This is a genomic window from Shinella zoogloeoides (assembly GCF_020883495.1).
GTDB classification, from domain to species: Bacteria; Pseudomonadota; Alphaproteobacteria; order Rhizobiales; family Rhizobiaceae; genus Shinella; species Shinella zoogloeoides.
In genome coordinates this window covers 171,396-226,917 of the sequence record NZ_CP086611.1, presented here as the reverse complement: position 1 = coordinate 226,917, position 55,522 = coordinate 171,396, and the positions used below count along the sequence as shown (strand labels likewise).

The window sequence follows — 55,522 nt, the reverse complement described above, 5'->3', positions numbered from 1 at the left end:
CATCGGGGTGCGGGCCGAACCGACGATGACGATCGGATCCTCCAGCGCCATGTCGATATCTCCCGCACAATCGTTTCGGCGCGGCCCTGACGGCCGCCTTCCGGCCGGTTCTACCATATCCGACCGGCCCTGACGATGTGCGGGCTGTTCTCGCAGGTCTCCCGCTGCTATCCAGAGACCGGGCCGGCACATCGAGCGACAGGAGAGAGCCAATGGACATTCTACGCGCAGGAACGCGCCCTTCCGCGAAAGGCCCGGAGGCCTGGTTCACCGGAACCGTCCGCATCGACCCCGTCTGCAACCCCTTCGACGCCGAACGGGTCCAGGGCGCGCAGGTGACCTTCGAGCCGGGGGCGCGGACCGCCTGGCATACGCACCCGCTCGGGCAGACGCTCATCGTCGTCTCGGGCCTCGGCCGCGTGCAGCGCGAAGGCGGACCCGTCGAGGAGATTCGCCCCGGCGACGTCGTCTGGTTTGCACCCGGCGAAAAGCACTGGCACGGCGCATCCCCCACCGTCGCCATGACCCATATCGCGCTTCAGGAGGTCAAGGACGGCAAGGTCGTCGACTGGCTGGAGCACGTCACCGACGCCGACTATGCCGCCGGCTGAATGACGCGAACACCCTGTTGATTGACGGAAACGGCGCTGGACGCGGGCCGCCCGGCCGCGCTTAAACGGTGCGCGGTCGGAGCAACCGTCGCCAGAGCCAGACGACATATCGGAAAACCATGCCAATCCATGAACTTGCAGCACTGGGCGCCGCGACCTGCTGGGCCGTGACGGGGCTGATTTCGGCCGGCCCGGCCAGCCATCTCGGCGCCCCGGCCTTCAACCGGGCGCGCCAGATCTTCGTCACCGGGCTTCTGACGCTCTATGTGCTCGCCACGGGCGTCTGGCGCGAGCTGGAACTGGCCAATGCCGGGCCGCTCCTCCTGTCCGGGCTGATCGGCATCTTCATCGGCGACACGCTGCTGTTCGAAACGCTCAACCGCCTCGGCCCGCGCCGCTCCGGCATCCTCTTCGCCCTCAATGCGCCGATCACCGCGCTGCTCGGCTGGCTGGCGCTCGGTGAAACGCTGCCGCCGCTGGCGGTGGCGGGCATCGCGGTGACGGCCGCGGGCGTGTTCCTCGCCATCCTCTTCGGCAAGCGCCGGGCGCAAATGCATCAATGGGAGGCGATCAAGGGGCCGCTGTGGATCGGCGTGCTCCTCGGCATCGGCGCGGCGACGGGGCAGGCCATCGGCTCCATCGTCGCACGGCCGGTCATGGCGACCGGCATCGATCCCGTGCTCGCCTCGCTGCTGCGCGTCGGCATCGCCGCCTTCTGCCTCAGCATCCTCCTCCAGCTTCCGATCCCCTCCGTGAAGCCGAAGGGACCGCTGACGCTGAAGGTCGCGGCCATGACCGCGCTTACGGGCCTCATCGCCCTCGCCGTCGGCATGACGCTGCTGCTCTTTGCGCTTTCCGGCGGAAAGGTCGGCATCGTCTCCACCCTGTCGGCCACCTCCCCCGCGCTGATCCTGCCCATGCTCTGGCTGAGGACCGGCGAACGCCCCGCCGCCGGGGCCTGGGCGGGCGCGGCCCTCGTCGTCGTCGGCATGGGGCTGCTCTTCATCCGCTAAGGCGCCGCCGCGCTCACGTCTCCCCGGCCGCCATCGTTGCCAGCCAGCGCCAGGCGTCGCGCACGTCCTCGTCCCTCAGCCGCACCGGACTGGATATCGCATACCAGCCGCGCCCGGTTTCCATCGTTACCTCGAACGGCCGGACGAGCATGCCGGCGGCCAGCGCGTCCTGCGCGAGAAACAGGCTGGCAAGCGCAACGCCCTGACCAAGCTCGGCCGCGGTAAGCGCGGTATCGCTGTCGCTGAAATTCGCCCCGCTCCACACGGCGGCCGGAGCAACGCCGGCCTGCGCCAGCCAGTCGGCCCATCCGACAGGCCCCTCCTCATGGATCAGCGGCGCACTCAGAATATCGGCCGGTTCGCGGAGCGTGCCGGCGAGCGCCGGCCCGGCGACGGGCGACAGGCTGTCATGCGCAAGCAGCAGGCTTTCGCAGCCGGCGGGCGGCTCGTGGGCATGGACGATGGCGATATCCACCTCCATCGTCTCGAAATCGACCGCCGCGCCCGAGGTGTCCAGCCACGGCTCGCAGGCCGGCGCGGCCGCCTTCAGCGCCGGCAGGCGCGGCAGGAGCCAGCGCCGCGCGACGCCGCGGGGCGCATAGATGACGACGCTGCCGGGCTTGCGGTACGGCTCCAGCCGCCGATAGCCCTCCTCCAGCATCTCAAGGCAGCGCCGCACCGTGCGATGATAGTCGCGCCCGGCATCCGTCAGGCGCACCTCCCGGCCGATGCGCAGGAACAGCGGCTGGCCGACCTGCCCTTCCAGCAGCCGCATCTGATGACTGATGGCCGATTGCGTCAGGCCGACCTCCTCCGCCGCCCGGCTGAAGCTTTCGAGCCGCGCGGCCGCCTCGAAGCCCTTCAGGAACTGGGTCGGCGGGATATGGCGAAACTTGACCATTCATGAAATCCATTCATCGAAAACAGGAATGCTTCTCGTTTGTATCCGCACTCCATCGCGCCGATAGTGAGTGCCATACATGAATAGGAGTCAACCATGGACACGAAGATGCGGGCGCAGCCGCAGGTGAAGCGACGTCGGCCGGGCGAATTCGAGCCTCACGCCAAGACCTGGATGGCCTGGCCCCACCGCAAGGATCTCTACGGCGCGACCCTGCCGGCCATGCAGCGGGCCTATGCCGATGTGGCCAAGGCCATCGCCCAGTTCGAACCCGTCAGCATGGTGGCCCATCCCGACCACACGAAAAGCGCCCGGGCGCAGCTTGGCGCGGATATCGAGATCGTCGCCCTGCCGATCGACGATTGCTGGATCCGCGATTCCGGGCCGACCTTCATGAAACGGGAGGATGGCGGGCTTTCCGGCGTTTCCTGGCGCTTCAACGCCTGGGGCCGCAAGCACGAGCCTTTCGACGCCGACGATGCGCTGGCGGGCCGCGTGCTCGCCTATGAGGAGGCGGAGATCGTCCGGTCCTTCCTGCATTGCGAGGGCGGCTCGCTCGCCTGTGACGGCGACGGCACCCTCATCGTCACCGAGACGAGCCTGCTCCACCCCAACCGCAATCCGGGCCTTTCCAAGGCCTGGGTGGAGCAGGAGCTTCTGCGCATGCTGAACCTCGAAAAGGTCGTCTGGCTGCCCGGCGATCCGCTCGACCTGGAAACGGACGGCCATATCGACGGCATGTGCTGCTTCGTGCGGCCCGGCGTCGTGATGTTCGAATACAATCCCGATCCCGACGACCTGCACGGCCGCATCCTCGCCGACAATCTGGCGGCCCTGAAGAGCCAGACCGACGCGCGCGGACGCAGCTTCGAGGTCATCCCCATTCCCGAAGCCTATGACGTGGAGGCGACCAGCGAGATTTTCGCACGCTCCTACATCAACTTCGCCCTCGCCAATGGCGGCGTCGTGATGCCGACCTTCGGCCGGCCCTCGGGCGAAGAGGCAAAGGCGGCGGTCGCCCGGGCCTTCCCGGACCGGCGCATCGTCACCGTCGATGTCGGCGCCGTCGTTCCCGCCGGGGGCGCGATCCATTGCATCACGCAGGAACAGCCGCTGTGAATATGCGGCGACTGCCGGACCGAGACCCCATCAGAAACGGAGAAAGACGATGAAACGCTGGCTCGCGCTCGCCGCCGCATGCCTTTTCGCCGCCCCCGCATGGGCGGAGGAGAAGGTGCTCTACCTCTATTCCTGGGAATCCTATTTCAGCCCCCAGTCCGTTGCCGCCTTCGAAAAGGAGACGGGCATCAAGGTCTCCTACGACGTGTTCGATTCCAACGACATCGTCGAGACCAAGCTGTTGACCGGCAATTCGGGCTACGACCTCGTGACCGTCAACCTCTCTCCCCATTTCCTGCGCCAGCTTCCCGTCGGCATCTGGGCGACGCTGGATCGCGCCCGGCTCTCCAACCTCGGCAATCTCGACCCGGCGGCCCTCGCCCGGGGAGCCGTCGTCGATGCCGACAATGCGCATAACGTGCCGTGGATGTGGGGCACGACCGGCGTCGGCTACAATGTGGAGAAGGTGCAGGCGATCATGCCCGATGCGCCTGTCGATTCCCTGCGCATGGTCTTCGACCCGGCCGTGGTCGAGAAATTCGCCTCCTGCGGCGTCGGCATGCTGGACGATGCCGAGCAGGTGCTGGGCCTCGCCCTCATCTATCTCGGGCTGAATCCCGACACGACCGACAGGGACGAGCTGGAAAAGGCTGTGGAAGTGGTCTCCAGGGTCCGTCCCTATGTGCGCAAGTTCCACAGCTCCAGCTATGTCAACGACCTTGCCGACGGCGATCTCTGCCTTGCCATCGGCTTTTCCGGCGACATGCTGATCGCCAGCAGCCGGGCGAAGGAGGCGGGCAAGCCCTTCTCCATCGCCTATCGCCTCGCCAAGGAAGGCAATCTCGTCTGGTCCGACGTGCTCGCCATTCCCGTCGATGCGCCCCATCCCGAGGCCGCCCATGCCTTCATCGATTTCTTCCTGCGGCCGGAGATCGCCGCAGCGGCAGCCACGGAAACGGGCTTCTCGACCGCCAACAAGGCCGCGCTGGCGCTCCTCGATGAAAAGCTCCGAGCCAACCCGGACCTCTACCCCTCCGAGGAAGATCAGAAGCGCCTGCACCTGCCGAAAGCGCTGGACCAGAAGGCCCTGAAACTGTGGTCGCAGGCCTGGGATCGCGCGAAGGGGCTGCGCTAGCCAGGCGGCGGGGCGGAGGGAACCGTTTCCGCCCCGTTGCGTCCGGCCTATACGCCAAAAGGAACATTGCCGGCGAAAAAACCTGGGACTAGAACCAAGCGGCAGCCGGAAACAGAACGCCTGCGGGAGGGCATCCATGAACGTCGTCGAAGCCTCGATCGGTGAATTGCGCGAAGCGCTGCAAGCGGGACAGGCAACCAGCGTCGGCCTCGTGGCCGCCTATCTCAACCGCATCGCGCGCTACGACCGGCACGGCATCGCCCTCAACGCCGTTCCCGTCCTCAACCCCGACATGTTCGCCGAGGCGCGCGCCTCGGACCTGCGCCGCGCGCGCGGCGAAACCCTCGGCCCGCTCGACGGCATCCCCTATACCGCCAAGGACAGCTACAAGGTGAAAGGGCTGAGCGTCGCTTCCGGCTCACCCGCCTTCGCCGACCTCATCGCGACGGAGGATGCCTTCGCCATCTCCCGCCTGCGGGCGGCGGGCGCGGTGCTCATCGGCCTGACGAACATGCCGCCGATGGCCAATGGCGGCATGCAGCGCGGCGTCTACGGCCGCGCGGAATCCCCCTACAACGCCGACTACCTGACGGCCGCCTTCGGCTCCGGCTCCTCGAACGGCTCGGGCACCGCGACCGCCGCGAGCTTCGCGGCCTTCGGGCTGGGCGAGGAGACCTGGTCGAGCGGGCGCGCGCCCGCCGCCAACAACGGGCTTTGCGCCTATACGCCGAGCCGCGGCGTCATCTCTGTGCGCGGCAACTGGCCGCTCGTGCCGACCATGGACGTCGTGGTGCCGCACAGCCGCTCGATGGCGGACATGCTGGAACTGCTCGACGTCATCGTCGCCGACGACCCGGAAAGCCGCGGCGACCTCTGGCGTCGCCAGAGCTGGATTCCCATCCCGAAAGCCTCCGCCATCCGCCCGCCGTCCTATGCCGCCATCGCCGGCACGGCGAGCCTTGCCGGCAAGCGCTTCGGCCTGCCGGCGATGTATATCAACGCCGACCCGGAAGCGGGCACCGGCGGCAAGGTGGGCATCGGTGGCGCGACCGGCCAGCGCATCGACACCCGCCCCTCCATGCTCGCTCTGTGCATGGCCGCCCGCGCCGCCCTCGAAGCGGCGGGAGCCGAGGTCGTGGTGACCGACTTCCCCGTCGTCAGCAATTACGAGGGCGACCGCCCCGGCGCACCGACCGTCGCCACGCGCAGCCTCGTCTCCGCGGCCTATCTCCGGCGCGAGATCGTCGACCTCTCCGCCTGGGCCTGGGACGATTTCCTGGCCGCCAACGGCGATCCGGCGCTCTTGCGGCTTGCCGATGTCGACGGCGGGCGCATCTTCCCCGCGCCGGCAGGCAGCCTGCCCGACCGCTACCATGGCTTCGACGACCATATCGCCGATTACCCCGCCCATATGCGGAACCATCCGGTCGCCACGTTCGAGGACATGCCGGAGCTTGCCGAAGGACTTCGCGGGCTGGAGGAGACCCGGCGCATCGACCTCGAGGCCTGGATGGACGAACGGGGGCTGGACGCGGTGATCTTCCCCGCCGTCGCCGATATCGGCCCGGCGGATGCCGACGTGAACCCCACATCCGCCGACCTTACCTGGCGCAACGGCACCTGGGTCGCCAACGGCAACCTGGCGATCCGCCATCTCGGCATCCCGACGGTGACCGTCCCCATGGGCATGCTGGCCGATGTCGCCATGCCGGCGGGCCTGACCTTCGCCGGCCGGGCGTGGGACGACACGGCGCTGCTGGCCTATGCCTGCGCCTTCGAGCGGACCGGCCGCTACCGCGAAACGCCGCCGCGTACGCCGGAGCTTGCCGCCCTGCCGGCCACCGCATCCGCCCCGTCGGCGACGGCGGACCTGCAACTCACCGTCACCGCCGCGCCCGCCGGCCCCGGACGCCAGCGCCTGACGATCCGGGCGCAAGGCGAGGCTCCCCTGCTCTGGCTGACGGTGGACGGCGAGCCCGTCGCCTTCGAACAGGCCGGCGCACTGGCCACCGCGAGCCTCGACCTGCCGGAAAACACCCACGCCCACAGCGAATGGCGCGCGCCCTACGGCCACATCGTCATCGCCTGCGCACCGGGCGTCGCCGCCTATGCCATCGCCGGGGGAACGGCCTGACGCATACCGGCGGGATCATCGACAGCCATCCCTGCATATCAATTGCATCATGATACGGCCGGCACTAGGCTGGCCGCATGAAAGCGCATTACCTCAAGCTCAACCAGCTCCGTTTCCTCGCCGCCCTCAAGCGCAAGGGCAAGCTCAGCCTTGCCGCCGAGGAGATGAACATCTCGCAGCCGGCCGCCTCGCGCACGCTCGCCGAGATCGAGGCGCTGGTCGGCCGGCAGATCTGCACCCGCAATGCGCATGGCTTCGTCTTCAACGAGTTCGGCAACGTGCTTGCAGCCCGCGCCAACCGCATCGTTGCGGAGGTGGAGAACATCGGCCGCGACATGCAGGAGGTGGCGGACGGCCTGCGCGGGCGGGTCCGGATCGGCGCGGTGACGGCGGCCGCCGTCGCCTATGCCCTGCCGGCCTCGCTGGCGCTGCGCGCGCAGGCCCCGCATGCCCAGTTGCAGATCGACGTCGAGCCGAGCCTGACGCTGATGCAGCGCATGCGGGCCGGCGAATACGACTTCGTGCTGGCGCGGGTGAGCGCGGCGGATGATCCGGCCGCCTACGACGTGCGCCCCATCGGCGAGGAGGTGCTGAGCTTCGCGGTGCGGGACCAGCACCCGCTCGCCGGGCGCAAGCGGCTCGGCTTCCCCGATCTCTCGCCCTACGACTGGATCATCCAGCCGGCAGGCTCGCCGATCTGGTCGACGGTCGCCGGCGCTTTCCGCGCCGAGCGCGCCGACTTTCCGGAGCGCGTCACCTATTCCGCCTCGGTCTTGCTGACGCTGACGACGGTCTCGCGCACCGACGCCATCGCGCCCTTCGCGCGCGAGGTGGCCAATCTCCTGATGGCGGAAGACCTCAGCGCACGCATCGTCACGCTCGACATGGCCCGCCGCGTCAGCGTGCCGGCCTATAACATCATCCTCAACAAGGATGCGCTGCTCTCTCCCCTGGCGCAGCGCTTCCTCTCGCTGATCGAGGCAGAGATCCAGCGCGTCGATCCGTAACGCCGCAGGCCCTTACCGCTTCCCCAGCGTCACGGCCAGCGCCCGCTCCACCAGCCTGCCGAATGGCGGGCGCAGCAGGCGCGGCAGGTTCCAGCGCCCCTGAACGAACACGCCCCTGGCGTGGCTCATCGTGCGAAAACCTTCCGGGCCGTGATAGGCGCCCATGCCGCTCGGGCCGATGCCGCCGAAGGGCAGGTCGTCCTGCGCGACATGGATCATCGTGTTGTTGATGCCGACATTGCCCGATGCGGTCAGCCGCAGCAGGCGCGCGCAATCGGCATCCTCCTCACCGAAATAATAGAGCGCCAGCGGACGCGGGCGGCCATTGACGTAATCGATCACGTCATCGAGCGTGCGATAGGGGCGCACCGGCAGGATCGGGCCGAAGATCTCCTCACGCATCACGGCCGCATCGTCGCCGGCACCGAGAACCAGCGCCGGGGCAAGCGTGCGCGGCCGGGTCGCCGCGCTTTCGGGCCGTGCGCCGACTGCCGTCACCTGCGCGCCCCTGCCGCGTGCATCGTCGAGAAGCCCCTGCAATCGCGCGAAGTGCCGGTCGCTGACGATGGACGTATAGTCGTCGCTCGCCGGCCCGGCGGGATAGGCCCGGGCGACGGCCCTGCCATATCCCTCGACGAAGGCCGCAAGGTCGTCCTCGTGGACGAGCGCATAGTCCGGCGCGACGCAGGTCTGGCCGCTGTTTGCGAGCTTGCCGAACACGATGCTGTCGAGGGTGCGCTCGCCGGCATAGCCGCGCGCGACGACGACCGGGCTTTTACCGCCGAGTTCGAGGGTCAGCGGCACCAGGTTCCCGCCTGCCGCCGTCATGACCTTGCGGCCGACATCGGTGCTGCCGGTAAAAAGCAGGTGGTCGAAGGGCAAGGCGCTGAAGGCCGCGCCGACCTCCGGCCCGCCGAGCACGATGGAAACCTCGTCGGGCGTGAAGATGCCCGCAAGCATATGCTGCATCGCCTCGCTCGTGCGCGGGGTCAGCTCGGAGGGCTTCAGCATCACCCGGTTGCCGGCCGCAAGGGCGGTCGCGAGCGGGATGAGGGACAGCGAGAAAGGATAATTCCACGGCGCCATCACGCCGACGACGCCTTTCGGCTGGTATTCCACATAGGCCCGGCCGACCCGATAGAACAGGCCGACATGCCGGCGCTCCGGCTTCATGAAGCGGGCCAGGTTGCGGCTGAGATAGTCGATCGATTGGATGACGCCGAAGACCTCCATCAGATCGGTCTCGTGACGCGAGCGGTGCCCGAAATCCACACTGATCGCCTCCGCCACCGTGGCCCGGTGGGTGAGCGCCGCAGCGCGCAGCCGCGCGAGCGCGGCCTTGCGCCGGCGGATATCCGGCGGCCCGTCCCGCAGGAAGGCACGGCGCTGGCTGTCGAGCAGGGCGCGGGCGTCCTCCTCCATCGTTCCGGTCGGCTGGCTCATGCTTTCCTCACCTTCAGACGCCTTCGAGCGCGGCCACCGGCCGCGGCATGTTGAGAACCAGTTGCGCATCCTTCACCACGTCCATGCGCAGGAGTTTTCGCGCGCCGAGCCCGTCGAGGAGCTGGCTCATCGGCCCGCCCGCCCGCGTCAGTTCGACGCCCTTCGGCAAGAGGGTCTGCGCGAAGGACAGCATGTTCCATTGCACGACGGTCTGGTGCCAGCGCCCGTCGATCAGGTTGAGCGCGATGTTGCTCGCCATATGGGATTGCGGCGCGACATCGCGCAAGACCGGAAGCGGCGCGCGGAGTGCAAGATCGGGCGTCCCGTCGGCCGCCGCGACGTGGGCCGTCACCGCATCGCCGATGGCAAGATCGATCTGCGCCCGCCATTTGGGGAGCTGGTAGCCCTGGACGCCGCGCACCCGCGCGATCTCCGTCGTCACCGGAAGCGCCAGCACATGGGCGTGGAAGCTGCGGCGGCGCATGGACCGCAGCAGTTCCAGCCCGTGCGATCCCCGCGCGCCGGGCCGGCGGACGATGATGGCGATGGAGGCCTCGTTATAGGGATCGTTGTCGCAGACGGCGTAGGAATAGAAGGTCAGCGCGACGAGACCATAACCCGGAACGGCCCTCAGCGGCTCGAGCGGCATGGGCAGCATCGCCCGCAGGCGCGACAGCGGCGCGAGGAAGAGAAGCTGCGCATTGCTGCTGCGATAGTAGAAATTCGGCGCCCAGACGGGGCCGACCCGCGAGGACACCATCTGCTTGGGAATGCGGCGGAAGAAATCGATATTCCCCGCCGCCGGGTCCCGCGCCACCTCGTCGAGATCGGGGTTCATGCGGAACCGGTCGTAATATCCGCCAGCGGGAACCTGCACCGTCTGCCCGGCGAATTCGACGTCGACAACATGCCGCTCCATGGATGCCTCCTCTCCCATCACGCCGCGACCTTGCGCGTTTCCATCCAGCGGCGGTAGCCCTTCGCCCGGCGGCGCGCCGCCACCTGCGACAGGACCAGCGCCCAGGCGGGCGACACGTTCGGGGCCGTGCGCTGCCGGCGGCTGAGGCGGGTAAGCTGGTATTTGACGGCAGCCATATGCGCCGTCGAGGCAAGCTGCTTGTTCTTCCAGGCGATGGGCTTCAGCGCCGGCACATCCGTCCGGCCAAGACGCCAGTTGCACGGCAAAGCGGGTTCGATGGCGAGCGCGGTGGCGATGCCGGCCATGGCGACGCCGCTGGCGACGACCTCTTCGGCCACTTCGCGGCGGCGAATGCCGCCCGTCACCATCAGCGGCATGGTCGCCACCCCGGCGATCTCGCGGGCGAAATCGAGAAAATAGGCTTCGCGGGCCAGTGTGCGCTCGTCGCGAGCCGAGCCCATCATCGCCGGTGCCTCATAGCTGCCGCCGGACAGTTCCACGAGATCGACGCCGAGTGCGCCGAGCATCCGCACCACCGCCTGCGCATCCTCCGGCGAGAAGCCGCCACGCTGGAAATCGGCCGAGTTGAGCTTGACCGCCACCGCAAAGCCGGGTGCGACGGCAACGCGGATGGCGCGCACGATATCGAGCAGCAGGCGGGCACGGTTCTCAAGGCTGCCGCCCCAGCGGTCCTGCCGGCGGTTCGCCAAGGGCGACAGGAACTGGCTGAGCAGATAGCCATGGGCGGCATGCACCTCGACGCCGGTGAAGCCCGCGCGCTCGGCAAGCAACGCGGTCGCCACGAACCGGCGCTCGACCTCGGCGATATCGGCCGCCGTCATTTCGCGAGGCACCGGAAACTGCTTCGACAACGCGCCCATCTCCATCGCCACAGCCGAGGGGGCCAGCGTCTCCTGGCCGAGCGCGGCGGGCATCTGGCGGCCGGGATGGTTGATCTGCATCCACATCTGCGCGCCGCGCGAACGCCCCGCCGCCGCCCAGGCCTTGAAGCGGTCGAGGTGCCGATCATCCTCCAGCACCACGCCGCCGGGGCCGGTCATGGCACGCGCATCGACCATCACTTTGCCGGTGATGATCAGCCCCGCCTCCCCCTCGGCCCAGGCCTCGTAGAGACGCAGCAGTTCTGCGGAGGGCGCATGGTCGCCATCGGCCATGTTCTCTTCCATCGCGGCCTTGGCGATGCGGTTGGGAATGTGCACGCCGTTGGGCAGCACGAGCGGGGAAAACAGGGACATGGATCGGTCTCCAAAGATTGATTTGGACACAGCATAACGTTTGAGTTAACTTTAAGGTCAAGCGGGTTTTTGAAGGAGCGTCCATCGTGAATATCGGGGAACTGGCCAAGCGCACCGGCCTCACCAGCTCGCGCATCCGTTTCTATGAGAGCGCGGGCCTGCTGACGGCGGTCGAACGCCGGCCGAACGGCTACCGCACCTATCCGCAGCAGGCGGTGCTCGTGCTGGAACTGATCGCGACGGCGCAGAAGGCGGGCTTCAGCCTCGAGGAAATCCGCACGCTCATGCCGTCGGACCTCGAGCGCTGGCAGCATGCCGAACTGGTCGAGGCGCTCCGCCGCAAGGTCGCGGATATCGAGGCGCTGGAGACGAGGCTGGCCGCGAGCAAGGCGCAACTGGTCACGCTCATCGCCGATATCGAGGCGAAGCCCGACGACATCGACTGCGCGGCCAATGCGCGGCGGGTTCTGGCCAATATTCTCGGCAGGGAGGTGGAAAGCCGGCGGCCCGCCCCCGACGAGGCCGGACCGCGCCGCAAGGCCGGCGCGCGGCGTTCCGCCCGGGCCGGATAAACCCGGGCCTATTCGATCTCCATCGCGCGCTTGTGTTCGGCCACCTCGGCGAGAAGCCACTCCTGGAAAATACCCGCGCCGGCCTTGTTGCCGATGCTGCGGCGCTGCTGAAGGTAATAGCCGGCCGGATAGGCATGACGAGCGGCGAAGGGGGCGACGAGCTTGCCCTGCCGCAACAGATCTTCCGCCATGATCGTATCGGCAAGGGCGACGCCCGCGCCGTTCATCACCTCGCGCATGATAAGCGTGCAATCGTGCAGGGTGGAGCCGACCGGAACGCTGGCGGCGGCAAGCCCCTCCTGCCCGAGCCATTGCTTCCAGCGCGTCGTCTCGCATTCATGGATGAGGTGGTGGTGAAGGAGATCGGCGGGCGAGCGCAGCGGCACGCTCCCTTCCAGCAAGGATGGCGCGCAGACCGGGGTTAGCAGCAGCGGGATCATCAAGGTGAGCGCCGGGCCGGCCTTGTAGACGAATTCATCGACGATCGCGAGATCGACATTGGTCCGCTTGCCGGAGGTGGAGATTTCCAGATCGACGCTCGGATGAAGGCGGCGGAAGTCCGGCAGGCGGTCGGCCAGCCACAGGTTCAGGAAGGTCGGCTCGCACATCAGCTTGACGCGCTGCGCCTTGCGGCTGCGCGGCCCCTCGCGCAGGCTGACATCCTCCGTCGCGCGCCAGATCGTCTCGAAAGCCTCCGAGAGCGTGCGCGCGTAGTAGGAGCCGCGCATCGTCGGCGTGACCTGCCGGAAACCGCGCTCGAACAGCTCCTGGCCGAGCGTCTTCTCCAGCGTGCGGATATGCCGGCTGACCGCCGACGGGGTCAGGTGCAGTTCCTCCGCCGCATCCTTGATGCTGCCGAGGCGCGCGGCGGCCTCGAAAGCGCGCATGCCGTTGAGTGAAGGTAAAGCCATGGCCGGACCATGGATTATCGCGTGAGTTTTTGTCAATCGATATGAACGAAATTGACGCTTGAACGCCCGCCCCCTTCGGCGGTACCGATTTGAGACAAGCCCTAAGTCGCCATGAGAAAACGGTTATTCCGCTCTGGCATCCATATCGCCGCCGGTGATGGTTGGTTTCCGGCACGGCCATCGCTTTCGGGCTGGCAATCGCCGCCTTCTGGGTCGATGGAACGTGCCTGTGACCGCCGGCTCTCGCGGCGCACAGCAGGAAACGGACCTTCATGCCCCAATCGCCCGTCCCGGTCTTCGAAGCAGCCGACGCCATCGCCGCCGACGCTCCGGTCATCGTGATCCTGAAGGCCGACGGGCAGGCGCTCGGTCCGCGCGCCGCGGCGCTGGACGCGGCTGCGGGCGGCATTCTTTCGCGCGCCTGTTCCGCCCCGGCCGAAGCCGGCGACTGCATCGACCTCGTTCCGCCGCAGGGCGTTGCCGCGCGCCGGCTGGTCGTCCTGTCGCTCGGCAAGGCGGAGGCCATCACCGCCCTCTCGCTGGCAAAGGCCGGCGGCAACCTTGCCGCCCATCTGGAAGACAAGGGCGAGGATGAGGCGACCATCGTCCTCGATTTGTCAACGGCGGAGTAAAAACCGGCCACGGGGCGGAGCAAAAGTCGGCCACTGTGGCGCCGGCCTGAGACGGCCGGGAGGGCGTAGCCCGAGCGGGGGTCTCAGGCCGGCGCGGCGATTTTTTGAGAGTAGTTTTAGCCGGCCTTTCGGGCTCGACTTTGAGCGAGGCGATAGCTGTCGCCGTTCATCTCGAGGATGTTGACGTGGTGGGTAACGCGATCGAGCAGAGCGCCGGTCAATCGTTCGGACCCCAGGGTTTCCGTCCATTCGTCAAATGGAAGATTGCTGGTGATCAGGGTGGCCCCGCGCTCGTAGCGTTGCGAGATCAGCTCGAACAGCAATTCCGCGCCGGTCTTTGACAGCGGCACAAAGCCCAGCTCGTCGATGATGAGCAGCTTGTAGCCGGCCATCTGTTTCTGGAACCGAAGAAGACGCCGTTCGTCGCGGGCCTCCATCATCTCGCTGACCAGGGCGGCCGCTGTCGTGAACCCGACGGACAGGCCTTTCTGGCACGCGGCCAGGCCGAGACCGAGCGCGACATGCGTCTTACCCGTGCCGCTCGGGCCCAGCGCAATGACGTTCTCCCGGCGCTCGATCCATTCACAGCGGGCCAGTTCCAGCACCTGCATCTTGTTCAGCTTGGGGATGGCTGTGAAGTCGAAGCTGTCGAGGCTTTTGACGATCGGGAATTTAGCCGCCTTGATCCGACGTTCGACCTTGCGGCGGTCCCGTTCGATCATCTCCCGTTCGGCAAGCCGGAACAGGTATCCGACATGATCGACGCCTTCGGTGGCGCATAACCGGGCCAGCTTCTGGTGCTCGCGCTGGAAGGTCGGCAGCTTCAGGGTCTTGAGATAGTGGGCGAGCAGGATGTCGGGTGCTTCGGTGCTCATGCCGCCTCTCCCGCATCAGACGACAGGAGGCGCATATACGCTTTCGCTGAGGTCTTCTCGACCGTCGCCCGCGGCAGGTAGGGATAGATCGACAGATCCAACCGCGGTGGCCGGCGCTCGACCCGGCACAGGATCAGATGCTTGACCGCATCGAAGCCGATCGCACCGAGCTGTATCGCCTGCTTCACGGCCGCATGCAGGTCCGCAAGGTCGAAGCTCTCCAGCAGGCGCAGAACCTGCACGTATTCCCGTCGGCCATGCTTTGCCATGCGGCCTTCCATCAGGCGGCGCAGCGTCGCGAACTCGTCCGGCAGGTTCCAGCCCTGGAGTGGAGCCGCCTGATCCAGCGCATTGATCTTCTGCTCGATCAGCGGCAGATAATGAACGGGATCGAAGACGACGTCTTCCCGTTCCCAGCATCGCGGATGACGGGCAATGATCTCGCCGCGGCAGCCGATCACCACCTCATTGACATAGCCCCGGACCCAGACGTCCTGATGGCCATAGGCGACCGGTACGGAATAGTCGTTGGTCTTGTAGCGCACCAGCGACTGGGCTGTCACCCTGGCGCTGGCCTGGTCGCAGGCATCGAAGGGAGACGCCGGTAACGGACGCATGGCCGCCAGATCACGCTGTAGCCGCTCCCCGATTGTCTCACTCTCACCGCGCAGCTTGTCGCGCTGGCGTTTGCGGCACTGCTCTTCCAGAAAGGCGTTGAACGCATCCCATGTCGCAAACTGCGGGATCGGCACCATAAAATTACGTCGGGCATAACCGACGAGTCCTCGACATTCCCTTTATCGTTGCCCTTTCCCGGACGGCCATAGCGATCCCGGATCAGGTAGTGGGACAGGAAGCCGCTGAACAACGCCGCCCGCTTGCGTGTGCCGTCGGGCAGGATCTTGGCCACCAGGCAACGGTCATTGTCATAGACGATCGACTGCGGCACGGCCCCGAAGAAGGCGAATGCATGGATGTGGCCGTCGACCCAGGCCTCGGCCACCGCCGCAGGATAGGCCCGCACGTAGCAGCCGTCGCTATGCGGCAGATCCAGCACGAAGAAACGCGCCTTTTGCTCGACGCCGCCGATCACCACCGTCGCCTCGCCAAAGTCGGCCTGCGCATGGCCGGGCGGATGCGACAACGGCACGAACACCTCCTGCCGACGCTGATCCCGCTCGCGTATGTAGTCCTTGATGATCGTGTAGCCGCCGGTGAAACCGCACTCATCACGCAGGCGGTCGAACACACGCTTGGCAGTATGGCGTTGCTTTAGCGGCATCTTCAGATCTTCGTCGAGCCAATGCTCGATCGTCGAAACAAACGCATCCAGCTTCGGACGCCGGATCGGTGATCGACGCTGATAGCCGGGTGGTGTCGAATAGGCCAACATCTTGGCCACGGTCTCTCGCGAGATGTTGAAATGCTTCGCGGCCTGACGCTGCTTCATCCCTTCCGAAACAGCCAGGCGAACCCTCAAATAAAGTTCCACGGTGTAGATCCCCTGTCCCTCCTGCGATCATTGCAGAAAGGAAATAGGTGGCCGGATTTTACTCCGCCCGCAGCAGCATTATGCCGCCGCTACCGTGGCCGACTTTTGCACCGCCGCTCTCAGCCGGGTCATCGGAAAATCCTCACGTGAGATAGACGATGGGGAACATGACGAGCCAGACGAGGTCGACCGCATGCCAGAGCGTCGCGATCGTCACGACATTGGTCTGCGAGGGCCGGCCGGCGACGAGAAGCAGGACCGCCGCGCCGAAGACGACGTGCAGGAGATGGAAGCCCGTGACGAGGAAATAGAGTTCGGCAAGCGCGCCGAGGCTGCCGATGCCGGCGCGGGCCTCGAGCGTGTATTCGAAGATCTTCACGGCGACGAAGGCAAGGCCGAGCAGGGCCGCCAGAACGAGGGGCCGGCGGACAGGCCGTCCCTCCGTGCCGAGCCGCACCGCAAGCGCCGCCTGCCAGCCGCTCAGGACGAGGATGATGGTATTGGCCGCAGCAAGGCCGGGATGAAGATGCGCGCGAAACAGCGCCGCGCCCTCCATGTCCATCATGGTCAGCACCATGAAGGCGACGAGCAGCGCGCCGAAGACGGCAAGCTCGCTCCAAACCAGAATCCACAGAAGCAGGGAATCCGCTTGCCTGCCCTGCGTCGTTGCCATGCTGAAATCGTCCGTGGTCGCCATGCCCGTTTCTACCCGGCGGGGCGAGCGCCTTCTTTGCGCGGGCACAAAGAGGAGCGCGGCCGAAGGCGGCATAGGATGGCTGCAAAGGAAAGGATATCTCTCATGACCGACGCACAGTTCGGCCTCATGGTCGCGGCCCCCGTCATCGCGGGCTTCGCCCTCCTGCTCTACCGCATGGGCGTACTTCAGGGCGCCGGCACGCTCTCGGCCATCGGCGCTTCCGTCGTCATCGCGGCCGTGCTGTTCTTCGGCCAGTAACGAGGCGGCGGGATATTCCCGGGGGGATTACCCCGCCGGGAAGATGTGCTTCAGCTTTTCCGCCGGCGGCGGGGCGTAGCCGCCAAGGCGCGAGGTGCGCATTCCAAGGCCGGCCATGGCTTCGGCGAGCTTCACCGCGCAGGTGACGCCATCGAGTACGGGCAGGCCGTGTTCGGCCGCAAGGTCGGCGGCAAGGCCGGCCATACCGGCGCAGCCGAGCACGATGGCCTCGGCATTGTCTTCCGCTACGGCAAGGCCGATTTCGGCGCTGATCTTCTGCCGGGCGTTCGAGCCGGGCTGTTCCAGCTCCAGCACGGCGACTTCCGACGAGCGCACGCGGGCGCAGCGGGCGATGAGGCCATAGCGCGCGAGATTGTGTTCCAGCGCCGGCACGGAGCGGGCGAGCGTCGTCACGACGGAAAACTTGTTCGAGATCATCGAAGCGAAGTGATAGGCCGCCTCGCCGATACCGATGACCGGCTTGTCGGTGAGGCAGCGGGCGGCGTCGAGGCCCGTGTCGTCGAAGCAGGCGATGACGACGGCGTCACAATCCGGGTTGCGGTGGATCGTCTCCAGCAGGCCGGCAAGGCTCATCGCCTCGTCGAAATAGCCTTCGATGGAACGGGGGCCGTGTACCGGGTTGACGGCGGTGATATCCGTGCCGGGAGAGGCGGCACTGAGCGCCGCCTTCCCGATATGATCCGTCATCGATGCGGTCGTGTTGGGGTTGATGACGAGGATTTTCATGTCAGAGTTCGCCTCCGAGGTAGGCAGCCTTGATGCGGTCGTCGTTCATCAGGTCCTTCGAATTGCCTGACAGCGCGATCGACCCGGTGGAAAGCGCATAGGCGCGGTTGGAGATGGACAGCGCCATGCGGCTGTTCTGCTCGACGAGGAGGATGGAGACCTTCTCGTCGCGGCTGATGGCCACGATGGCGCGGGCGATGTCCTGCACCAGCTTCGGCGCGATGCCGAGCGAAGGTTCGTCCAGCAGCAGGAGCTTGGGACGAGCCATCAGCGCGCGGCCGATCACCATCATCTGCTGTTCGCCGCCCGACATGGTGTTGGCCTGCTGGTGATAGCGCTCGCGAAGGCGCGGGAAGCGTGTCAGCACGTTTTCCAGCGTCTGCTCGATTTCCGCCTTGTCGGTGCGGGTGAAGGCACCCATCAGGAGGTTGTCCTTCACCGACATCAGCGGGAAGGCGCGGCGTCCCTCGGGCACCATGGAGATGCCCCTGCGCACGATCTCGGCGGCGGGCGTGCCGTCGAGCCGCTGGCCCTGATAGGTGATCTGGCCGGATTTCACGGGCCTCAGACCCGTGATGGCCCTGAGGATCGAGGACTTGCCCGCCCCGTTCGCGCCGATCAGCGCGACGGTTTCGCCTTCGTCCACATCGATCGACACGCCCTTCAGCGCATAGATGTGGTCGTAATAGAGTTCGACATTTTCAACGCTCAATATCTTCGTCATGGCTTACATCCCGATCGCCGCATCTTCGGAGCCGAGATAGGCTTCGATCACCTTCTCGTTCTCGCGGATTTCCTGGGGTGTGCCCTCGGCCAGCTTCTGGCCGAAGTTGATGCACACGATCCGGTCGCTGATCTTCATCACGGCGGGCATGTCGTGCTCGACGAGCAGCACCGTGACGCCACGCTCGTCGCGAAGCCGGCGGACAAGGCCCACCATCTTCATCGTCTCATCGTGGTTCATGCCGGCGAAGGGTTCGTCCAGCAGGATGACCTTCGGATCGGTGGCAAGGCCGATGGCCATGCCGAGCGCGCGCAGGTGCCCCTGCGGCAGGTTGGAGGCAAGCTCGTTGCGGATCGCCTGAAGGCCGAGGAAATCGACGATTGCGTCTGCCGAGGCCGCAAAGGCCGCCTCGTCCTCCCTCGCCTGCTTCGTACCGAGGAAGAACCCGAAGAGGTTTGCCTTGGAGCGCAGGTGATGGGAGACGATGATATTCTCGCGCACCGTCATGGAGCGGAAGATCGTCGTTTCCTGGAAGGTGCGCACGACCCCCATCTGCGCGACCTTGTGGGGCGCGAGGCTGGAGATGCGTGTCCCGTTGAAGAGCACTTCCCCGCTCGTCGCCGGGACGAAGGAAGAGATCAGCTTGAAGAGCGTCGACTTGCCGGCGCCGTTCGGACCGATGACCGAGAGGATCTCGCCGGCCTTCACGTCGAAGGTGACGTCGTTCACCGCGGTCAGGCCGCCATAGCGCTTGGTGATGTTCTTGATCTGCAGGATGGGGGTCATTTGCCGCCCTCCTTCTTGTCGAGAAGGCTGAGGACACCGTTCGGCAGGACCAGCATGAGCGCGATCATGACGCCGGAATAGATGAGAAGCTGGTATTCCTTGGCGATGGAGAGCAGGTCCCAGCCGAAATAGAGCAGGAACGTGCCGAGCATCGGGCCGAAGACATAGCCGAGGCCGCCGAGGAAGCAGTAGAGCATGAAGTTCACGCTGTCGGCGACCACGAAGGAGGACGGATAGATCGACTGGGCGATGGAGGCGAACATGGCCCCGGCGATGCCGCCGAAGAACGAGGAGATCGCATAGGCGAGCACCCGCAGATAGGCGGTGTTGACGCCGATGGAGGCCGACAGTTCCTCATTCTGCTGCAGGCTGCGGCACAGGTGCCCGAGCCGCGAGTTCACGATGCGCCACAGCACCAGATAGGTGACGATCATCAGCGCCACGGCCATCATGTAGAAGCCGACGCGCGGATTGGCGAGCGAACCGAAGGCGGGGATGATCGTCAGGCCGAAGACCGACAGCTCCCCCGGCAGCGGGATGGAGGTGATGCCCTTCGCCCCGTTGGTGATGGGCAAGGCGAGCGCGGTCAGGCGCGCGACTTCCGTCAGCACCAGCGTGACCATGGCGAAGTAGACGCCGCGCAAGCGCAGGATCGGCAGGCCGATCGCGACCGAGACGACGGCGCAGACGAGACCGGCCAGCGGCAGCGTCAGCCAGAAGGAAACGCCCGCCTGGGTAACGAGGATGGCCGAGACATAGCCGCCGACCAGCGCATAGGCGCCCTGTCCGATATTGATGCGGCCGATATAGAAGGTGAGCCAGACGCCGGCGGCGCCGACGGCAAGCAGGGCGACCGAGGTCAGCGTGTAGTAGAAGTCGACGCGGCCGGTGGCGCCGATGAACAGCGGCACGAGCACGAAGACGGTGATCAGGAAGGCTGCGAAGCCGAGAAGCGTTTTCGAATTCATGGTCTCAACCCCACGGCTTGCCCATCAGCCCCTGCGGGCGGACGGCCAGGAACACCATCAACGAGGCGAAGATGGCGAGATAGGTGATGTCGCCATAGGCCGAGAGCACGGTAAGGCCGACGCTCTCCATCATGCCGAGGATGAATCCGCCGGCGATCGCGCCCGAAATCACGCCCGCGCCGCCGATCATGATCATCAGGAAGGCCTTGACCGAGATCGGACCGCCCATGCCGAGATTGATGCCGGTGATGGTGACGAGAAGGCCGCCGACGAGACCCGCCAGCATCGCGCCGAGCGCAAAGCCGATCATCGAATAGCGCGCGACATTCACACCCATGAGCTGGGCGGCCATCTTGTCCTGGGCCAGCGCGCGCATGGCGCGGCCGGTGCGGGAATAGTTCATGAAGCCGATGAAGACCACGATCAGCAGGATGGCGAGAACGCCGATCAGGATGCGGTCATAGGGCATGATGATGCGCATGTCCCAGTTGAACACGCCGTTGACGATCTTCGGCACGCCGCGCTGCTTTTCACCGAAGAGAAGCAGGATGACGGCATCGAGGAAGAAGGCGACGCCGGCCGCGAGCAGCATGGTCGATTCATCGCGCTTGGAGCGACGCACCACCGGCGCGAAGAGGAATTTTTCAATGAGCGCGCCCATGACGGCCAGCACCACCGCCGAGGCGAAGAGGCCGACGATGAAGGGCAGTCCGAGCTGGACGACGACGGTATAGGTGACGAAGCCGCCGAAGACGTACATCTGCCCGTGGGCGAAGTTGAGCACGTTCATCAGCGAGAAGATCAGGGTCAGGCCCAGGGCGATCAACGCATATTGCGCCCCGAGGTAAAGACCGTTGGCGATTATCTGTTCCATCGTGAGCCTCCAATGGAAGGGCCAGGCAAAGAGGGACCCGGCCGGCGCCCCACGCGGCGAACCGGATCCCGTTTCTCTGAGGTTGCCTAGGCTCCGATCAGTCGACCTGGCCGACGAACAGGGTCTCGAACTTGCCGTCCTTGTACTCGTTGACGACGAGCGGAACGGAGACCTGACGCTTCTGGCCGAAGGAGGTCATGCCGACATATTTCAGCTTGGCGTCGCCCTTCATGAAGGGGTTCGGAGCCTCGAACGTGTCCATGGTCTTCTTGTACTCGTCGACATTGTCGATGGCCGCCGGGTTCGCCTTCAGCGTCTCGATGATGTATTCAAGGGCATAGACCTTGGTGTTGGACTCGTCGTTGTATTCGCCGAACATCTTCGTGTAGCGCTCGACGAATTCCTTCATCGTGTCGCTGGCCAGTTCCGGCGTGGAAGCGCCGCCGACCGAGATGAAGCCTTCCGCCAGTTCGCCCGCGCCTTCCTTGAGCACGTTCGCATCCTGCGCGGTTTCCGCCGAGATCAGACCGGTATAGCCGAGTTCGCGCGCCGAGCGGATGAGCTGCGGCGCATTGGCCGGCGAGACGCCCGAAAGCACGAGCAGGTCGGGCGCGGCCTGGATGACCGGCAGCAGCACCGGCGTGAAGTCGGTCGTGTCCGCCTGATAGGTCACATTGCTGGAGACGACTTCGAGGCCGAGGGCCTGGGCGGCGGCGACGCCCGATTCACGCTGGCTCAGCGGGTCGGATTCGTTGGCCGCCACGAAGGCCAGCTTCTTCACGCCCTTGTTGTCCATCAGGTATTTGTAGATGGCCGGGCCGGACTGGTAGTTGGCCACCATGCCGAGGATCGCGTTGGATGCCGGCGGCGAGAAGAGTTCCTTCGGGAAGGCGTAGGGGAAATACATGATGCCGTTCTGCTCGGCGACCGGGCGAACCGCCGCCGCGCCGTCGTCGACATTCGGGCCGACCACGTAATGCACACCGTCCTGCGCCATCTTTTCCATGCCGGCGATGGCGCGCTTGGGGTCCTTCTGGTCGTCGAAGGGAACGATTTCGATGTCGTAGGTCTTGTCGCCGATCTTGACGCCGCCCAGTTCGTTCAGCCACGCGGCGCGGGTTTCCATCGAGCGCTGGTTGGAAATGCCCCAGGCCGCGGCCGGGCCGGAGGTAACGCCGACGAAGCCGATCTTCAGCTTGGCGTTCTCGGCATAGGCCATCAGCGGCATCGCCAGGACGGTGGCTGCGGCAAGGGCGGAAAACTTCAGGAATGTACGCTTGTGCATTGTGTTCTTCCTCTGGGCCATTGATCTGTTTTCTATTGGCAGACGGACCGCGCGGGCGGCCTCGTTCAGCCTTGGCCAGAGCATTGAGCGCATTGTTAACAATTTTGTCAAGCGCTCGTGAACAAGCTTTCAAAAGCATGTCGACGAAATAGACGCTTGTTGGTCAACCAAAACAGACTTATTACAGAGGCTCGCAGCATGTGCGCGCATATCGAGGTGAAGGACGTGGCAGAGGTGAGCAGGGGCAATCCCGTGGAGGCGGAGGAGATCGACGAGAGCGAAATCGTCGAACGCATCTTCGAAGCGGTGATGGAGCAGCGGCTCCCCCCCGGCACCAAGCTTTCCGAATCGGCCCTCTGCGACGCCTTCGGCGTCGGCCGCATGCGCATCCGCCGGACCCTGCTGCTGCTGGCGAGCCGCGAGGTGGTCGAGCTTCATGCCAATCGCGGCGCCTTCATCGCCTCGCCCACCGCCGAGCAGGCGCGGGAAGTCTTCGAGGCGCGCCTGACGCTGGAGCCGAACATCGCGCGCCTTGCCGTGCAGCGCGCCAGCGACGACGACATCGCCATGCTGGTCCGTCATCTGGAAATGGAGCACGCGGCCCATGACGAGCGGCATCGCCACGATGCGATCCGCCTCTCCGGCCAGTTCCACACCCTGCTCGCGCAGGTCGCCGGCAATGCTATCCTGCTGCGCACGATGAAGGAACTCGTCGCGCGCACCTCGCTGATCATCGGCATCTTCGGTGCGCCGGGCGTGCACAATTGTCGCGACGACGAGCACAGCTCGATCGTCGAGGCCTTCCATGCAAGGGATGCGGAACGGGCGGCGCGCATGATGACGATCCACCTCAAGCACATCGAGCGCCACCTTCAGATCGGTGCCCGCACCGGCGACGCCGTCGATCTGGTCAAGCTTTTCGGCAGGTAGAAGCCGGATCGCGCGACCCGGAAAAACAATACCCCAGCCCGGGATTTCCAGGGCTGGGGTTGAAACATGTCAGGACGATCCGTCTCAAAAGTCCCAATCGTCGTCTTCTGTCGCGACGGCTTTACCGATGACGTATGAGGATCCTGAGCCTGAGAAGAAGTCGTGGTTCTCGTCGGCATTGGGCGAGAGGGCCGACAGGATGGCGGGGTTGACCTTGCACGCCTCGGGCGGGAACAGCGCCTCGTAGCCGAGGTTCATCAGCGCCTTGTTGGCGTTGTAATGCAGGAACTTCTTCACGTCCTCGGTCAGACCCACCCCGTCATAGAGTTCCTCGGTGTATTTCGCCTCGTTGTCGTAAAGCTCCAGAAGCAGGTCGAAGGCGAAGTCCTTGATCTCCTGCTGCCGGTCCGCATTCAGACGCTCGAGGCCACGCTGGAACTTGTAGCCGATATAGTAGCCATGCACCGCCTCGTCGCGGATGATCAGGCGGATGAGGTCGGCCGTGTTCGTCAGCTTCGCACGGCTCGACCAGTACATCGGCAGGTAGAAGCCGGAATAGAACAGGAAGCTTTCCAGGAAGACCGAGGCGACCTTCTTCTTCAAGGGGTCGCCCGAAGCGTATTGCTCCATGATCAGCGCCGACTTCCTCTGCAGGAACTCGTTCTCCTCCGACCAGCGATAGGCGTCGTCCACGTCCGGCGTCAGGCACAGCGTCGAGAAGATCGACGAATAGGACCGCGCATGCACCGCCTCCATGAACGAGACGTTCGACAGAACAGCCTCCTCATGCGGCGTCACGCTGTCTTCCATCAGCTTCACCGAGCCGACCCCGTTCTGGATCGTGTCCAGCAGCGTCAGGCCGGTGAACACACGGATCGTCAACTGCTGCTCCTGCGGCTTCAGCGTCGCCCAGGACGGGATGTCGTTCGACAGCGGCACCTTCTCCGGCAGCCAGAAGTTCCCCGTCAGGCGGTTCCACACTTCCAGGTCCTTGTCGTCCTCGACACGGTTCCAGTTGATCGCGCGCACCGCGCTCGCCGCCTTCGCGGTCTTCGTCTTCACATGGCTGTTCATGGTCTCACCAGAAGGTCAGGTCACAGGGCGCACGAAACGCAGCCCTGCACTTCCGTGCCGGACAGCGCCATCTGGCGCAGGCGGATATAGTAGATCGTCTTGATGCCCTTCTTCCAGGCATAGATCTGCGCCCGGTTGATGTCGCGCGTCGTCGCCGTGTCGCGGAAGAACAGCGTCAGCGAAAGACCCTGGTCGACATGCTGCGTGGCCGCCGCATAGGTGTCGATGATCTTCTCCGGGCCGATCTCGTAGGCATCCTGGTAGTAGTCCAGGTTGTCGTTCGTCATGAACGCCGCCGGATAGTAGACGCGGCCGATCTTGCCTTCCTTGCGGATCTCGATCTTCGAGACGATCGGATGGATCGAGGAGGTCGAGTGGTTGATGTAGGAGATCGAGCCCGTCGGCGGAACCGCCTGGAGGTTCTGGTTGTAGAGACCGCCCTTCATCACCTCGGCCTTCAGCGCCAGCCAGTCTTCCTGCGTCGGGATAGGGATGCCGGCCTCCTCGAAGAGACCCTTCACCTTCTCCGTCGCCGGCAGCCATTCGGCCTCGGTATACTTGTCGAAGTATTCGCCCGAGGCATACTTCGAGTTCTCGAAGCCCTTGAAGCTCTCGCCCTTCTCCACCGCGATCCGGTTCGACGCGCGGATGGCGTGGTAGGTCACCGTGTAGAAGTAGATATTGGTGAAGTCGACGCCTTCTTCCGAACCGTAATAGATGCGCTCGCGGGCGAGATAGCCGTGCAGGTTCATCTGGCCAAGCCCGATGGCGTGGCTGTCGTCATTGCCCTTCTCGATCGAGGGGACCGAGGAGATGTGGCTCATCTCGGAGACCGCCGTCAGCGCGCGGATCGAGGTGGCGATCGTCTGGCCGAAGTCGGGGCTGTCCATGGCGGCCGCGATGTTCAGCGAGCCGAGATTGCACGAGATATCCTTGCCCATCTTCGAATAGGACAGGTCCTCGTTGAACTCGCTCGCCTCGCTGACCTGCAGGATCTCCGAGCACAGGTTGCTCATGGTGATGCGCCCGGCGATCGGGTTCGCCCGGTTCACCGTGTCCTCGAACATGATGTAGGGATAGCCGCTCTCGAACTGGATCTCGGCGATGATCTGGAAGAAGTCGCGCGCCTTGATCTTCTTCTTCTTGATCCGGCCGTCCTCGACCATCTCGCGGTACTTCTCCGTCACCGAGATCTCGGTGAACGGCACGCCGTAGACCCGCTCCACGTCATGCGGCGAGAACAGGTACATGTCCTCGTTGTTCTTCGCCAGTTCGAAGGTGATGTCCGGGATGACCACGCCGAGCGACAGCGTCTTGATGCGGATCTTCTCGTCGGCATTCTCGCGCTTGGTGTCGAGGAAGCGCATGATGTCGGGATGGTGCGCGTTGAGATAGACCGCGCCCGCGCCCTGGCGCGCGCCGAGCTGGTTGGCGTAGGAGAACGAATCCTCCAGCAGCTTCATCACCGGAATGACGCCCGACGACTGGTTCTCGATCTGCTTGATCGGCGCGCCCATCTCGCGCAGGTTCGTCAGCGACAGCGCTACGCCCCCGCCACGCTTGGAAAGCTGCAGCGCCGAATTGATCGACCGGCCGATGCTCTCCATATTGTCCTCGACCCGCAGCAGGAAGCACGAGACGAGTTCGCCGCGCTGCTTCTTGCCGGCATTGAGGAAGGTGGGCGTGGCCGGCTGGAAGCGGCCCGAGATGATCTCGTCCATCAGGTCGCGCGCAAGCTGCTCGTTGCCCCGCGCCAGCGTCAGCGCCACCATGCAGACCCGGTCCTCGTAGCGCTCGAGATAGCGCTTCCCGTCGAAGGTCTTCAGCGTATAGGACGTGTAGTACTTGAACGCCCCCAGGAACGTCGGGAAGCGGAACTTGCGGTCATAGGCCGCGTCGAACAGGTCGCGCACGAAGTTGAACGCGTACTGGTCCAGCACCTCCTGCTCGTAATACCCCTCCGTCACCAGGTAATCCAGCTTCTCCCGCAAATTATGGAAGAACACCGTGTTCTGGTTGACGTGCTGCAGGAAATACTGCTTGGCAGCCTGCCGGTCCTTGTCGAGCTGGATCTGACCGGCATCGTCGTAAAGGTTCAGCATCGCGTTCAACGCGTGGTAATCAACCGCCGTAATCTCAGGCGTCTTCAATACCTTATCAACCGTCATCGTGTCCAAAACCGTTCCAGCCCCTGTCTGACATTGGCGACGTCCTCATCCGTGCCGAGCAATTCGAAACGGTAGAGGAACGGCACGGAGCACTTGGCGGCTATGATCTTGCCCGCCGTCGCGTATCCCGCGCCGAAATTGGTATTGCCTGCCGCGATCACGCCGCGGATCAGGCTGCGATTATGCGGGTTGTTGAGAAAGCGGATGACCGGCTTCGGCACCGCCCCCTTCTCTCCGCCGCCACCGTAGGTCGGCAGCACCAGCACGAAGGGCGCATCGACCTCCGGCGGTTCCTCGCTCGCATCAACCGGCAGCCGCACCGCCGCCAGCCCGAGCTTCTGAATGAAACGGTGGGTGTTCTCCGACCGGCTGGAAAAATAGACGAGGCCGCCCATATCCCGCCGCGCCCCCGAAATCAGGCCAGTGCGCTGATCATGTCCGGGCGGAAGCCGGCCCAGTGCTGTTCGCCGGCGATCACCACCGGAACCTGGCGGTAGCCGAGCCCCTGCACCAGCGCGAACGCATCCGCGTCCTGCGAAATGTCGACGACGCTGTAGTCGATACCCTGGCGATCGAGCGCGCGCGTCGTCGCGGTGCACTGGACGCAGGCAGGCTTCGAATAAACGGTGATGGACATGGCTTTCCTCGTGTTGCTCTCGATGTCATGCACACCGACCCATCCGCCGAGGGGCCAATGTGGGGCGGACAAGCGCGCCCGGCCACCCGTGAGGGACCGAACGCAGGGCGCCGCTACAGTTGCGGGGGTGGCTCCGGCTCTGCGCAGGCACTCTGGCCGCTGCATGCCGGGTTCCCGTTCCGGCTGGCCACCCTTTACGAATCGGCGCGCCTGAACACTATATATAGTAGCTCAGGTAAAAATTACGTCAATGACTGGGATGAAATCCGGCAAATGAAATGAAAATTGTCCGCATGTGCTGTGGATAGCGGGGAGACGGCGCGATATCCACAACAAGCGTGCCGGACCGCGCGCATTCCCCCTTTTCCCGCTGCCCGGAATCGGGCATGGGCATCCCCAAACGATTGTGGCCCGATCCTTGGGACCGGGCCACGAATGCGGTGACGGGAGAGCGGCTTTGGCCGCCTCAGGCCCGGCTGATCTCGTCCAGATACCAGTTGATGTAGCGCAGCTCGTTCTGCTCCATCGGCGCGATCGGCCCCGGCACGAAATAGTGCGACTGCACGCCCCGCGCCGTGTGCTCGATGATCGCCTTGTCTTCCGCGGTCGTGACCGTCCACAGCCAGGTGAGCTTTGCAAGGTCGTAGTCCCTGCCCTCTTCCGCCTTGCCGTCGACGAGCCAGATCAGCTCCATCTCGCAGCTATCCGCCGTCTTCGGGATGAAGCGGTAGATCATGCCGTGGTCGGGATAGCAGACGAGGAAGGTCGTGCCGCCGAGATGGATGGAGGTCACGCCGCCGTCGAAATCGGTGAAGCGGCCCATCAGCGGGGCGACGGCCTTGCCGTCCTCGCTGCCGCTCTGCACGCCGTCATAGAGCGCGTAGCGGAAGGCGTGGATCGCCTCGCGCCCCTCGCGCGAGGTCTGCCAGTGGTTGCCGGACCCGACCTCGATGCCGAGCGCGCAGGTGCGCGCCTCCATCGCCTCGTTCAGCGCCTCGATCATGTGGAGGGGCTGTTCCAGCGCGTGGGTCTGCGAATATTCCGGATGCGCCGGCCCGCAATGATAGCATTCCACATAATTCTCGACGGCCAGCTTCCAGTTGGCCGAAACCGGATAGGTCTCCCGATGGGCGATCCGGGCGCCCGCCCAGCCGTATTGGCCGCAGGTCGCATGCAGCAGGTTCTCCACCTCGGAGAAATCCAGCGGCTGCTCGGCGAAGGAAATGAAGATCAGGCCCTCGACGACGCGCACATGCAGCGTCTTCAGCCCATGCTCCTCCCGCTTGAAATCCTTCGGCATCAGGCGCGCGGCCCTGAGGCTTCCGTCGTTGCCGTAGGTCCAGGCATGGTAGGGACAGACGAAGACGCGCGCATTGCCCTTCTGCTTCGTGCAGACCTCCGCGCCGCGATGGCGACAGACGTTGAGCATGGCGTGGACCGACCCGTCGGCCGTGCGGGTGACGATCACCTGCTCGGTATCGATGCGGAAGACTTCGAAATCGTTGACGTTCGGGATCACGCTCTCATGGGCGATACAGTGCCAGTGCCGGCGGAAGACCCGCTCCATGTCGCGCCGGTAGATCTCCGGATCGGAATAGAACGCACGGGCAAGCCCGTAGCCCGGCCGATGCGCGGCAATGAGGCGATCGATGGGATCGGCAGAGTGATCGATTGCAGCTTCCGCGGTCGTTGCCATGCTCATTGTTCCTCAGCATCGTTTCAGGATCAGTATTCGGCAGGCGCGGGCTTAAACAAGGTCCGGTATCGGCCTCAATTAATCGAAGGTCTCGATTACGCATCCGCATGAGCGGCGGCGGGAGAACAGGGGCGGAGCGCGGAGGCCGGCCCGGCCCGGCATGAGCCGCCTTGAGTTCGGCCGGCAGACAGGCTAGGGCCTTTCCTCCGCTCCATGGCCAGGCCATCGCCGGGCGCTGCTCCTTGGGATCAATTTCGTGAACGCGACGGTCTATCGCTCAGCCATCAACATCGCGGCCATCTGCGGCCTCTATCTGGCAGCCGCCATGCTGGTTCCCGCCGCGGTGGACCTCTATTTCGGCCATCGCGACTGGCAGGTCTTCCTGCTGTCGGCCATGCTGGTCGGGGGGCTTTCGCTGCTGGCGGCGGCCGCGACGCGCTCCGGCCCGCCGCCGTTCAACAAGAAGATGGGCTTCCTGCTCGTCAACCTGCTCTGGCTCGTCTTCTCACTCGTCGGCGCCGTCCCCTTCATGCTGTCGTCCCTCGATCTCGGCTTCGCCAAGGCCCTGTTCGAATCGATCTCCGCGATCACCACGACGGGTTCCACCGTTATCTCCGGCCTCGACCAGGTACCGCCCGGCATCCTGATGTGGCGCTCGCTGCTGCACTGGCTCGGCGGCATCGGCATCGTCGCGCTCGGGCTTTTTGTGATGCCCTATCTGCGCGTCGGCGGCATCTCCTTCTTCAAGATGGAATCCTCCGACACCAACGACAAACCCTTCGCCCGCATCGCCAGCTTCACGCGCGCCTTCGTCCTCGTCTACGTGCTGATCACCATTGCCTGCACGCTCACCTTCGCCGTTCTCGGCATGAGCCGTTTCGACGCCATCAACCACGCCATGGCGACGGTGGCGACCGGGGGCTTCTCGACCCACGACGCCTCCTTCGGCTATTTCAACAGTCTGCCGCTGCTCTGGGCCGCCACCTTCTTCATGACCGTGTGCAGCCTGCCCTTCTCGATCCTGATCGTCTTCATGGTACGCGGCCGCCTCGATGCGCTGCGCGACCCGCAGATCGGCGTGTTCCTCGCCTATCTCGTCGCCTTCTCCATCGCCATCGCCGTCTATCACCGGCTGCAGAACGGCGTGCCCTTCCACGAAGCCCTCGCCCATTCCTTCTTCACCGTCTCGACGATCCTCTCCACGACCGGCTTTGCCAGCGAGGACTACACGCTCTGGGGGCCCTTCGTCGTCGCCATGGCCTTCTTCATGACCTTCATGGGGGGCTGTTCCGGCTCCACGGCGGGCGGCATCAAGGCCTATCGCTTCATCATCCTCTTCAATTCCATCCGCACCGGCCTCTACAAGCTCATCTACCCCAACGGCATCCATGCCGTGCGCTACGGCAACATGACGGTGGACGCCGACCTGCAACGCAGCGTCGTGCTGTTCTTCACCACCTATCTCATGCTGTGGGCAGTCGGGAGCCTCGTCATGTCGGCCATGGGCTACGACGTGGTGACATCCACCTCGTCCGTCATCACCGCGCTCTCGAATGTCGGGCCGGGGATCGGTCCCATCGTCGGGCCGGCCGGCAATTTCTCGACGATCTCCGATCCGGCCCTCTATCTCCTGTCCGTGATGATGCTGCTCGGACGCCTTGAGGTGCTGACCGTGCTCGTCGTGCTGACGCCGCTGTTCTGGAAGAGCTGACGGTTCGATTCCTTCCTGAAATGAAAAGGTCTTTTTCCATTTCAGAACAGAGAATTTAAATCAAATCTAACCGCTGCCCTCTACCCGTGGAACAGTTTCTCCATAACAGGCGGCCGCCATGCGCAATATCCCGATCATCGGCAAATTCCTCCTCAACCTCGGCGCTTTCGGCCTCTTCGTGGCCGGCGTCACGGCCTACAGCACGTCACGCATCTCCTTCATCGATTCCGCCTATACCTCGCTGCTGGACGAGGACTCCACGGCGACGCTGATGCTGGCCCGCGCCAGCCGCAGCCTCGTGTCCACGCGCTCGGCCATCGCCGATGTGCTGATCGCCCGCACCAAGGAGGCGAAGGACGCCGCCGTCGAGGACATGAAGCTGAGCGAAGGCTTCTTCACCAAGCAGATGGACACCGCCATGACCGCGGTGGAGGACAGCACGCGGATCAAGGCGATCAAGGCCAGCGCGCTCGACGCCCTGAACACCAATTGCGGCCCGCTGGTCGCCGCTGCCGCCACGACCTTCGACGACGCAGCGAACATCCAGGCGCAGACTGAATTCGCAGCCGACTGCAAGCCCGCCTTCGGCGCCGCTATTACCGCCCTGACCGACGAGATCAACCAGATCACCGCCACGGCCGAAGCTCGTCAGGCCGCGCTCATCGAAACCACGCGCACCACCATCATGACGACCGTCCTCAGCGTCGTCATCGGCCTGGCGGCGATCCTCATCGCCAGCTTCTTCGCCGTGCGCGCCTGGATCTCCCGCCCGCTCAACACGCTGGCCGGCACCATGACGACGCTCGCGGGCGGCAATCTCGACATCGAGATCGCCGAGACCGACCGGCGCGACGAAGTCGGCGGCATGGCGCGCGCCGTGCAGGTGTTCAAGGACAACGGCCTGCGCACCCGCGCCCTCGAGGCCTCCTCCGAAGCCGCACGCCACGCCAGCGAGGCCGAGCGCGAGCGCAATCTCGAAACCGACCGCGTGCGCAACGCCGCCATGGCGCAGGCGACCGACGGCCTTGCCGGCGGCCTCAAGCGCATGGCCGGCGGCGATCTTTCCTGCGAACTGACGCAAGCCTTCTCGCCGGAATTCGAATCCCTGCGTCAGGACTTCAACGCCGCCGTCAGCCAGTTGCGCACCGCGCTGCACTCGGTCTCCGAAGCCACCGGCTCCATCGACAGCGGCTCGCGTGAACTGAGCCAGGCCGCCAACGACCTGTCGCGCCGCACCGAGCAGCAGGCCGCCGCCCTGGAAGAGACCGCCGCGGCCCTCGACGAGATCACCGCGAACGTCTCCCAGTCCTCCAAGCGCGCCGAAGAGGCCCGCAGCAAGGCGCTGGAGGCCAACGGCTCGGCCAACCACTCCACCAAGGTCGTCTCCGACGCCGTTGCCGCCATGCAGCGCATCGAGCAGTCCTCCGGCCAGATTTCCAACATCATCGGCGTGATCGACGAGATTGCCTTCCAGACGAACCTCCTCGCCCTCAATGCGGGCGTGGAAGCGGCCCGCGCGGGCGAAGCCGGCAAGGGCTTTGCCGTCGTGGCGCAGGAAGTGCGCGAGCTTGCCCAGCGCTCGGCGCAGGCGGCCAAGGAAATCAAGGAACTGATCCGCCATTCGGCAAGCGAAGTGGAAGGCGGCGTGCGTCTCGTGATGCAGACCGGCGAAGCGCTGAAGGTGATCAACCAGCATGTCAGCGACATCAACCTCCAGCTCGACGCCATCGCCCTTTCGGCGCGCGAACAATCGGTCGGTCTTGCGGAGGTGAATGCCGCCGTCAACCAGATGGACCAGACGACGCAGCAGAACGCCGCCATGGTGGAGCAGTCGACGGCCGCCAGCGCCTCGCTGGCCGGTGACGCCGACAGGCTGCGCCAGCTCGTCGGCAAGTTCCAGGTCGGGGCAGTCGTCGGGGCCGGCGGCGGCGCCGGTCGCGGCCATGCCGCAGCGCCCGTCCGCGCCAGCGCGGCCTCGCAGCCCGTCGCCTCGCCGGCCCGCCGCATGGTCGGCAAGCTCGCCAGCGCCTTCGGTGGCGGCAGCGCCGCCCCGGCCGTCGAACAGGGCTGGGACGAATTCTGATAAAGACCGGGCGCGCCGCTCACACAGCGGCGCGCTCCCTTCCGCCCTGCACCACGCTCAGTGCAGCGAGCGCTTCAAATCTTCCGCGAAGATAGTGGCCGCGATGGCCCGACCGCGCTTCTCGCGCTGGACGAGCGAAAGCACATTCTTGCCGAATGTCCCGTCCCGGATGGAAATGTAGGAGAGCGTGCCGTTGTGCTGCTCTTCCGCCACGTCGAACTTGCTGAGGAAGGCGATGCCGTCGCTGAGGGCGGCAAGCGACTTCATCGCCTCGATGGAGTTCGTGACGAAGGTCGGCTCGCCGACGAGGCCGGCGGTCGTGAAGGCTTCCGAGACGATGGAATGCATGACCATCGAACGATCGGCGAAGATCAGCGGATAGCCGAGGCAATTCCTCAGCGGCATCACTTCCGTTCCGGCAAGTGGATGGTCGCTGGAGACCACCGCGCCGAGACGTGTCTCGAACCGCACCAGCGTTTCGAGCTGGGCGGTTGTCGGCAGGTTGAAGGCAAGGCCGAGATCGGCTTCGCCATCGGCAACCGATTTGACGATCTCGCGGATCGGCATGTTGCGAATGGAGAGTTTTATGCGCGGATGGCGGGCGCAGAAGCCGGCCGCCGTCTTGGCGACGATGCCTTCCGCAAGCCCGTTGGTCGTGGCGATGATCACCTCGCCGCTCTGCAGCCCCTTGATGTCGCGGATTTCCGCTTCGACCTGGCTGTATTCCTTCATGGTCCGCCGCACATGCGCGACGAGGATTTCGCCCGCCGGTGTCAGGCGCAGGCCGCGCGGCAGACGCTCGAACAGCGGCTCGCCGATGGCCTCCTCCAGTTGAAGGATGTGCTTGTTGATGGCCGAGGGGGCGACATGCAGGGAATCGCCCGCCGCCCGGATGGAGCCGAGGCGCGCAACCTCGTCGATATAGCGCAGCACGCGCGAATGCAGCATCACTTATCCTCGGACGGGATCGGCCCTGCCCGAAAATAACGGTTTCCGGGCACAGATCAATCGAGGATCCCCACGCGGGGAGTGCGGGGGATCCTCCGGCCCGCCGCTCAGTGCATGAGCCTGAACCTGTGGAGGGAGATGAAGAGGGAGAGGAGCTTGTTGACGACGGGTTCGCCCTCGTTGCGGTTGCCGAGGTCCTCCAGCGCCGCATCGATGGAACTGGCCGCCGCCGTCAGCTCCTTCACCGTCATGTTCGCCATGACGCCGTAGATCTCCAGCGGCATAACCGCCTTCTCCACCCCGCCGTCCGTCACGATGCAGGCGCCCGCATGGCTGTCCACCTGCTTGACGCAGTGGCACATCTCCGCGCTGTCCTCACCCACGATCACGAAATAGGGCTTCGGCGCAGGCCAGAAGGTCGCAACCGCACCCCGGTCGATCGACACGCCCTTGAACAGGCCGTTGACGATATGCCGCTTGCCATCCGCATAGCGCTGCACCACCGAAAGCCGGCTGTACTTCACACCGTCCACCTCAGGAACGATCCGGCCGTCCTTCAACGGAACCCAGACCTCCTGGTAGAACTTCGCATGCCCACGGCCATAGACGTCGAACAGATAGACCTTCGCCGACTTGCCGTCTTCCGACACTTCCAGCGGCACGATGTCGAGCTGGTCGGGGGTGAGGTCGGCGAGCCCCGGCACGCCCTTCTTGCACATGCCCGAGTAGTCGATCTCGGCGTTCTTCAGGATCTTGCGATCCTTCGCCACCAGTTCCCCGTCCTTGAACACATAGAGCGGGTTGATCTTCGACAGGCTGTCCGTCAGCACGATATCGGCGAAGCGGCCCGGCGTCAGCGAACCCAGCTTGTCCTCCATATGGAACGACCGCGCCGTGTTCAGCGTCGCCATCTTGATCGCATGGATCGGGTTGATGCCCATCTCCGCGCACAGCGAGATGATCCAGTCCATATGCCCCTGCGTCAGCAGGCGCTCGATGGAGATGTTGTCCGTGCACAGCATGAAATTGTCCGTCGGCCACTTGCGGTCGACGATGGCGCGCAGCAGCACCTTGATCACCTCGGCGCTGCCGACACCGAACTTGATATGGGTCGGGAAGCCGTAGCGGATGCTCTTCTCGATGTCCTTCTCGTTCCAGACGTCGTGGTTGTTCGAGCAGCCGATGGCCGGCAGGTAGTTCAGCACCATGTCGGAGAGCGCGGTCACGCCCCAGTGGCCGTTCATGAAGCCGCCGCGCGCGCGCACCCAGGCGGCCTTGCGGAAGTCGTCGTCATTGCCCGACGAATAGGTGAAGTGTTCGAACTCGCCCAGCCCGATCACCGGCTCCATGTCGAGCACCCGGTTGGTCACCGCCGCCGAGACCTTCTTGCCGGGGGCGAAGGCGTAGAGGCGGTAGGGCAGCTTGTCGTAGTCGCGGAAGAGGTTCTCCGCCGCTTCCACGCCTTCCTCACCGGCCGCGCTCAGAAGGTCGAGGCATTCGGAATAGATAGTCGTGGTGCCGCAGGGCACCATCGCCTCGGCAAGCGCCGTCGGATGGGCGAGCTGGGATTCGAAATGGATATGGGCGTCGATCAGGCCGGGGATGGCATAGAGCCCCTTGCCGTCGAAGACCTCCTTGACCTTCACCACGCTCTCGTCCGGGTTCAGCGCGACGATGCGCTTGTCGTAGACGAGGATCGAGCCCTGGTAGACCGTCTCGCCGTGCACATCCAGGATGTTCAGGTTCCTCAAAAGAAGATCCGCCTCTCGCTCCCCCTGCAGGATCGCGTAGATCGCACGAACCTTGTCGTAGTGTACCGTTTCCATGTAGCTCATCTGAATGTTCCTGCATTCCGTGATGGTTGGCGCGAGGGATCCCGGCCCATGCCCGTGCGGAGCATAGGGGAACCGTCTCTGGTCGATTGGTCGTCTTGTTGCTGCGGGCTAGCCGTGCCCGCGCTCTTCCGCGTGGCTCTCGTGCCAGGACCCGATCGCCCAGTTCGACAGGGCCGACATGACGACGAAGAGCGCGATGCCGACGAGGGTGATGAGGCCGAGCGCGGCGAACATCAGCGGGATGTCGAGCTGGAAGCCGGCCTGGAGGATCTCATAGGCAAGGCCCGATCCCATGCCGCCCGTGCCAGCCACGAATTCCGCGACGACCGCCCCGATCAGCGCAAGGCCGCTCGAAATTCGCAGGCCCGCGAAGAAGTAGGGCAAGGCGCTCGGGATCCGCAGGCGCATCAGCGTCTGCAGCCGCGAGGCCTTGTTGGCGCGGAAGAGGTTGACCAGCCCCGGATCGACGCTGCGCAGCCCGAGCGTGGTGTTCGAGATGATCGGGAACAGGGCCACGATGGCCGCGCAGACCGTCAGCGCCAGCCGCGTGTCCTTCACCAGAATGATGATGAGCGGCGAGATGGCGACGATGGGCGTGACCTGCAGGATGATCGCATAGGGAAACAGGCACGCCTCGATGAGACGGCTCTGGTTGAACACGAAGGCGATGGCCGTGCCGACGATCACCGCGACGACGAAGGCCTGCAGCGTCACCATCAGCGTGACGGACAGCGCCCGCAGGAGCGAGGGCAGGTTCGCCGTGAAGCTCGTCCAGATGTCGGTCGGCTTCGGGAAGAGGTAGATCGGCACTTCGTTGACGGTGCAGAGCACCTGCCAGAGGATGAGAAGGATGACGCCGACGGCAATCGGCCCGGCGATGCGGAGCGTGCTGTCGAAGTTTGCACTCGCGGTCTTCATGGTTTTGCTCCTTGCGCCATGGTGCCGGACTTCTCCGACGCTTCGCGCAGTTCTTTCGACAGCTCCGCGCAGAGCGCGGCAAAGCGCGGGCTGCCCCTGAAGGCCTCGTCGCGCGGCCAGGGGGCGTCGATGTCGATGACCTTCGAGATGCGTCCCGGCCGGGCCGCCATGACGACGACGCGCGTCGACAGGAACACCGCCTCATAGATCGAGTGGGTGACGAAGACGATGGAAAGGCCCTTCTCGCGCCAGAGGTCGAGAAGGTCGGAATCCAGCTTGTTGCGGGTGAACTCATCCAGCGCGCCGAAGGGCTCGTCCATCAGGAGGAGGTTCGGTTCCGTCACCAGCGAGCGCGCGATGGACACGCGCATGCGCATGCCGCCGGAGAGCTGGCGGGGCAGCCGGTCCTCGAACCCGGCCAGCCCCACCTTCTCCAGCGCCTGCCGCACCCGCTCGTCCGCCTCCTTGCGAGGGGTCTTCGCGAGATCGAGCGGCAGGCGCACATTCGCCTGGATCGTCGCCCAGGGCATGAGCGTCGCATCCTGGAAGACGATGGACAGCGATTTTCCCGCCGTCCCCGTCTGGTCGAACGAGCCGCCCCACCAGCGCATTTCGCCGGCAGAGGGCTTCAAGAGGTTCGTCATCATGCCGAGAAGCGTGCTCTTGCCGCAGCCCGAAGGACCGATCAGCGTCAGGAACTCGCCCGGCTCGACGCGCAGGTCGACGGGTTCAAGCCCCCTGAAACCGTTGGGGAACGTCTTCTCCGCCGCGCGGACATCGATGACGGGTGTCTCTTGGGCAAGCGCCATGTCGTTCTCGACCTTCCTTGAAAGTGCCAGGGGAGCCATCCGCGCCTCAGTCCGGCTTGATCTTCAGGTCCTTCACGTAGTCGGTCGTGAAGGCGTCCTTCCAGTTCGTCTCGGCTTTCAGCAGGCCGGCGGAGACCATGTAGTCGTAGCTCGCCTTCCAGCGCTCTTCCTTCATGATGCCGATGCCGTCCGTCGCCGCGTCGCCGCCGGCGACAAGGCCAAGTTCCTTCATGCGCTTCAGCGCGAAGGCGAGCTGCGCGTCGGTCATCTTGGGATTGGCTTCCTTGATCAGCGCGTTGCCGGCCGAAGGATCGGCGAGGTAGCTCTTCCAGCCCTCGATGGAGGCCTTCACGAACTTCTCCACCACGTCCGGCTTGCCGTCGATGACATCCGTGCGGGTGACGAGCGTGATGCCGTAGGGCGGATAGCCTTCGTCGGCGAAGAGGAAGAAGTTGTAGGGCACGCCCTGCTGCTCGAGCGTGAACGGCTCGGAGCTGGGGAAGGCCTGCTGGGCGGCCTGCGGATCGACGAGGAACGGCTGGACGTTGAAGGTGTACGGCTTGACCTGCGAATCCTGGAGATCGTACTTCGACTTCAGCCACGGCCACCAGGAGGCCCGGGCGGTCGTCGCGATCATCAGGGTCTTGTCCTTCAGGCCCTCGAGGCTCGACACGTCCTTGTGGGTCAGCATGCCGTTGACGTCGTGCTGGAACATGGCGGCGACCGCCTTGACCGGCAGCTTCTGCTCGACGCCGCTGAGGACCTGGAAGTCGAAGCCGTTGTAGAAATCAGTTTCGCCGGCGAGCAGGAGCTGCATGCCGTTGATCTGCGGACCGCCCATCTTGATGGTGACGTCGAGGCCCGCCTTCTCGTAAAGGCCCTGCGCCTTGGCCTGGTAGAAGCCGCCGTGCTCGGCCTGCGCATACCAGCTCGTCATGAAGGTGACCTTCTGGAGATCTTCAGCCGACGCCATCGCCACCGAGCACAGAAGAGCTGCCGACGCGCCAAGCAGCAGGCGCGCCTTATCCATCGTATTCTTCATCTTGTTCCTCCCAAAACGGTAGCCGGCACCTCCCAGAGCCTGCTTCCCACGGGTATCAAAAGCGAAGAAGATGTTTCCGAAAAGCATTATTAAATGCACGGAGCGCGCGCTTTTCGAGCACGCAGACGACGACGCACAAGGCCACCCTTTCGGGCAGCCGGCACGGTTTATCTATGGCGATAAAGACGGATGGACGTATCAGACGAGGCCGAAGACGACGGCGCTGACGAAGAGGAAGGCACCGGCGACGGCGACGTTGTTGACGAGAATCTGACGCTCGGCGCGGCGCGCCCGGCGCGTGTTCAGGGCGCCGAAGGCGCCTGCTGCGGAACGGCCGTCGAGATTCGCATTGCTCATCGCCATCTTCCCTTGCTCGGGCGTCCTGAAGGGACTGCCCGGGGGCGGAGTATCATCTCCGCCCGCTGTCTTCGTATATTCATATAGTATCCCTATAAGATTGGTAGGCTATTTTTTCTCATTTTCGCCGCAATCGTAAATTCGCGTTCCAGCCGCCGGCCGGCCTGCCGGACCCATCCGGGCCGCGGGTTGCGATGCTCTTCTTTCTAGGCCATAAATCCCTCCCCATCAGTCGAGGCCAGCCGTCATTGCGAACGTTGCGGCCGTGCGTGATCCCCACGCCACGGCGCTCCCTACCCGCGTTCAGGCAGGCCCCGGCACCGGAAAAGACTGTGCGGACCGAGAAGAAGGAGAACGCATCATGGGCGAAACGGGACAGCTCGGCACGGCCTGGCGCAAGCGCGACTACCACCGTCAATGGCTCTGGCGGGAAGCGAACCGCCTGTTCGACTTCTTCCAGAACCGGGCCTTCAATCCGCTCGGCGGCTTCCATGAACTCGATGTCGAGGGCCGGCCGATCAATCCCGGCAATCCGGTGCGCGGCATCCATTCCACCGCGCGCATGGTGCATTGCTTTTCCATGGGCAGCCTGCTCGGCCGCCCCGGCTCGGACGCGATCGTCGACCACGGCATGAAGTATCTCTGGGAGAAGCACCGCGACCATGAACGCGGCGGCTACCATTGGTCGCTCGACAATTCCGGCTTGCTGGACGCCAGCAAGCAGGGCTACGGCCATGCCTTCGTGCTGCTTGCCGCATCCAGCGCCAAGGTCGCCGGGCACCCGGACGCCGACCGCATGATCGCCGACGTCACGCAGGTTCTGGAAGAACGCTTCTGGGAGCGCGAGCACGGCGCCATCGCGGAGGAATTCGAGGCGGACTGGACCCCGGTCCCCGGCTATCGCGGCCAGAACTCCAACATGCATCTCACCGAGGCTCTGATGGCCGCCTTCGAGGCGACGGGCGAGAAAAGCTATCTCGACAAGGCCGAAAGCATCGCCGACCTCATCATCCGCCGCCGCGCGGGCGAAAACGGTTTCCGCGTGCCCGAGCATTTCGACGAGAACTGGGTTCTGGACAAGGACTATAGCGGCCACGAGATGTTCCGCCCCGCCGGCACCACCCCCGGCCACTGGCTGGAATGGGCGCGCCTCATCCTCCAGCTCTACGCGCTCGGCGGCCGGAAACATGCCTGGATGCCGGAGGCCGCCAAGGCGCTCTTCGCCCAGTCCGTCGCACTCGGCTGGGACAAGGAGAAGGGCGGCTTCTTCTATACGCTCGACTGGAACGACGCGCCGGCCAAGCGCTACAAGTTCTGGTGGCCGATGGCCGAAGGAGCCGGCGCGGCCGCGTTCCTCTGCGAGCACCTGCCGGGCGATTTCCACGAGACCTGGTATCGCACCATCTGGGATACCATCGCCCGCCACTTCCTCGATCAGGATCGCGGCGGCTGGCATGAGGAACTGACGGAAGACCTTGCGCCGAGCTACACCCTGTTCGCCGGCAAGGGCGACATCTATCATGCGCTGCAGGCCTGCCTGATCCCGCTCTATCCGGCGACGGGCAGCCTGACGAAGGGCATCATCGAGGCGGGCGGCAACTGACCGCCCCGCCTATCGGTACGGGAGCGCAATGATCGACATACCGGACCAGATTTCGACCCTGTGGATCGCCGCCGCCTCGGCGGCGTTCCTCGCCAAGCATTTCCTTGCCGATTTTCTCTTCCAGACGGACTGGATGGCGGCGGGCAAGGAACGGCCGCAAGGTTGGCTGCTGCCGCTTGCCGCCCATGCCGGCGTGCATGGCGCGATGACCGCCGCGCTCTTTCTTGCGATCTCGCCGCCGCTCGCCTGGCTCGGCCTTGCCGACGCCCTCGTGCATGGCCTTATCGACCGGCTGAAAAGCCTTGCCACGCGGCGCGCGCAGGTAACGCCCCGGCAGGCCGGTTTCTGGTGGCTCTTCGGCGCAGACCAGAGCCTGCACCACCTGACCCATCTCGCGCTGGCGATCCTGCTGGCCGCCGCCGGAACGCCGGCGGCGTGAAGCGCCCCATCCCTGCCTAGACGTCTTTATACAGGTTGTCGCGCGACAGGTTCTTCAGGTCGCGTTCGCCGCAAAGCGCCATGGTGATGTCGAGTTCCTTGCGGATGATCTCCAGCGCACGGCGCACGCCGGCCTTGCCGCCCGCACCGAGGCCGTAGAGGAAGGGGCGGCCGATATAGGTGCCCTTGGCGCCGTAGCAGATCGCCTTCAGCACGTCCTGCCCCGAGCGGATACCGCCGTCGAGATGAACTTCCATCCTGTCGCCCACCGCATCGACGATGCGCGGCAGCATGCTGATCGAGGAGGCCGCGCCGTCGAGCTGGCGGCCGCCGTGGTTGGAAACGATGATGGCGTCCGCCCCGCTGCCGAGTGACATGCGCGCATCCTCTTCGTCAAGGATGCCCTTGAGGATGAGCTTGCCGCCCCAGCGGTCGCGGATCCACTCGATGTCCTTCCACGAAAGCTGCGGGTCGAACTGCTCGGAGGTCCAGGAGGAAAGCGACGAGAGGTCCGCCACGCCCTTGGCATGGCCGACGATGTTGCCGAAGGTGCGGCGCTTGGTGCCGAGCATGTCGAGGCACCAGAAGGGCCGCGTCGCCATCTGCCAGAGATGTTTCGGCGTGAAGCGCGGCGGGGCGGAAAGGCCGTTGCGCAGATCCTTGTGGCGCTGGCCGAGGATCTGCAGGTCGAGCGTCAGCACAAGGGCCGAGCAGCCGGCGGCCTTGGCGCGGTCGATGAGGTTGTGGACGAAATCCTTGTCCTGCATCACGTAGAGCTGGAACCAGAAAGGCTTCGTGGTGACGGAGCGCACATCCTCGATGGAGCAGATGCTCATGGTGGAGAGCGTGAAGGGCACGCCGAACGCCTCGGCGGCCTGCGCCGCGAGCATCTCGCCGTCCGCATGCTGCATGCCGGTAAAGCCGGTCGGCGCGAGCGCCACGGGCATGGAGACCTTCTCGCCGATCATCTCGCTTTCCAGCGACCGGTTGCTCATGTCGACGAGCACGCGCTGGCGCAGCTTGATCTTGTGGAAGTCTTCCTCGTTGGCGCGGTAGGTGCCTTCGGTCCAGGCGCCGGAATCGGCATATTCGAAGAACATTTTCGGCACACGGCGGCGTGCCTGTTCCTTGAGGTCAGCGATCGTCAGGGCCTGTTCTACGCTCATGTCGTCCTCGCACCGGCCGCGCATCGCGGCGTTCCGCTTCCGTATGGGTCGCAATCTTTTACGGGCAGGCTCGTCGGGCCGCAACGGATTCGTGCTGGCTTGCGGTGCAAAAAACAAAACCCTCCCGGCCGGAACCGGGAGGGTCGCAAGACGGGCCGCAGGCGGCTTACTTGGTGACGTAGAACTTCGCCATGTCGGGCAGGCGCTTGACGCGGATGCTGGAGGCTTTGCCGGCGGTGCGGAAGGCTTCGAAGCGCTCCTTGCAGACTTCCATCATGCGGGCGGTCGCCGGCTTCAGGTAGTTGCGCGGGTCGAAATTGTCCGGCTTTTCCTTGAAGTTCTTGCGGATCGTGCCGGTCATGGCCAGGCGCAGGTCCGTGTCGATATTGACCTTGCGCACGCCGAGCGGGATCGCCTTCTGGATTTCGGCGACCGGCACGCCCCAGGTCTGCTTCATCTCGCCGCCATAGGCGGTGAAGAGGTCCTGCAGGTCCTGCGGAACCGAGGACGAGCCGTGCATGACGAGATGCGTGTTCGGCAGCTTCTTGTTGATCCTGGCGATTGTGTCGATCGACAGGATGTCGCCGTCCGGCGCACGGGTAAACTTGTAGGCGCCGTGGCTGGTGCCGATGGCGACGGCGAGCGCGTCGACGCCCGTCTTGGAAACGAAGTCGAGCGCCTGATCCGGATCGGTCAGCAGTTCCTCGCGGGAAAGCCTGCCCTCGAAGCCGTGGCCGTCTTCCTTGTCGCCCGCGCCCGTTTCCAGGTTGCCGAGACATCCAAGCTCGCCCTCGACCGAAACGCCGGCCGCATGGGCGATCTTCACGACTTCAGCGGTCACATCGACATTGTACTCGTAGCTGGCGACGGTCTTGCCGTCGGCAAGCAGCGAGCCGTCCATCATGACGGAGGTGAAGCCGTTGGTGATGGCCGAGATGCAGGTGGAGGGCTGGTCGCCGTGGTCGAGATGCAGGCAGATCGGGATATGCGGATATTCCTCGGCCGCGCCGAGGATGAGGTGACGCAGGAAGGCATCGCCGGCATAGGAGCGCGCACCGCGGCTCGCCTGCAGGATCACCGGGGAGTCCGTCGCATCCGCCGCGCGCATGACCGCCTGGATATATTCCAGGTTGTTGACGTTGAATGCGGGCAGTGCGTAGTCGTTCTCCGCTGCGTGATCGAGCAATTGCCGCATGGTGATCAATGCCATTCCTGTCCTCCTTGGATGCAGATTTCTTCGGGTTGGCGGCACTATTCACCCAACGTCCGCCATATGCAACAGGCCTCACAGACCCCATCAAAGGCCAAATCGATTAAATGAAGCGGCGAAAATAAATTTCTTGCGCAAACGGCAGAAATCCGACCCGCGGGTGCGGGCCGGATGACGAAAATCCATTCCAATTCAGATAAATAGGACTATTGAGCGCCCCGGCCGCGGAACCATCAACGGCCGGGATCAAGTGTTATTCCGCGTCGTCGGCTTCCGGCTGCTGGAAGCTGCCCCGCTCACCGGTGACGATCTCGCGCTTGCCGACATGGTTGGCCGGGCCGACGAGGCCTTCCTTCTCCATGCGCTCGACGAGGGACGCGGCGCGGTTGTAGCCGACGGCAAGCCGGCGCTGGATATAGGAGGTCGAGCACTTGCGGTCGCGCATGACGACCTTGACGGCCTTCTCGTAGAGGTCGTCGCCGTCCTCGGCCGCAATGTCGCCCTTGTCGAAGACAGCGCCGCCGGCAGCCGGCTTCTCGTCTTCTTCTTCCTCTTCGTCCGCCGTCACCGTCTCCAGATATTCCGGACGGCCCTGCGCCTTCAGGTGCAGCACGACCTTTTCGACTTCCTCGTCGGAAACGAACGGGCCATGGACGCGCGAGATGCGCCCGCCGCCAGCCATGTGCAGCATGTCGCCCTGGCCGAGAAGCTGTTCCGCGCCCTGCTCGCCGAGGATGGTGCGGCTGTCGATCTTCGACGTCACCTGGAAGGAGATGCGCGTCGGGAAGTTCGCCTTGATCGTGCCGGTGATGACGTCGACCGAGGGACGCTGTGTGGCCATGATCAGGTGGATGCCGGCGGCGCGGGCCATCTGGGCGAGACGCTGGATCGCGCCTTCGATCTCCTTGCCGGCGACCATCATCAGGTCGGCCATCTCGTCGACGATGACGACGATATAGGGCATCGGCTCGAGCGAGAGTTCCTGCTCCTCGTTGATCGCCTCGCCGGTTCCCTTGTCGAAGCCGGTCTGGACGCTGATCGAGATGGTTTCGCCCTTGTCGCGGGCTATGGCGACGCGGTTGTTGTAACCGTCGATATTGCGCACGCCGAGGCGCGACATCTTGCGATAGCGGTCCTCCATCTCGCGCACCGCCCATTTCAGCGCCATGACGGCCTTCTTGGGATCGGTGACGACGGGGGTCAGGAGGTGCGGGATGCCGTCATAGATCGACAGTTCCAGCATCTTCGGATCGACCATGATCAGGCGGCACTCTTCCGGGCGGAACCGATAGAGCAGCGACAGGATCATCGTGTTGATGGCGACGGACTTGCCCGAGCCGGTGGTGCCGGCGACGAGCAGATGCGGCATCTTCGCAAGTTCGGCGATGACGGGTTCGCCGCCGATGGTCTTGCCGAGGCAGATCGGCAGCTTGAAGCCGGTCTTGGCGAAGTCCGGCGAGTCGATCATCTCGCGGAAATAGACGGTCTCGCGGGTGGCGTTCGGCAGTTCGATGCCGATGACGTTGCGGCCGGGCACGACGGCGACACGCGCCGAGAGTGCCGACATGGAGCGGGCGATATCGTCGGCAAGGCCGATGACGCGGGAGGATTTCACGCCCGGGGCCGGCTCGAATTCATAGAGCGTGACGACGGGGCCGGGGCGAACGTGGATGATCTCGCCGCGAACGCCGAAGTCTTCCAGCACGCTTTCGAGAAGGCCGGCATTCTGTTCGAGCTGTTCCTGCGTCAGCACGAAACCGACGGTGCGCGGCGGCTCCTGCAGCAGATCGCGCGGCGGGTATTCGTAGGTGTCGCCGGTGGGCGTCGCCAGCGTGACCTGGAACGGCCGGGCGCGCGACAGCACCGACGAGGGCGTCTCGCGGATAGGCTCGGCGATGGCCGCCGGGGTAACGACGACGGGGGCCGGCTTGATTTCCTCGACGGCCGGAATGACTTCGGCAACCGTTTCGACGACCGGGACCGCGACGGCGGCAACGGGCTCCGGCTTCACGTCTGGAAGCGTTGCCACGGTTGCGACGGGCACCGGGCGCATAACGGCCGGGCGGCACTCGACGACCCGGAAGAGCGAGGCGATGGAGGACAGCTCCTCGCGCTTTTCGGGCGCGGGAACGGGCACAGCGACGGCAACGGGCATCGGGACCGGAAGCGGCATCCGCACCACGGTGACCGTCTGCCGAACCGGCGCGTCGGCGACATCCTCTTCCGGCGCCAGCGTCTCGAAGAAGGCGTGGTCCGAGAGGTGGGCGAAGCGGCTGATCGCCTCGCGCACATCCGCCTTCACGGCAGGCGGCGCGACGGGGGCAACGGGTGTGGCGGGAACAGGCCTCGGCATGGCAAGGAATGCCGGCGCGGGCTTGAAGACGACATCGGCATCGGCGGGCACACTGTTCGTCGCGGCGGCCACGACGGCCTGGACGAATTGCGGCACCGGATCGACCGGCTTCGTCGCAACCGACGCCTGCTGCTCCTCGAAGCGGCGGCGGCGGTCGTCGAGCGCTTCGCGCAGGCGCTGCAACAGCTCGGCATGGGAGGGCTGCATCGGTTGCGGCTGGGGCGCCGGCTGCATCTGGACGGGGGGCAGCATGGCCGGCTGCTCGGCGGCAGGCTCGACGCGCGCCAGCTCCTCGGCGGCCGCTTCCTCGATCCGCGCGGCGACCTTGTCGGGCGTGCGCGTGAAGCGGACGTTCGGGGCCATGTAGAAATGGCTCTCCCAGCTACCGTCGGCATATTGGCCGGGATCGTAGCTGCGCAGGGCGGGCGAACGGAAACGGGGACGATAGTCCTCGTCGTCGTTGGCGATGGGCTGACCTTCGGCATACCAGGCCTCCGCGGGCGGAGCCTGCTCGATCAAGCCGCTGTTTTCATGGGAGGAATACGAGACCTGCTCGTCATTCTCTCCTTCGGCTTCGAGGACGGGATAGAAGTTTGTTCTGGAAATACGCATGAACCTGAAATCTCGACGATCATTGCCGATAGGGATGCGTAGATGGTTAGGAAATGAAGGTTAACAATGTCTTTGGAGCGGACCAGAATCCTTCGACAAATCCCGTTTCCGGCCACGCCGGATCCGCCTTGAGGGCGGATTGCGAGCGTGTCGGACAGCCCGAAAAAATTTCGGAAGAATCGTGCGGGGGATCATTCCCCCGGGGCGGGCTGCCCCTCGTCCGCCGGCGGCTCGACGGGCGCTTCCGCCGGCACCTGCGGATTGCCCTCGGCCCGGTCCCGGTGGAGCGCGGCGCGGGCGAGCAGCATCAGCGTCACGGGCGTGGTGACGGTCACGAAGATACCAACGAGGATTTCATGCACGACGGGCCGCGTGCCGAGCACTGTGAAGAAGATCATGGAGGCCATGACGATGCCGCCCGTTCCCCAGCTCGTGCCGAGTGTCGGGGCATGGATGCGCTCGTAGAAGGTCGGCAGGCGGGCGAAGCCGACCGCGCCGATGAGCGTGAGCAGCGAGCCGATGACGAGGAAGACGGAAACGGCGATGGCGGCCCAGGCCGGCAAGTCGCGCGCATGGTCCATCATGCTCATTCGATCACCTCCCCGCGCATCAGGAATTTCGCAAGCGCCACCGTCGCCACGAAGCCGAGCATGCCGATGACCAGCGAGGCCTCGAAATAGAGGTCCTTGCCGGTGCGGATGCCGAACACCATCATCAGCAGCATGGAGCAGGCATAGAGCGTATCGAGCGCCAGAACGCGATCCTGCGCGCGCGGGCCGCGCGACATGCGCAGGGCCGCAAGCACCATGGCGAGCACGAGGCAGGCTTGAGAAAAGGTGATGGACCAGACGAGGATCGTGTGGCTCATTCGAAAATCTCCATCAGCAGCGCCTCGTAGCGCCCCTTGATCAGGCGGCGCCATTCCTCTTCCTCGACAAGGTCGAGCACGTGGATCAGCACCGTCCTGCTCAGCGAGTTGTATTCGAGCCAGGCCGTGCCGGGCGTGCTCGTGACGATGACGGACAGCACCGCGAGCGCCGTCGGGTCCTGAAGGTCGAGCGGGACGGTCATGAAGCCGGACTTGAAGCTTGCCTTGCGGCCCCTGACGAGGATCGAGGCGACGGCGATGTTCGAGCGCACGATATCGTACAGCACGATGCCGACGAGCCTTGGCAGCAGATACCACTTCCGCAGGCGCGGCTTTGCCGGCCTGAGCGCGGCCACCCCCCAGGAGGCGAAGACCGAGACGATGCAGCCGAGGATGAGGTGGCCGAGCGTGAAGCCGTTGAGGGCGAGCCACATGAGGACGAGCGAGGCGCTGAGCAGCGGATAAGGCAGCATGTCAGATCCCTCCCCCGCCACCCGGCCCGCCGGCCTCGGCAACGCCCGCGCGGCGCGCATTGATCACCGCGTCGATATAGGCGGCCGGCTGCTGCAGGGTCTGCACCGTCGCCTCCATGTAGCGCATGGCGGGGCCGGCCTGGATGGTCAGCGCCAGCGTCAGCGCGATCAGCAGCATGACCGGGGCCATTTCCATGACCAGCACGCGCGGCACGGTGCCCTCCATCGAGGCCCAGAACGTGCGGATGCCGGCGCGGGTCATCGAGATGAGCGCGGCAAGGCCGGACAGGATGAGCAGGCCGACGATCCACCAGACGGAAGCCGGGATCGGCCCCTCGCCGGCGACATTGGTGCCGATCATGCCGGTGAGCATCGCGAATTTGGCGACGAAGCCGGAAAGCGGCGGCAGGCCGGAGAGCAGGATTCCGCAGGCGGCAAAGCAGATGCCGAGCACGGCAATCGTCCCCGGCATGGTGACGCCGACCTCGACTTCTTCCTCTTCCTCGTCCGCATCGCCATAGGCCTCCATCGTCACCGCGAGAACCGAGGCGCCCGCATCCTGCCCGCGCTCGACGAGTTCGATGAGCAGGAAGAAGGCGGCGATGGTGAGCGTGGAGCTGACCATGTAGAAGAGCGCGCCGGCCGTCACCACGCCGTTGTTGAGGCCGAGGACGGCGAGCAGCGTGCCCGAGGAGACGAGCACGGAATAGCTTGCGAGCCGTCCCAGCGCCTGCGAGGCGAGCACGCCGATGGTGCCGAAGGCGATGGTCGCCATACCGCCGTAGAGCAGCACATTGAGGCCGAGGCCAGCGGATGCGCCCTGCCCGAAGACCAGCAGCGACAGGCGCAGGATGACGTAGATGCCGACCTTGCTCATGATGGCGAAGATGCCGGCGACCGGGGCCGTGGCGGCGCTGTAGGCCCCCGGTAGCCAGAAATTCAGCGGCCACATGCCGGCCTTGATGAGGAAGACGACGCCGAGGATGCCCGCGCCCGCCTCCAGCAGCATGCGCCGCTCGCCCTCGATTTCGCCGATGCGCAGCGCAAGGTCCGCCATGTTGAGCGTGCCGGCCGAGCCGTAGATGGCGCTGACGCCGATCAGGAAGCAGAGCGCGGCGGCAAGGTTCACCGCGATATAGTGCAGGCCCGCCTTGACGCGCATGGAGCCGGAACCGTGCATCAGCAGGCCGTAGGAGGCAGCCAGCATCACCTCGAAGAAGACGAAGAGGTTGAAGAGGTCGCCCGTCAGGAATGCGCCGTTAAGGCCCATCAGCAGGAACTGGAACAGCGAATGGAAATGCGCGCCCGCCGTATGCCAGCGGGCGAGCGCGTAGACGAGCGTCGGGATCGCGAGGATCGAGGCGAGGACGAGCATCAGCGCCGAGAGCCGGTCCACGACCAGCACGATGCCGAAGGGCGCGGGCCAGTTGCCCAGCAGATAGACGCCGTCGAAACCGTCTGTCGCCGCCAGCCGGAAGAGGTTGAAGGCGACGGCGGCAAGCGCGAGGCACGAGACGACGCTGATCATCGCCTTCAGCACGCGCTCTCGCTCGTCGAAGAATAGGAGCAGCGCGCCCGCGGCAAGCGGGATCAGGATCGGCGCGATGATGAGGTGGTGCTGCCAGCCGCTCATTTCGGCTGCTCCCTGCCGTCGACATGGTCCGTGCCGGTAAGGCCGCGCGCGGCGAGCAGGACCACGAGGAAGAGCGCGGTCGTCGCAAAGCCGATGACGATGGCGGTCAGCACCAGCGCATGCGGCACCGGATCGGTCATGGTGGAGACCGGCACGCCTTCCTCCAGCAGCGGCGCGGCGTTGGATTTCACGCCGCCGACGCCGAAGATGAAGAGATTGACCGCATAGGACAGCAGCGAAAGGCCGATGATGACCTGATAGGTGCGCGGGCGCAGGATGAGCCAGACGCCGGAGCCGGTCATGATGCCGATACCGAGGGAAAGGACGAATTCCATCAGGTTTCCTCCGCCTTGCCGGCCTCGGGACTACGGACCCGGTGCATGCGAACGGACTGGTGCGCAAGCGCGATGAGGATGAGCACGGTCGCCCCGACGACGAGCGCGAAGACGCCGATATCGAAGAACAGCGCCGTCGCGGCCGGCACCTTGCCGATGAAGGGCAGCGCGACATATTGCGAATAGGTGGTCAGGAACGGATAGCCGAGGAACCATGCGCCCATGCCGGTGGCCGCGGCCATCAGCAGGCCGAAGCCCATCCAGCGCAACGGCAGGATGCGGATACGGTCCTCCGCCCAACGCACGCCGCCCGCCAGATATTGCAGCAGGAAGGCGATGGCCATGGTGACGCCGCCGGCAAAGCCGCCGCCCGGAAGATCATGGCCGCGCAGCAGGAGATAGATCGAGAAGGTGATGACGACCGGGAACATCCACTGCATGATGACGGAGGGCACCAGAAGGTAATCGCGCACCGTATCGCCGGCCGAACGCTCGGGACGCTCGTCGTCATAGGCATTCTGGATGCGCTGCTGCTCCGGCTTCTCGATGCTGTCGGGCGCGGGACGGAAACGGCGCAGCAGCGCGAAGACCGTCAGCGCGACGATCGCAAGCACCGCGATCTCGCCCATCGTGTCGAAGCCGCGAAAATCGACGAGGATGACGTTGACCACGTTGCGCCCGCCGCCTTCCGTATAGGCCTTTTCGAGGAAATAGCTGGCGATGGCGTCCGGCACCGGCTGTTTCATGATCGCGTAGGAGAACAGGAACATGCCGAAGCCGCAGGAGACCGCGAGCAGGAAGTCGCGGAAGCGGCGGCTGCGCGCGGCAAGCGTCACGGCATTGTCGACCTTCTCCGAGCGCTTCGGCAGCCAGCGCAGGCCGAGCAGCAGGAGAACGGTCGTGACGATCTCCACGACAAGCTGCGTGATCGCAAGGTCCGGCGCGGAAAGCCAGACGAAGGTGATGCAGGTCGTGATACCCGCGCCGCCCAGCAGGACGAGCGCGGCGAGCCGGTGATATTTCGCCTGATAGGCCGCGCCCAGCGCGCAGAAGGCGCCGATGCCCCAGATGACGGCGAAGATCGGATCGACCTCCCCCAGAACCGGCGCCTTGGGCGAGAAGCCGGCGATATAGAGCGGAACCACACCGACCAACAGACCGGCGGCGGCGACAAGACGCAGCTGCGGCTGCAGGCTGCGGGTGCCGAGATTGCTCTCCAGCCAGCGCGCCCATTTCCACGACACGGTCACCAGGACACGCTCGAAGATGCGCTGCCCGGTGAGCTGGCGGAAGAGCGGCGGGCCGTCGTCGCATTTGGCGAGGTAGTCCTTCATCACGAAATAGAGCGCCGCGCCGCCGAGAAGCGCGATCATGCTCATGATCAGCGGCGTGTTGATGCCGTGCCAGACGGCGAGGCTGTATTCCGGCGTGCGCTCGCCGAGGACCGACAGGACGGCCGAATGCAGGAAGGGGCCGATGGACAGGCTCGGGATGACGCCGACGACGAGGCAGGCCAGCACGAGGAACTCGATGGGGAAGCGCATCCAGTGCGGCGGCTCGTGCGGCTTGGGCTTCGGCAGGTCGGTCGGCGGCGGGCCGAAGAAGACCATGTGAATGAAGCGGATCGAATAGGCGACCGAGAAAGCGCCGGCGAGCGTCGCCACATAGGGCAGGATGCGGTCGAGCACGGAATCGGCATGCGTTTCCACCGCCTCGGCGAAGAACATTTCCTTGGAAATGAAGCCGTTGAGCAGCGGCACGCCGGCCATGGCCGCGCTTGCGACCATGGCGAGCGTTCCGGTGATCGGCAGGTATTTGAAGAGCCCGCTCAATCGCCGCATGTCGCGCGTGCCGGTCTCGTGGTCGATGATGCCGGCCGCCATGAAGAGCGAGGCCTTGAAGGTGGCGTGGTTCATCATGTGGAAGATCGCCGCCACCGCCGCGACCGGGCTGCCGAGGCTGAGCAGCGTGGTGATGAGGCCGAGATGGCTGATCGTCGAATAGGCGAGCAGGCCCTTCAGGTCCTGCTGGAACATGGCGAAGTAAGCGCCGAGCAGCAGCGTACTGATGCCGGCGATGCCGACCAGCATGAACCATTCATAGGTGCCCGACAGCGCCGGCCAGAAGCGCACGAGCAGGAAGACGCCGGCTTTCACCATCGTCGCGGAGTGCAGATAGGCCGAAACCGGGGTCGGCGCGGCCATGGCGTTCGGCAGCCAGAAATGGAAGGGCACCTGCGCGCTCTTCGTCAGCGCGCCGATGAGGATCAGCACGAGCGCCGTGAGATAGAGGGGATGCGCCTTGATCTTGTCTCCCGCCGCCAGCACCACGTCGAGATCGTAGCTGCCGACGATATGGCCGAGCACCAGCAGGCCGGCGAGCAGGCAGAAGCCGCCGATGCCGGTGATCGTCAGCGCCATGCGCGCGCCGTCACGCGCGGCGGCATTGTTGTGCCAATAGCTGATCAGCAGGAACGAGAAGATGCTCGTCAGCTCCCAGAACACCGAGAGCAGGATGATGTTGCCCGACAGCACGATGCCGAGCATCGAGCCCATGAAGGCGAGAAGAAAGGAGAAGAAGCGCGGGACCGGATCCTCTTCCGACATGTAGTAGCGCGCATAGAGCACGACGAGGCAGCCGATGCCGGTGACCAGCATGGCGAAAAGCCAGGCGAAACCGTCCATGCGCAGGGTGACGTCGAGGCCGAGCTGCGGCAGCCATTCCAGATCGAGCCGCACCCGGCCGCCGCCGCGCACGGCGGGATAGAGCATGGCCGTCAGCACGAGGCAGGCGAAGGCCACCCCGCCAGCCATGCGCGCCGCCAGAACGCGGGAATCCGTGCGCAGAAGGACGGTCGCGGCAAGGCTTCCCGCGAAGGGAAGGCAGACCAGCAGGACCAGAATCAGTTCACCCGTCATCGTTTGATCGATCGCTTTCGAACCTCAGAGCTTCTCCTATGCCGGCGCGCCGGCAGCGTCGGGAAGGCCGTGGCGACCGCAAGCGATCGAACCGGCCGTCAGGCGAAATTCAAGGGAGGCGCACGCGCCCCACGCGTTTCGGGCGTCCCCTTGCCCGGCCGCAAAGGCGGAACCAAGGCCGTGGCGGCGGAAACGCTTCCGGAACGGGAACCGGCTCGCACCGACCGGCAGGCAAGACCCACCCAGGACTGCATCGCTTTTGCGGCGGCGACACGTTTGCCGCATTCGGCATCGGCCGTGCCCGATGGATATCCCGCGGTCCTCTGCATGCCGTGGCGCAACGCCCTGGCCCCTGCGCTCGCGGCAACCGGGGCCGTGAGCACGGATATCAACAGCAAAAGACAGGTCAGCGCGGTGCAGAGAAGGCGGAAAGCCCGATGAAAAGGTCGATCCTGTTGCCTTGATGCCGCCAAACGCCCTGCCTTTCGATATCGCCGTCCATGCTGGAGATTCCTTCATCCGGACAATACGTTGGCGGGATCGGCACTGTCCACCCGCCAGCATGAAACTTTTCCAAAATCCCATCGGTTTGCACGCGCGAAGGGATGATTTTTCCCTCGTGGCGGCCAAAATACCGCGGCGGCTATCGCCCCGTTTCGCTTGATGCCCTGCCGCATTGGGCGCATCCTAGACAGGCGAATCACATTGCAGACCTGCTCCGCCCGACCTGTCGCCCGGAGCGCATGGTGCGCCGATACCTGGACCGCCGGCCGTTGTTTTCCGGCCTCCAGCAAGTTCCGTGTTCCGGTTTCCTTCTGCCATAGACCGGCACGGCGTCGATCACTCTCGAGCGAGGTTCAACGATGACGGATGCGCGAATGGAATGGATCAGCAAGCGGGCCTACTCGCTCTGGGAAGAGGCCGGCCACCCCCACGGGCACGATATCGAGCACTGGGCGCAGGCCGTGCGCGAGCGCGAGGAATTCGAGCGGGTGGCGCTTCCCGCCGACGCTCGGCCCGCCCGCACGAAGAAACCCCTGATCGACATCGCCCTCGGGCGGGGCGGGAAAGCCGATGCCGGCGCAAGGGCAAAGGCCCCGAAGGCGGCGGAGAGCAAACCTATCTGAGGGCGCGTCGCCCTTGCCTCTTGGAGATAGCGGCAAAGCACTCTATCTGGACGCGAACGCGTTTTTCGATGAGGGTTCCGTGCGCTCGATCTACATGCTGGCCGGCTTCCTGATGACGGCGATCGGCATTGTCGGCGTTTTCCTGCCGCTGTTGCCGACGACGCCATTCCTGCTCGTCGCGGCCTGGTGCTTCTCGCGCTCCTCGCCGCGCTTCGAACAATGGCTTCTCGACCATCGCACGCTCGGCCCCCCCCTGGCGAACTGGCGGCGGGAGGGCGCGATCTCGGCCCGCGCCAAGATCGCCGCCGTCGCTCTTATCGCCGTGAGCTACGGCCTGTTCCTCTATCGCCTGCAACCCTCGCTCCCCCTTGCCGTCACGGTCGGGCTGATCCTGGCGGCAAGCGTCACCTTCATCGTGACCCGCCCGCTGCCAGGCAAGGACTGAGCCGGTCAGGTCTCGAAATCGCCGAAGACATCCTGCAGGCGGGTGAGCGTGTCGACGCGCTCGCTCACCTCGTCGCCGAGCACGACGATGATGTTGCTGAGCATCAGGTCCATGACGGCGGTCATGGTGGCCGCGCCATCCCAGAGGGGGCCGTGCGAGCCGGGCACGATGAGGCAGATATCGGAGACCTCCGGCCCCCAGGGGCAGAATTCGTCCGTCAGCAGCACGACCTTGACGCCGGCGCGGCGCGCCTCCAGCGCCAGCGGCCGGGCCTTGGCGGAAAAGCGCCGCACGTCATGCAGGAAGAGCAGCCGCCCCTCGACGGAACCGTCGAGCAGCTCGGCATAGGTGCCGTTCAGCCCGTCGACGAACTGCACGCGCGGGCGGGTATAGGAAAGCTGGCTGGCGAAATACTGCGCGATGCCGCGCACGTTCTGGTACGCCGCGACATAGACCTCGCTCGCGCCGATCAGCGCATCGATCGTCTGCTGCCATTCCGGCGCGCTGGCGATGGCGTAGATTTGGCTGAGATTATCGATCTGCTGCTGGATAAGGCCGGCGAGCAGCTTGCCCTCCTGCCGGTCCTGCTGGAGCCGGTCGACCCGGCCCTTGACCTGCCAGGCCGGGTTGGAGCTGCCGTGGCGCAACTCGCTCTTCAACTCGTCCAGCCCGTCGAAGCCCATGCGGCGCAGATAGCGCCCCACGGTCATCGGCGAGACCTGAAGGCGCTGGGCGATGGAGCGCGCGGTCTCGAAGGGAAGCTCGGCGATGTTCCGCTCGATATAATGGGCGAGCAGCTTGTCGGATTTGGACCGTCTGAGGTCGTCGGACTGAACGAGCTTCAGAATGCGTTTCGACACGTCGCCCCTCTCCTCGAAAGCCCGCCCGTCCAAGGACGGGCGGGGATCAACCGCGCTCACTGGGCCGTCTTGACCCGCGTCCAGACGCGGTCCACCTGGCGCAGGGCCGGACCCAGATCCTCGAATATCTGGAGACGGCCCATCGTTTCGGCCGGCGGGTTGATTTCCTTGCTATTCTTGATCTTTTCCGGGGTCAATTGCCGCGCCGGCACATTGGCCGTGCCGTTGGTCTGCTGCGCGACATTGAGGGCGACGATCTCCGGGCGGGTGTAGAACTGGAGGAACTTGATGGCGTTCTCCTTGTTCGGCGCGCTCTTCAAGACGCAGATATCCTCCTGGTACATGGTCGCGCCTTCCTCGGGGATCACGTAGCCGAGATCCTTCTCGTTGCCGAAGACGTCGATCATCGCGCCGACGAAGGCGTGGCCGGCGGCAACGTCCCCTGCCTGCACCATCGGCCGCTCGTCATAAGTGAAGGCCGCGACATGCGGCTTCATGGCGATGATCGTGTCGGCCGCCTGCTGCAATTCAGCCGGATCGGTGGAGTTGATCTTGTGGCCGTTGAGGATGAGGCCGACGGCCAGAACCTCGCGCATGTCGTCGAGCAGGGTGAATTTCAGGCCCTTGGCCTTCACCGTCTCGATCAGGTCCTTCCAGCCGGTGACATCCTTGCCGAGAACCTTGCGGTTATAGAAGATGCCGACCGAGCCCCAGGCATAGGGCAGGCAATATTCGCCGCCCGGATCGCTCTTGGCGCGCAGGAACGAGGGATCGATGTTCTTGAAGCCCTCGTATTTGTTGATGTCGGTCTTCTCCAGAAGATCGAGCTTGGCCATGATGTCCTGCATATGCACGGACGGGAAGACGATGTCGTAGCCCGTCGCGCCGCCCTGGATCTTGGCCAGCATTTCCTC

At 65.1% G+C, this 55,522-nt stretch carries 51 protein-coding genes and 2 pseudogenes (2 of these 53 only partly in view); 16 read left to right on the top strand and 37 right to left on the bottom strand.

The genetic code is table 11. From position 1 onward, the window contains the following. Positions 1-51 carry the 5' portion of an acetyl-CoA C-acyltransferase gene (locus K8M09_RS20655; RefSeq protein WP_160787443.1) on the bottom strand. 1,137 nt of this gene lie to the left of the window's left edge, so only the first 51 of its 1,188 coding nucleotides appear in the window; it begins with the start codon at positions 49-51; its stop codon lies off the left edge, out of view. Positions 52-212: 161 nt separating this feature from the next. Between K8M09_RS20655 and K8M09_RS20650 the strand changes: the two genes are divergently transcribed. Together K8M09_RS20650 and K8M09_RS20645 are read left to right on the top strand one after the other, a co-directional pair. Next, a complete protein-coding gene (locus tag K8M09_RS20650; RefSeq protein WP_160787442.1) occupies positions 213-611 on the top strand; it encodes a (R)-mandelonitrile lyase in 399 nt (132 codons plus the stop codon). A 119-nt stretch (positions 612-730) separates the two neighbouring features. Then, the gene (locus tag K8M09_RS20645; RefSeq protein ID WP_160787441.1) at positions 731-1,624 is read left to right on the top strand and encodes a DMT family transporter; all 894 of its coding nucleotides are present in this window, start codon (positions 731-733) and stop codon (positions 1,622-1,624) included. A 13-nt stretch (positions 1,625-1,637) separates the two neighbouring features. On the opposite strand, the gene K8M09_RS20640 is transcribed toward K8M09_RS20645, so the two are convergent. Further along, the gene (locus K8M09_RS20640; protein ID WP_160787440.1) at positions 1,638-2,525 is read right to left on the bottom strand and encodes a LysR substrate-binding domain-containing protein; all 888 of its coding nucleotides are present in this window, start codon (positions 2,523-2,525) and stop codon (positions 1,638-1,640) included. A gap of 96 nt (positions 2,526-2,621) precedes the next feature. Here K8M09_RS20640 and K8M09_RS20635 point away from each other — a divergent pair, with 96 nt between their 5' ends. The 4 genes and pseudogenes from K8M09_RS20635 to K8M09_RS20620 all read left to right on the top strand — a co-directional run bounded on the left by K8M09_RS20635 (position 2,622) and on the right by K8M09_RS20620 (position 7,920). Beyond that, entirely contained in the window at positions 2,622-3,644 is a 1,023-nt protein-coding gene (locus K8M09_RS20635) for an agmatine deiminase family protein (RefSeq protein WP_160787439.1), read from the top strand. Between the two features lie 49 nt (positions 3,645-3,693). Next, positions 3,694-4,779, top strand: a complete 1,086-nt coding sequence (locus K8M09_RS20630; RefSeq protein WP_160787438.1) for an extracellular solute-binding protein — start codon at positions 3,694-3,696, stop codon at positions 4,777-4,779. A gap of 136 nt (positions 4,780-4,915) precedes the next feature. Further along, positions 4,916-6,604 (top strand): annotated as a pseudogene (locus tag K8M09_RS20625) (amidase); the annotation flags it as partial. A gap of 386 nt (positions 6,605-6,990) precedes the next feature. After that, positions 6,991-7,920, top strand: coding sequence for a LysR family transcriptional regulator (locus K8M09_RS20620; RefSeq protein ID WP_160787436.1), 930 nt, complete (start codon positions 6,991-6,993; stop codon positions 7,918-7,920). 12 nt (positions 7,921-7,932) lie between these two features. On the opposite strand, the gene K8M09_RS20615 is transcribed toward K8M09_RS20620, so the two are convergent. The 3 genes from K8M09_RS20615 to K8M09_RS20605 are packed head-to-tail and all read right to left on the bottom strand — an operon-like array spanning position 7,933 to position 11,538. Further along, positions 7,933-9,363, bottom strand: a complete 1,431-nt coding sequence (locus K8M09_RS20615) for a coniferyl aldehyde dehydrogenase (protein ID WP_160787435.1) — start codon at positions 9,361-9,363, stop codon at positions 7,933-7,935. Between the two features lie 13 nt (positions 9,364-9,376). Then, on the bottom strand, positions 9,377-10,282 hold the full coding sequence (locus tag K8M09_RS20610; protein WP_160787434.1) for an acetoacetate decarboxylase family protein: 906 nt from the start codon (positions 10,280-10,282) through the stop codon (positions 9,377-9,379). Between the two features lie 17 nt (positions 10,283-10,299). Further along, the gene (locus K8M09_RS20605; protein ID WP_160787433.1) at positions 10,300-11,538 is read right to left on the bottom strand and encodes an NADH:flavin oxidoreductase/NADH oxidase family protein; all 1,239 of its coding nucleotides are present in this window, start codon (positions 11,536-11,538) and stop codon (positions 10,300-10,302) included. An 86-nt stretch (positions 11,539-11,624) separates the two neighbouring features. Between K8M09_RS20605 and K8M09_RS20600 the strand changes: the two genes are divergently transcribed. Continuing rightward, positions 11,625-12,110: a MerR family transcriptional regulator gene (locus K8M09_RS20600; RefSeq protein WP_160787432.1), complete on the top strand. Its 486-nt coding sequence runs from the start codon at positions 11,625-11,627 to the stop codon at positions 12,108-12,110. An 8-nt stretch (positions 12,111-12,118) separates the two neighbouring features. Here the strand turns inward: K8M09_RS20600 and K8M09_RS20595 are convergent, their stop codons facing one another. Beyond that, positions 12,119-13,021, bottom strand: a complete 903-nt coding sequence (locus K8M09_RS20595) for a LysR family transcriptional regulator (RefSeq protein ID WP_160787431.1) — start codon at positions 13,019-13,021, stop codon at positions 12,119-12,121. 272 nt (positions 13,022-13,293) lie between these two features. On the opposite strand from K8M09_RS20595, the gene K8M09_RS20590 reads away from it, so the two are divergent. After that, positions 13,294-13,653, top strand: coding sequence for a M17 family peptidase N-terminal domain-containing protein (locus K8M09_RS20590; protein WP_229342479.1), 360 nt, complete (start codon positions 13,294-13,296; stop codon positions 13,651-13,653). A 116-nt stretch (positions 13,654-13,769) separates the two neighbouring features. On the opposite strand, the gene istB is transcribed toward K8M09_RS20590, so the two are convergent. The 3 genes and pseudogenes from istB to K8M09_RS20575 all read right to left on the bottom strand — a co-directional run bounded on the left by istB (position 13,770) and on the right by K8M09_RS20575 (position 16,717). After that, a complete protein-coding gene (istB, locus tag K8M09_RS20585) occupies positions 13,770-14,528 on the bottom strand; it encodes an IS21-like element helper ATPase IstB (RefSeq protein WP_229341919.1) in 759 nt (252 codons plus the stop codon). After that, positions 14,525-16,020 (bottom strand): annotated as a pseudogene (istA, locus tag K8M09_RS20580) (IS21 family transposase). Before istA ends, istB begins: the two are co-directional and overlap by 4 nt. 142 nt (positions 16,021-16,162) lie before the next feature. After that, a complete protein-coding gene (locus tag K8M09_RS20575; protein WP_160788195.1) occupies positions 16,163-16,717 on the bottom strand; it encodes a cytochrome c oxidase subunit 3 in 555 nt (184 codons plus the stop codon). A gap of 102 nt (positions 16,718-16,819) precedes the next feature. Between K8M09_RS20575 and K8M09_RS20570 the strand changes: the two genes are divergently transcribed. Further along, positions 16,820-16,975 carry a hypothetical protein gene (locus K8M09_RS20570; RefSeq protein WP_170299624.1) on the top strand — a complete coding sequence of 52 codons (156 nt, stop codon included), beginning with the start codon at positions 16,820-16,822 and terminating at the stop codon, positions 16,973-16,975. Between the two features lie 27 nt (positions 16,976-17,002). Here the strand turns inward: K8M09_RS20570 and K8M09_RS20565 are convergent, their stop codons facing one another. The 6 genes from K8M09_RS20565 to K8M09_RS20540 all read right to left on the bottom strand — a co-directional run bounded on the left by K8M09_RS20565 (position 17,003) and on the right by K8M09_RS20540 (position 22,359). Beyond that, positions 17,003-17,722 carry an aspartate/glutamate racemase family protein gene (locus tag K8M09_RS20565; protein WP_160788194.1) on the bottom strand — a complete coding sequence of 240 codons (720 nt, stop codon included), beginning with the start codon at positions 17,720-17,722 and terminating at the stop codon, positions 17,003-17,005. A 1-nt stretch (position 17,723) separates the two neighbouring features. Beyond that, positions 17,724-18,446: an ABC transporter ATP-binding protein gene (locus K8M09_RS20560; RefSeq protein ID WP_160788193.1), complete on the bottom strand. Its 723-nt coding sequence runs from the start codon at positions 18,444-18,446 to the stop codon at positions 17,724-17,726. 3 nt (positions 18,447-18,449) lie between these two features. Further along, positions 18,450-19,232: an ABC transporter ATP-binding protein gene (locus tag K8M09_RS20555; protein WP_160788192.1), complete on the bottom strand. Its 783-nt coding sequence runs from the start codon at positions 19,230-19,232 to the stop codon at positions 18,450-18,452. Further along, positions 19,229-20,200 (bottom strand): branched-chain amino acid ABC transporter permease, encoded by a 972-nt coding sequence (locus K8M09_RS20550; protein WP_160788191.1) that lies wholly within the window; start codon positions 20,198-20,200, stop codon positions 19,229-19,231. The genes K8M09_RS20555 and K8M09_RS20550 overlap by 4 nt, the downstream gene beginning before the upstream one ends. Before the next feature lie 4 nt (positions 20,201-20,204). After that, on the bottom strand, positions 20,205-21,074 hold the full coding sequence (locus tag K8M09_RS20545) for a branched-chain amino acid ABC transporter permease (RefSeq protein ID WP_160788190.1): 870 nt from the start codon (positions 21,072-21,074) through the stop codon (positions 20,205-20,207). Between the two features lie 97 nt (positions 21,075-21,171). After that, positions 21,172-22,359 (bottom strand): ABC transporter substrate-binding protein, encoded by a 1,188-nt coding sequence (locus tag K8M09_RS20540; protein ID WP_160788189.1) that lies wholly within the window; start codon positions 22,357-22,359, stop codon positions 21,172-21,174. 198 nt (positions 22,360-22,557) lie between these two features. Between K8M09_RS20540 and K8M09_RS20535 the strand changes: the two genes are divergently transcribed. Beyond that, positions 22,558-23,289, top strand: a complete 732-nt coding sequence (locus K8M09_RS20535) for a GntR family transcriptional regulator (RefSeq protein WP_160788188.1) — start codon at positions 22,558-22,560, stop codon at positions 23,287-23,289. Between the two features lie 84 nt (positions 23,290-23,373). Here the strand turns inward: K8M09_RS20535 and nrdF are convergent, their stop codons facing one another. The 5 genes from nrdF to K8M09_RS20510 form a co-directional block, all read right to left on the bottom strand. Then, positions 23,374-24,363 carry a class 1b ribonucleoside-diphosphate reductase subunit beta gene (nrdF, locus tag K8M09_RS20530; protein WP_229342477.1) on the bottom strand — a complete coding sequence of 330 codons (990 nt, stop codon included), beginning with the start codon at positions 24,361-24,363 and terminating at the stop codon, positions 23,374-23,376. Between the two features lie 20 nt (positions 24,364-24,383). Further along, positions 24,384-26,531: a class 1b ribonucleoside-diphosphate reductase subunit alpha gene (gene nrdE / locus K8M09_RS20525; RefSeq protein WP_229342475.1), complete on the bottom strand. Its 2,148-nt coding sequence runs from the start codon at positions 26,529-26,531 to the stop codon at positions 24,384-24,386. After that, a complete protein-coding gene (nrdI, locus tag K8M09_RS20520; RefSeq protein WP_229342473.1) occupies positions 26,528-26,926 on the bottom strand; it encodes a class Ib ribonucleoside-diphosphate reductase assembly flavoprotein NrdI in 399 nt (132 codons plus the stop codon). Before nrdI ends, nrdE begins: the two co-directional genes overlap by 4 nt. 20 nt (positions 26,927-26,946) lie before the next feature. Then, positions 26,947-27,168: a glutaredoxin-like protein NrdH gene (gene nrdH / locus K8M09_RS20515; RefSeq protein WP_160785706.1), complete on the bottom strand. Its 222-nt coding sequence runs from the start codon at positions 27,166-27,168 to the stop codon at positions 26,947-26,949. Positions 27,169-27,634: 466 nt separating this feature from the next. Continuing rightward, positions 27,635-28,864, bottom strand: a complete 1,230-nt coding sequence (locus K8M09_RS20510) for an aromatic ring-hydroxylating oxygenase subunit alpha (RefSeq protein WP_160785707.1) — start codon at positions 28,862-28,864, stop codon at positions 27,635-27,637. Positions 28,865-29,189: 325 nt separating this feature from the next. Between K8M09_RS20510 and K8M09_RS20505 the strand changes: the two genes are divergently transcribed. Together K8M09_RS20505 and K8M09_RS20500 are read left to right on the top strand one after the other, a co-directional pair. Continuing rightward, positions 29,190-30,575: a TrkH family potassium uptake protein gene (locus tag K8M09_RS20505; RefSeq protein ID WP_170299473.1), complete on the top strand. Its 1,386-nt coding sequence runs from the start codon at positions 29,190-29,192 to the stop codon at positions 30,573-30,575. A 118-nt stretch (positions 30,576-30,693) separates the two neighbouring features. Then, positions 30,694-32,658 (top strand): methyl-accepting chemotaxis protein, encoded by a 1,965-nt coding sequence (locus tag K8M09_RS20500; RefSeq protein ID WP_160785709.1) that lies wholly within the window; start codon positions 30,694-30,696, stop codon positions 32,656-32,658. A gap of 57 nt (positions 32,659-32,715) precedes the next feature. On the opposite strand, the gene K8M09_RS20495 is transcribed toward K8M09_RS20500, so the two are convergent. The 6 genes from K8M09_RS20495 to K8M09_RS20470 all read right to left on the bottom strand — a co-directional run bounded on the left by K8M09_RS20495 (position 32,716) and on the right by K8M09_RS20470 (position 38,567). After that, positions 32,716-33,606 carry a LysR family transcriptional regulator gene (locus tag K8M09_RS20495; RefSeq protein ID WP_160785710.1) on the bottom strand — a complete coding sequence of 297 codons (891 nt, stop codon included), beginning with the start codon at positions 33,604-33,606 and terminating at the stop codon, positions 32,716-32,718. A 107-nt stretch (positions 33,607-33,713) separates the two neighbouring features. Further along, positions 33,714-35,441, bottom strand: a complete 1,728-nt coding sequence (locus tag K8M09_RS20490) for an amidohydrolase family protein (RefSeq protein WP_160785711.1) — start codon at positions 35,439-35,441, stop codon at positions 33,714-33,716. Positions 35,442-35,549: 108 nt separating this feature from the next. Then, entirely contained in the window at positions 35,550-36,359 is an 810-nt protein-coding gene (locus K8M09_RS20485) for an ABC transporter permease (RefSeq protein WP_160785712.1), read from the bottom strand. Then, positions 36,356-37,168 (bottom strand): ABC transporter ATP-binding protein, encoded by an 813-nt coding sequence (locus K8M09_RS20480; protein ID WP_229342471.1) that lies wholly within the window; start codon positions 37,166-37,168, stop codon positions 36,356-36,358. The genes K8M09_RS20485 and K8M09_RS20480 overlap by 4 nt, the downstream gene beginning before the upstream one ends. A gap of 46 nt (positions 37,169-37,214) precedes the next feature. Beyond that, positions 37,215-38,210, bottom strand: coding sequence for an ABC transporter substrate-binding protein (locus K8M09_RS20475; protein ID WP_229342469.1), 996 nt, complete (start codon positions 38,208-38,210; stop codon positions 37,215-37,217). Between the two features lie 198 nt (positions 38,211-38,408). Further along, positions 38,409-38,567 (bottom strand): hypothetical protein, encoded by a 159-nt coding sequence (locus K8M09_RS20470; RefSeq protein WP_160785714.1) that lies wholly within the window; start codon positions 38,565-38,567, stop codon positions 38,409-38,411. Between the two features lie 361 nt (positions 38,568-38,928). On the opposite strand from K8M09_RS20470, the gene K8M09_RS20465 reads away from it, so the two are divergent. Both K8M09_RS20465 and K8M09_RS20460 read left to right on the top strand, forming a co-directional pair. Next, positions 38,929-40,170 carry an AGE family epimerase/isomerase gene (locus K8M09_RS20465; RefSeq protein ID WP_160785715.1) on the top strand — a complete coding sequence of 414 codons (1,242 nt, stop codon included), beginning with the start codon at positions 38,929-38,931 and terminating at the stop codon, positions 40,168-40,170. 28 nt (positions 40,171-40,198) lie between these two features. Then, positions 40,199-40,609: a DUF3307 domain-containing protein gene (locus K8M09_RS20460; RefSeq protein WP_160785716.1), complete on the top strand. Its 411-nt coding sequence runs from the start codon at positions 40,199-40,201 to the stop codon at positions 40,607-40,609. A gap of 16 nt (positions 40,610-40,625) precedes the next feature. Here the strand turns inward: K8M09_RS20460 and K8M09_RS20455 are convergent, their stop codons facing one another. The 9 genes from K8M09_RS20455 to K8M09_RS20415 form a co-directional block, all read right to left on the bottom strand. Next, a complete protein-coding gene (locus K8M09_RS20455) occupies positions 40,626-41,774 on the bottom strand; it encodes an alpha-hydroxy acid oxidase (RefSeq protein ID WP_160785717.1) in 1,149 nt (382 codons plus the stop codon). Between the two features lie 166 nt (positions 41,775-41,940). Further along, positions 41,941-42,984, bottom strand: a complete 1,044-nt coding sequence (fba, locus tag K8M09_RS20450) for a class II fructose-bisphosphate aldolase (RefSeq protein ID WP_160785718.1) — start codon at positions 42,982-42,984, stop codon at positions 41,941-41,943. A gap of 253 nt (positions 42,985-43,237) precedes the next feature. Further along, positions 43,238-45,949 carry a DNA translocase FtsK gene (locus K8M09_RS20445; RefSeq protein WP_160785719.1) on the bottom strand — a complete coding sequence of 904 codons (2,712 nt, stop codon included), beginning with the start codon at positions 45,947-45,949 and terminating at the stop codon, positions 43,238-43,240. A 191-nt stretch (positions 45,950-46,140) separates the two neighbouring features. Further along, a complete protein-coding gene (gene mnhG, locus K8M09_RS20440) occupies positions 46,141-46,533 on the bottom strand; it encodes a monovalent cation/H(+) antiporter subunit G (RefSeq protein ID WP_160785911.1) in 393 nt (130 codons plus the stop codon). A 2-nt stretch (positions 46,534-46,535) separates the two neighbouring features. Further along, positions 46,536-46,817 (bottom strand): K+/H+ antiporter subunit F, encoded by a 282-nt coding sequence (locus tag K8M09_RS20435; protein ID WP_160785720.1) that lies wholly within the window; start codon positions 46,815-46,817, stop codon positions 46,536-46,538. Next, positions 46,814-47,290, bottom strand: a complete 477-nt coding sequence (locus K8M09_RS20430; RefSeq protein WP_160785721.1) for a Na+/H+ antiporter subunit E — start codon at positions 47,288-47,290, stop codon at positions 46,814-46,816. The genes K8M09_RS20435 and K8M09_RS20430 overlap by 4 nt, the downstream gene beginning before the upstream one ends. Position 47,291: 1 nt before the next feature. Then, the gene (locus K8M09_RS20425) at positions 47,292-48,923 is read right to left on the bottom strand and encodes a monovalent cation/H+ antiporter subunit D (RefSeq protein WP_160785722.1); all 1,632 of its coding nucleotides are present in this window, start codon (positions 48,921-48,923) and stop codon (positions 47,292-47,294) included. Next, positions 48,920-49,258, bottom strand: coding sequence for a Na+/H+ antiporter subunit C (locus K8M09_RS20420; RefSeq protein WP_160785723.1), 339 nt, complete (start codon positions 49,256-49,258; stop codon positions 48,920-48,922). Before K8M09_RS20420 ends, K8M09_RS20425 begins: the two co-directional genes overlap by 4 nt. Next, positions 49,258-52,176 carry a monovalent cation/H+ antiporter subunit A gene (locus tag K8M09_RS20415; protein WP_160785724.1) on the bottom strand — a complete coding sequence of 973 codons (2,919 nt, stop codon included), beginning with the start codon at positions 52,174-52,176 and terminating at the stop codon, positions 49,258-49,260. Before K8M09_RS20415 ends, K8M09_RS20420 begins: the two co-directional genes overlap by 1 nt. An 878-nt stretch (positions 52,177-53,054) precedes the next feature. Here K8M09_RS20415 and K8M09_RS20410 point away from each other — a divergent pair. Continuing rightward, positions 53,055-53,303, top strand: a complete 249-nt coding sequence (locus K8M09_RS20410; protein ID WP_380734648.1) for a DUF2934 domain-containing protein — start codon at positions 53,055-53,057, stop codon at positions 53,301-53,303. Positions 53,304-53,382: 79 nt separating this feature from the next. After that, positions 53,383-53,748 carry a YbaN family protein gene (locus tag K8M09_RS20405; protein WP_160785726.1) on the top strand — a complete coding sequence of 122 codons (366 nt, stop codon included), beginning with the start codon at positions 53,383-53,385 and terminating at the stop codon, positions 53,746-53,748. A 5-nt stretch (positions 53,749-53,753) separates the two neighbouring features. Here the strand turns inward: K8M09_RS20405 and K8M09_RS20400 are convergent, their stop codons facing one another. Together K8M09_RS20400 and K8M09_RS20395 are read right to left on the bottom strand one after the other, a co-directional pair. Next, positions 53,754-54,608 carry a MurR/RpiR family transcriptional regulator gene (locus K8M09_RS20400; protein WP_160785727.1) on the bottom strand — a complete coding sequence of 285 codons (855 nt, stop codon included), beginning with the start codon at positions 54,606-54,608 and terminating at the stop codon, positions 53,754-53,756. Positions 54,609-54,664: 56 nt separating this feature from the next. Next, a protein-coding gene (locus tag K8M09_RS20395) for a polyamine ABC transporter substrate-binding protein (protein WP_160785912.1) crosses the window boundary here: on the bottom strand, positions 54,665-55,522 show its 3' portion. Its footprint extends 168 nt past the window's final position; 858 of the gene's 1,026 nt are visible here — the last part of the coding sequence; its start codon lies off the right edge, out of view; it ends in the stop codon at positions 54,665-54,667.

What these genes read in the sequence shown, in the direction of transcription:
- K8M09_RS20650 (WP_160787442.1), top strand. Translation starts at nt 213, where the DNA reads ATGGACATTCTACGCGCAGGAACGCGCCCTTCCGCGAAAGGCCCGGAG.
- K8M09_RS20645 (WP_160787441.1), top strand. Translation starts at nt 731, where the DNA reads ATGCCAATCCATGAACTTGCAGCACTGGGCGCCGCGACCTGCTGGGCC.
- K8M09_RS20640 (WP_160787440.1), bottom strand. Translation starts at nt 2,525, where the DNA reads ATGGTCAAGTTTCGCCATATCCCGCCGACCCAGTTCCTGAAGGGCTTC.
- K8M09_RS20635 (WP_160787439.1), top strand. Translation starts at nt 2,622, where the DNA reads ATGGACACGAAGATGCGGGCGCAGCCGCAGGTGAAGCGACGTCGGCCG.
- K8M09_RS20630 (WP_160787438.1), top strand. Translation starts at nt 3,694, where the DNA reads ATGAAACGCTGGCTCGCGCTCGCCGCCGCATGCCTTTTCGCCGCCCCC.
- K8M09_RS20620 (WP_160787436.1), top strand. Translation starts at nt 6,991, where the DNA reads ATGAAAGCGCATTACCTCAAGCTCAACCAGCTCCGTTTCCTCGCCGCC.
- K8M09_RS20615 (WP_160787435.1), bottom strand. Translation starts at nt 9,363, where the DNA reads ATGAGCCAGCCGACCGGAACGATGGAGGAGGACGCCCGCGCCCTGCTC.
- K8M09_RS20610 (WP_160787434.1), bottom strand. Translation starts at nt 10,282, where the DNA reads ATGGAGCGGCATGTTGTCGACGTCGAATTCGCCGGGCAGACGGTGCAG.
- K8M09_RS20605 (WP_160787433.1), bottom strand. Translation starts at nt 11,538, where the DNA reads ATGTCCCTGTTTTCCCCGCTCGTGCTGCCCAACGGCGTGCACATTCCC.
- K8M09_RS20595 (WP_160787431.1), bottom strand. Translation starts at nt 13,021, where the DNA reads ATGGCTTTACCTTCACTCAACGGCATGCGCGCTTTCGAGGCCGCCGCG.
- K8M09_RS20590 (WP_229342479.1), top strand. Translation starts at nt 13,294, where the DNA reads ATGCCCCAATCGCCCGTCCCGGTCTTCGAAGCAGCCGACGCCATCGCC.
- istB (WP_229341919.1), bottom strand. Translation starts at nt 14,528, where the DNA reads ATGAGCACCGAAGCACCCGACATCCTGCTCGCCCACTATCTCAAGACC.
- K8M09_RS20575 (WP_160788195.1), bottom strand. Translation starts at nt 16,717, where the DNA reads ATGGCGACCACGGACGATTTCAGCATGGCAACGACGCAGGGCAGGCAA.
- K8M09_RS20570 (WP_170299624.1), top strand. Translation starts at nt 16,820, where the DNA reads ATGACCGACGCACAGTTCGGCCTCATGGTCGCGGCCCCCGTCATCGCG.
- K8M09_RS20565 (WP_160788194.1), bottom strand. Translation starts at nt 17,722, where the DNA reads ATGAAAATCCTCGTCATCAACCCCAACACGACCGCATCGATGACGGAT.
- K8M09_RS20560 (WP_160788193.1), bottom strand. Translation starts at nt 18,446, where the DNA reads ATGACGAAGATATTGAGCGTTGAAAATGTCGAACTCTATTACGACCAC.
- K8M09_RS20555 (WP_160788192.1), bottom strand. Translation starts at nt 19,232, where the DNA reads ATGACCCCCATCCTGCAGATCAAGAACATCACCAAGCGCTATGGCGGC.
- K8M09_RS20550 (WP_160788191.1), bottom strand. Translation starts at nt 20,200, where the DNA reads ATGAATTCGAAAACGCTTCTCGGCTTCGCAGCCTTCCTGATCACCGTC.
- K8M09_RS20545 (WP_160788190.1), bottom strand. Translation starts at nt 21,074, where the DNA reads ATGGAACAGATAATCGCCAACGGTCTTTACCTCGGGGCGCAATATGCG.
- K8M09_RS20540 (WP_160788189.1), bottom strand. Translation starts at nt 22,359, where the DNA reads ATGCACAAGCGTACATTCCTGAAGTTTTCCGCCCTTGCCGCAGCCACC.
- K8M09_RS20535 (WP_160788188.1), top strand. Translation starts at nt 22,558, where the DNA reads ATGTGCGCGCATATCGAGGTGAAGGACGTGGCAGAGGTGAGCAGGGGC.
- nrdF (WP_229342477.1), bottom strand. Translation starts at nt 24,363, where the DNA reads ATGAACAGCCATGTGAAGACGAAGACCGCGAAGGCGGCGAGCGCGGTG.
- nrdE (WP_229342475.1), bottom strand. Translation starts at nt 26,531, where the DNA reads ATGACGGTTGATAAGGTATTGAAGACGCCTGAGATTACGGCGGTTGAT.
- nrdI (WP_229342473.1), bottom strand. Translation starts at nt 26,926, where the DNA reads ATGGGCGGCCTCGTCTATTTTTCCAGCCGGTCGGAGAACACCCACCGT.
- nrdH (WP_160785706.1), bottom strand. Translation starts at nt 27,168, where the DNA reads ATGTCCATCACCGTTTATTCGAAGCCTGCCTGCGTCCAGTGCACCGCG.
- K8M09_RS20510 (WP_160785707.1), bottom strand. Translation starts at nt 28,864, where the DNA reads ATGGCAACGACCGCGGAAGCTGCAATCGATCACTCTGCCGATCCCATC.
- K8M09_RS20505 (WP_170299473.1), top strand. Translation starts at nt 29,190, where the DNA reads ATGCTGGTTCCCGCCGCGGTGGACCTCTATTTCGGCCATCGCGACTGG.
- K8M09_RS20500 (WP_160785709.1), top strand. Translation starts at nt 30,694, where the DNA reads ATGCGCAATATCCCGATCATCGGCAAATTCCTCCTCAACCTCGGCGCT.
- K8M09_RS20495 (WP_160785710.1), bottom strand. Translation starts at nt 33,606, where the DNA reads ATGCTGCATTCGCGCGTGCTGCGCTATATCGACGAGGTTGCGCGCCTC.
- K8M09_RS20490 (WP_160785711.1), bottom strand. Translation starts at nt 35,441, where the DNA reads ATGAGCTACATGGAAACGGTACACTACGACAAGGTTCGTGCGATCTAC.
- K8M09_RS20485 (WP_160785712.1), bottom strand. Translation starts at nt 36,359, where the DNA reads ATGAAGACCGCGAGTGCAAACTTCGACAGCACGCTCCGCATCGCCGGG.
- K8M09_RS20480 (WP_229342471.1), bottom strand. Translation starts at nt 37,168, where the DNA reads ATGGCGCTTGCCCAAGAGACACCCGTCATCGATGTCCGCGCGGCGGAG.
- K8M09_RS20475 (WP_229342469.1), bottom strand. Translation starts at nt 38,210, where the DNA reads ATGAAGAATACGATGGATAAGGCGCGCCTGCTGCTTGGCGCGTCGGCA.
- K8M09_RS20470 (WP_160785714.1), bottom strand. Translation starts at nt 38,567, where the DNA reads ATGAGCAATGCGAATCTCGACGGCCGTTCCGCAGCAGGCGCCTTCGGC.
- K8M09_RS20465 (WP_160785715.1), top strand. Translation starts at nt 38,929, where the DNA reads ATGGGCGAAACGGGACAGCTCGGCACGGCCTGGCGCAAGCGCGACTAC.
- K8M09_RS20460 (WP_160785716.1), top strand. Translation starts at nt 40,199, where the DNA reads ATGATCGACATACCGGACCAGATTTCGACCCTGTGGATCGCCGCCGCC.
- K8M09_RS20455 (WP_160785717.1), bottom strand. Translation starts at nt 41,774, where the DNA reads ATGAGCGTAGAACAGGCCCTGACGATCGCTGACCTCAAGGAACAGGCA.
- fba (WP_160785718.1), bottom strand. Translation starts at nt 42,984, where the DNA reads ATGGCATTGATCACCATGCGGCAATTGCTCGATCACGCAGCGGAGAAC.
- K8M09_RS20445 (WP_160785719.1), bottom strand. Translation starts at nt 45,949, where the DNA reads ATGCGTATTTCCAGAACAAACTTCTATCCCGTCCTCGAAGCCGAAGGA.
- mnhG (WP_160785911.1), bottom strand. Translation starts at nt 46,533, where the DNA reads ATGATGGACCATGCGCGCGACTTGCCGGCCTGGGCCGCCATCGCCGTT.
- K8M09_RS20435 (WP_160785720.1), bottom strand. Translation starts at nt 46,817, where the DNA reads ATGAGCCACACGATCCTCGTCTGGTCCATCACCTTTTCTCAAGCCTGC.
- K8M09_RS20430 (WP_160785721.1), bottom strand. Translation starts at nt 47,290, where the DNA reads ATGCTGCCTTATCCGCTGCTCAGCGCCTCGCTCGTCCTCATGTGGCTC.
- K8M09_RS20425 (WP_160785722.1), bottom strand. Translation starts at nt 48,923, where the DNA reads ATGAGCGGCTGGCAGCACCACCTCATCATCGCGCCGATCCTGATCCCG.
- K8M09_RS20420 (WP_160785723.1), bottom strand. Translation starts at nt 49,258, where the DNA reads ATGGAATTCGTCCTTTCCCTCGGTATCGGCATCATGACCGGCTCCGGC.
- K8M09_RS20415 (WP_160785724.1), bottom strand. Translation starts at nt 52,176, where the DNA reads ATGACGGGTGAACTGATTCTGGTCCTGCTGGTCTGCCTTCCCTTCGCG.
- K8M09_RS20410 (WP_380734648.1), top strand. Translation starts at nt 53,055, where the DNA reads ATGGAATGGATCAGCAAGCGGGCCTACTCGCTCTGGGAAGAGGCCGGC.